Source organism: Cellulophaga sp. F20128 (assembly GCF_023015805.1).
Taxonomy (GTDB): domain Bacteria; phylum Bacteroidota; class Bacteroidia; order Flavobacteriales; family Flavobacteriaceae; genus Cellulophaga.
In genome coordinates this window covers 1-57,671 of record NZ_JALKBA010000020.1, presented here as the reverse complement: position 1 = coordinate 57,671, position 57,671 = coordinate 1, and the positions used below count along the sequence as shown (strand labels likewise).

Here is a 57,671-nt window from a genome sequence, read left to right as displayed (position 1 = left end):
ATCAAGACGGCAACAATGCGGCGGTAACAGGAGGGGAAGGGACAGAAAAATTGACAGATGCTGCTTCAAGTATTGTTGTGAGATTGCCGCTAAATAATGACGATATTATCACAATAGATACCGGTATTTCTGCATACTCATCTGCTTCTTCTAGCAATGTAAATCCTTTGGATGGTAACGCAAATAAGGAGGTAAGTCCTTTTAACGCATCTTCAGGAGCATCACAGAGTGATGAGCTCATTCATTTTAAAGGTTCTTACGAACACAGTTCTAAAGACAGAAACTCCAGAATTGGAGCCAATATATACGCTGCCCGTGAGTTCGATTATTTTTCACTTGGCTTTGGTGCTAATTACGCTTATTTATTTAATGAGAAAAACACCGAAGTATCAGTCTCCGGGCAAGTCTTTTTAGATACATGGAAAGCCGAATATCCAATTGAATTAAGAGATGGTTTTTTTGATAATAGGGTAACGGGTAGTGGAACGTATTCTCCCTTATTTAATGAATTCTCTAACCTTAATCGCAATTCTTATTCGCTTTCACTAAGTGTTTCTCAGATATTAGGATCTAAAGTGCAAGGGTCGTTATTTGTAGATGTAATCCAGCAAAACGGTTTGTTGAGTACCCCTTTTCAACGGATGTATTTTGGTGATCGAGACAATTTTTTTATCGATGATTTTCAATTGGCTGATGCAGTAGAGCGTTTGCCAGATAGTAGATTTAAATTTCCTGTTGGTGGTCGGTTAAATTATTATGTAAATGAAGTTTTTGTACTGCGTAGCTACTATCGTTTTTATACTGACAATTGGGGAGTAACTTCCCATACCGCAAGTGTAGAGATTCCAATTAAATTAAATGATGTCTTTACCGTGTATCCAAGTTATAGGTTTTACAACCAGACCAAAGCAGATTATTTTTACAAAAAAGAAAGCGCGGTTTCTAGTTTAGCATATTATACCTCAGACTATGATTTAAGCAACTTTAATGCGCATCAATACGGGGCAGGTTTGCGGTATAAAGACATTTTTGCCAAGCTTTCTGTTTTAGGTTTTGGATTAAAAACCTTAGATGTAAAAGGGATCATATACAACCGTAGTACAGGTTTAGATTCTTTTATTGTTAGTTTGGGTACAACCTTTGTCTATACGAAATAGTGTAATTCTGCTTTTTTTCTTCAGTTCCATTTAGATGTTTAAAAAATCTTCAAAATTTATCGTAAATTCGCAGTCCAAGCGAAGCACGGATTATGATTGATAAATTAAACATAGTAAAACAACGATTTGATGAGGTGTCGGATTTAATTATCCAACCAGATATTATCACAGATCAAAAGCGTTATATAGAATTAAATAAAGAGTACAAAGACCTGAAACTTTTATGTGAAAAACGGGATTTGTATATAGAGTTTACAAACAATCTAGAGGAGGCCAATGCAATTATTTCTGACGGTAGTGATGCAGAAATGGTAGAAATGGCTAAAATGCAGATGGAAGAGGCTAAGGTGGGGATACCTAAATTAGAAGAAGAAATAAAACTATTGTTAATCCCTAAGGATCCGGAAGATTCTAAAAATGTTGTTTTGGAAATTAGAGCAGGAACCGGAGGAGACGAGGCTAGTATTTTTGCTGGCGATCTACACCGGATGTATACCAAGTATTGTGAATCTAGAGGTTGGAAAACCAATGTGATCGATTTAAGTGAAGGTACCAGCGGGGGTTATAAAGAAATTCAATTTGAAGTTTCAGGGGAAGACGTATATGGTACGCTAAAGTTTGAAGCTGGCGTGCACCGTGTACAACGAGTGCCGCAAACAGAAACACAGGGTAGAGTACATACAAGTGCAGCTACGGTAATGGTATTGCCAGAAGCAGAAGATTTTGATGTGCAAATAGATCCAAAAGATGTTCGTGTCGATTTTTTCTGTTCTTCAGGACCTGGTGGACAATCGGTGAACACAACCTATTCTGCGGTGCGTTTAACACACCTTCCTACCGGATTGGTGGCACAATGTCAAGATCAAAAGTCACAACATAAAAACAAGGACAAGGCTTTTAAAGTATTGCGTTCTAGGTTGTACGACATGGAATTGGCAAAAAAACAAGAAGAAGATGCGGCCAAGCGAAATTCGCAAGTGAGTAGTGGTGACCGTTCTGCCAAAATTAGGACCTATAACTATTCGCAAGGAAGGGTAACCGACCATAGAATTGGATTAACCCTATACGACTTGCAAAATATCATTAATGGGGATATTCAGAAAATTATAGATGAGTTAATGTTTGTAGACAATACCGAGAAATTAAAAGAAGCTTCGGAGATTTTCTAAAGTCTAAAGTCCAAGGTCTAACGTCTAAAATTGATGTGCTCATCTGAATTCCAGGTTATATTTTAAATACCCAAGACCTAGAACCTAAAACCCATAGCCAAAAACCCAGAATCCAATTAAAAAATGACAACAGCACAGTTAGTAGCACAAATTCATAAGAAGAAATCTTTTTTATGTATTGGATTAGATGTAGATATAACCAAGATTCCGAACCATTTATTAAAGGAAGAAGATCCTATTTTTGCTTTTAATAAAGAAATAATAGACGCAACTCATCATTTGTGTGTGGCATACAAGCCCAATACTGCATTTTATGAGGCTTATGGGATAAAAGGTTGGATGGCCTTAGAAAAGACCATAAACTACCTTAATACAAATTATCCAGAAATTTTTACAATAGCAGATGCCAAGCGTGGAGATATTGGCAATACCTCTACAATGTATGCAAAAGCGTTCTTTGATGACTTAGGTTTTGATTCTGTAACAGTGGCGCCATATATGGGCAAGGATTCTGTGGAACCTTTCTTGGCATTTAAGGAGAAGCATACCATTCTTTTAGCATTAACCTCTAATGCGGGAGCATTTGATTATCAAACCAAGAAAATAGAAAATAAAGAAGTGTACAAACACGTCTTAGAAACTTCAATTGGGTATAAAGGATCAGAAAATCTAATGTATGTTGTTGGTGCAACTAAAGCAGAATATTTGGTAGAAATACGACAAATTATACCTGATAGTTTTTTATTGGTTCCTGGGGTAGGAGCTCAAGGGGGAAGCTTGTCTGAAGTATGTAAATATGGAATGAACAAAAACGTTGGCTTGCTTATAAATTCTTCTCGTGGAATAATTTACGCAGGAGCCCAGTTAGATTTTGCCCAAGCAGCAGCTAGCAAAGCAAAAGAATTGCAACAGCAAATGGAAAAAGAACTAGAAAAACTAAACTAACTTTTCTAAAGTCCTTCTAATTTTTACGGCTTTGTACTGAAAAAATTCAGCCAATTTGGTATTGGTGTTTCCAATTTGAGATGCCATTTCTAAAAAAGAATTATACCGACGCTCAAGAAGAGAAATCATCCCTTCTTCATTCGTTAATGGTGTCGTGGTTCCTACTCTGCAATATTGATTTTTCATGCCTAATGTTTTGTTATATACAAAGATACGTTTCAAAAATGGGTTTTGGCCTACCACCAATGTGGCGTTTGACTAATAAATTGGTTATTTACCTTTTATTTAACTTTAGCCATGCATATTATTAACATTTATACGATTACAAGATGAATAATTCCTATTTTTACACCCTTTATGCGCAATCAATATACTAGATCTATAAATTGTTAAACTACACTACTTATCGGCATGATACTTCAGAAAAATGGGTCACATTTATTCATGGGGCAGGAGGTAGTTCTTCCATTTGGTTTAAACAATTACGAGCATTTAAAGGGCAGTTTAATATATTGCTTGTAGACCTTAGAGGTCACGGAGGTTCTAAACATAGTTTTAAAGATGTATATGATGAAAAATATACCTTTAATTTTTTAACGGAAGACATTGTACAGGTTTTAGAACATGAAAAGGTTATAAAATCTCATTTTATTGGGATATCGCTAGGCACTATTTTAATTAGAAACTTAGCAGAAAATTATCCGGAGAAAGTGGAGAGCATGGTGTTGGGTGGGGCAATTCTAAAACTAAACTTCAGGTCTCAACTGTTAATGCGTTTGGGGGTTGTCTTTAAGTCTATTGTACCCTATTTATGGTTGTATAAATTTTTTGCCTTTGTTATTATGCCTAACAAAAACCACAAGGAATCTCGCTTGCTGTTTGTTAGGGAAGCAAAGAAATTATATCAAAAAGAATTTATACGCTGGTTTAAGCTAACCGCAGATATTAACCCTTTATTACGCTTTTTTAGAACAAAGGATATAAAAATTCCAGTCTTGTACATTATGGGCGAAGAGGATTATATGTTTTTGCCTTCCATTAGAAAAGTGGTTCAACAGCAGGCTTCTTCAGAGCTAATTGTTGTCAAGGATTGCGGGCATGTGGTAAATGTAGAACAGCCAGATGTTTTTAACCAAAAGGTAATTCGTTATATCGCTTCCTTTTAGTTTTATACATAAAAAAACCGATGCTCCCACCGGTTTTTAAAACTAACTAACTCAAAAAATTACGAACTCATTTTTCTATAAAACTATAGAAATTTTTAATCGATATGGTTAACTTAACTTATAGGTAAGTTTGTTAACACACTTATTTGATTAACGTAAGTTATTTTGAATTATTGTGCAATTGTGAAGAAAATACCTTCAAATTAATCTTGTAAGGCAAAAACCTGCTTTAGGATGGCTGAAGTTCGAGAAGAAACCTTAGTTCTAATTTCTTTTTCTTCAACAGCAATCATCGTATAAACCCCTTTTAAAGCTTCGTTGGTTACATAATCTGTTAAGTCTGGATTTACATCTTTGGTAAAAGGAATGTTGTTGTATCTCGTGATTAGATCTTCCCAGATTTTATCTGCGCCTACCTTTGTAAATGAGTTTTTAATGACCGGATTAAATTTATTGTATAATTCGGTTTCTGTGGAGGTTGTAAGGTAAGTCGTAGCTGCATCATCAGCACCCGTCAAAATCGTTTTTGCGTCTGTAAAAGAAATGTTTTTCACCGCAGCTATAAATATGGGTGTGGCTTCGCCAACGGCATCTTCGGCCGCCCTGTTAATTGCTTTAAGACCTTGATCAGCTAAATTCCCCAAACCTATATCACGCAATGTTTTGTCAATTTTTTGTAGTTCAGTAGGCAATAAAATTTTAACCAGTTCATTTTTATAATAACCATCTTCAAGAGTCAGTTTGCTCACTTGTTTTTGAATGCCTTGGTTTAGTGCTTCTGTGAGTCCATTCGCTATTTGCTCATTGCTTAAAACGCCCCCTTGTGGTAATTGATTTACAACTTGTTGTAATTCTGCGCAACCAATACACTGAAATATTACAAGAATTAAAAATACTTTTTTCATAGAATTAAATTATAGTTATAGTGTTTTTGTTTCCATAGCATATTGATATATGCCGGGGTAAAGTTACTGTTATTTTTAAAATATAAAGGAACACTTGTATTGTAACGATTGGCGGATGCTCTGCATATTGTTCCTTACTTAAGGAATAACACTTCTTTTAAGGCGTTTAAAAGTGTTTCATTCAAGTGGTTTGGAAATTTGTTTTGATTAGAAAATTTCTGATTTACTTCTAGTTCAATACCGATATAGTTTTTTGGAAATAATTTTCTTAAAAAAGTAGGGAACCCGTCTGACTTACCTAGATATGGGTAATTGTAGCGTACATTAATGGTGGCGTCTAATTTTTTAATTTCTTGTTTAAAGTGACGGCAAAAGTCCTTTTCGTTGGGTTTGGTCGAATCAAATAATAATCCAATATCACAATTTCTTTCCGTACCATTTAAGATAGGAGTAAAGGAATGAACGGCGATGTGAAGTACAAATTCCTGGGCTGTGATTCTTTTTTTTATTTCGGCTGTTACCTCTTCCCGATACCTGGTATAGTACTCCTTTATTAATTGTTCTTTTGCTGTATTAGATAATGACTTCGTATATGCAGAAAATAAATGTTTATGGTGTAGAGAACGATTCAATTCAATCACCAATCGGCTTGTTGTACTGTATTTTGAATAGGATGCAATTTCCTTTAGCACACTAAAAAGATGTAAAGCACCAAGATCATAACCACGATGTGAATTTAATACGGCATCCTTATTTTTAAAATAAGAGCGGTAATTATTTGGGATATGATTGCCTCCGTGTTCACAAGTGAGTAGGAGTGTCATGGTTTAAAAAGTTTGTTTTCTTGTAAGCATTTGGCTATTTTAGAATATACTGCCTTTATGTTTTTTTCTGAAAAGTCGTCCGCTATAGCTCTTAAAAGTCTCGTTGCTAAAGTGCCTTCATTTAAAATGGTTTCAATGGCGCTGTGATGTGATTTATGGATGTTTGGTTTTACGAGTTGATATAGGTGTTTCCAAATATTTTGGACCGTTGTAGGAGTGTTTAATTGAAATAGTTCAAGGTAAGCCACATTGGTCACCGTATGCATTTCAGCATCCTTGATAATCGGATTTAAAATTTGAAATAAATCTTCCTTCACCCATGATTTTTGAACCTCTAGCGTAGCTAATTTTTTATGTACGAAAAGCTTTAAAGTTTCAATCAATAATACACAAATGGCAATATCAGCCTTGGGACATTCTTGAATATCTACCAAGCGAATTTCAATGGCATTTCTGTCAAAACGAGCAATGGCACCTCGGGAATTTAGAAAATGATGGTCTAAAATATTGTGAGTATCCCTTGGTTTTATAGCTTTGTTAATGGGTTCAAAAATGATAGAGTAATATTCTAACTTCGAAAAAACGCGTTCGGGTATTACCAAACCTGTCATTTCTGGAATTTCCTTTTGGTTGGTCTTGTAATATTCTAAACGTGTATCTTTAAACCCTGTGCTTTTTCCTTCCAAAATTGGGGAGCTTGCACACAAACCAGGAATTAAAGGCAATACAATTCTAACGGCGGCGTGTAGTTTTTCAAACTCATCGTCATCGTAAAAAGGCAAGTTGATATGGGTGCTTTGTACATTGCTCCAACCGTGTCCTTTACAGTTAAAAATACGATTGTATAATTCATAAACTTCACTGTAAGAATGTTTCCATAGCACCGTATCTGTAACAGGGTTCATCAATGGATGTGCAGCTGTAGCCAATAACTGAGTGTTTAATGGTTTTAAAAGGGCGTTTATTTCCTTTATATTAGTATGAAATAATTTAGATAATCTATTGAGGTTTTTTGTAGGCCCATTGGTTTTTAATTCAACCACATGCGCCACTAATTCATTGCTCCAAGCAATTTCTCCATTGTTTATATCTGCAGTTAAGCTACCATTCTTTTTGGTTAATAACGCATCAACAATAGGAGCAACCTTAAAATTATCGGTATGTATCAGCATGTATTCTAATTCTATGCCGTAAACTTCAAACAAATGATATTTTTTATTCATTATTATTGTGCTAATCGTGTTTTTAGTGCCGTTAAAATTTCAGTGTAAATAAGGTCGCCATAATACAAATCCTCAACACCAAAATCTATATTGGGGTTGTCGTTAATTTCTATAACCATGGGTTGGTTATTTACCACTTTTATGTCTATCCCATACAAACCTTTGCCCATAATTTTGGCAGATTTTATAGCCATACTCAATACTTTTTTTGGGACTTTCTCTATGGGCAAACAATCGGCATTTCCATCTTGGTCGTTTTTTTTCTTGGCATTCCAGTTGTAAATTTGCCAATGCCCTTTTGCCATATAATATTTGCAGGCAAATAAAGGTTTGCCATCTAAAATACCAATGCGCCAATCATAATCTGAAGGACAAAATTCTTGAGCAATAATTAAATCAGATTCTTTCAACATGTTGTTGACTAAAGTATTGAATTCCTCTATGTTCTTCGCTTTTTTAACGCCAAATGAAAAGGTAGAATCTGGTGCCTTTAAGACGCACGGGAGGCCTGTAAACTCTAGGACTTTATTTCTGTTGTCTTTATGTACAATAATAGTTTTGGGTGTTTCTATATTGGCATTTTGCAAGGCTTCAGCCATATAAACTTTGTTGCAACATTTTAAAATAGCGTCCGGATAATCTACAAGGGCAATACCTTCTTGTTGTGCTTTACGAGCAAAGGCATAAGCCTCATTGTTCACTTCTGTACTTTGACGAATAAAAAGGGCGTCAAATGAAGACAATCGCGATAAATCTTTAGGTTCAATTATCTCCGCATAAATATTCATTTTTTCTGCAATTTCTATAAACTTCTTTAAGGCTTTAGAATTGCTTGGAGGAGCAGGATCTTTAGGGTTAACCAAAATAGCTAAATCAAAATCTGAAGTGGTTAACTTTGGTGTGTCATAGCGTTTTTTAGAAAAATATTCATTGGCAAATAAATGCACACTTTCTAAATGTTCATCAGGAATTTCATTTTCAGAAATAGCCTTAATACTTTGAATGTTCCATTTGGTGTTAAAGTTAAATTTCACCCGTAAAAAGGGCATTTGAAAATGTCTGTAAAACAAGGCGCTTAGTTCTTTGTATTTTTGAGCAACGTTTTGACCAAAATAGATACTTAATATAAACTCTTGAGATTTTATATTTTTTAAACTTTGTTGAATAATATCATCAAACTCATCAGAGACTATGCGAACAATTTTTAAAGTTTTTAAATCTACAATGTTGGTGACGGTGGGAATGGCCAAATGACCTCTAGCTTCTGCTAAGAGTGATACATAATAACCTTTAGATTGATACGAATAATCTTTACAGAGATTAAAAATCCTAGCTTTTTTAAGTACTGAAAATTTTGGATTTGTTAGGTATTCTTGAGAAGAAATAACAGTAATATTCTCAATCGAAAAATTCCATTTTTCAGGTTGATTGACAACAATATATTTTTGCATTTATGACACTTTATAAGGATGTAAATTTAGAGTAAATTTATATTTTTTTTGAATAGCTTTTACATAGATATTGTTCGTTGTTAGTTGTTTTTTTTAGACAGTAGAATGGTGTGTGTTTCCGTTGTAGAATCACTTTTTAGATAGGTTTTAGTGCTATTTTCTTTTATGGTGAAAGAATTGATAGACAGTGCTTTTTCTATAGATTGCAGTGGGTGATAATAAAAATAGACTCGATCACCACTACTTCCGGAAATAAAGCCGGATTGCTTATAATTTCCAGCGACAAAACTTAAATAGAGTACGCCATCTCTATGAAGTAATTTATTGCAGTTTTGAATTAAGGTTGCGCAGTCAGTTTCTGATAAATAAGGTATGCAAAATCCGCAAACAATAGCATCAAATTTGTTTTGTAAATTACCGAGATCTCTACAGTCCATTTGCCTAAATTCTGCCGTTGGATTATTCTGTTTCGCAAGCGTTATCATATTTTCAGAAACATCAATACCCAGTAGCTTTAAATTTGGATTTTTGGTCAACAACTTTTTGGTTATGTTTCCTGGTCCACAACCAATTTCTAAGACCGAAGCGTTCGGTTTTCCAATAAGCGTACTAAAGTGGTCATAGGTATCATTGTACAAGTCTAAGTCCATAAACTTATCTTGGTACACCTTGGCAATTTTATTCCATGTTTCAAATGTTTCTTTATAGTAATTCATCTAGAACGTATCGCGGATAGCTTTTAAACTCTGGTTTAGTAGTATGTAGTGTTAATTGAATACAACACTATTAGTTTCTTTTACATGTTTAATTGTAAGATACGTAAAAAGGATACACTGCAACACAGTTTTGGCTTGCGATTGTAGGGAAGGTTGTAGAATCCAAAAACGAAACTTGTAATAAGGTTTGTTTATTGTAATGTTGGAGGTGTTCTTAATACTCCTTAATTTATAAGAAAAAAGTTTTGGGTTAACCTATAGTTGAAATTTTTTTGCGGTACATAGTGGTTGAGTTTGCTGTTCCAAAAAATACAAATCAAATAAAAATTTCAATTCCATAGAATTGGCAGAGAGAAGTTCGCAACCTTTTCGCTAACCTCTAGCTATTTATTATTTTCTATTGAGGCTAGTATTCTATGAATTTTAGTGTAAACTGACATTATTTCCGATTTTTTTTATTTTTTTAAGAAATTATATTAAATGCGGTTCTATGGGTAGACTTTACTGCTATTTAAGGACTACAGCGCTTTTTTATATTTTAGATAGGGTAATTTACTGGCTTTGAATATATTCATTCTGGTTTTTTGCTCTTTTGGCGTGATTTTGGCGGCTATTGGTTAAATAAGTCTAAACTAAAATATTTGCTGCGTAAGAATTATGCTAAGAGTATTTTTTAAAATTAAAAATTAGAGTATGAATCAAGTTAAAGAGAATAACACTGTTAAAGTAAATTACACAGGTAAGTTATCGGACGGACAGATTTTTGATAGTTCTGAAGGAAAAGACCCCTTAGAATTTACTTTAGGGCAAGGGCAAATAATACCTGGCTTTGAAAAAGGGTTAATCGATATGAAGTTAAATGAAAAAAAGACCATAACAATTGCCAAAGAGGAAGCCTACGGAGAAGTTAATGAGGCCTTAAAACAAGAAGTGAAAAAAACCGAACTTCCAGGTGATATTACTCCTGAAGTTGGAATGGGACTAGTTTCTAAATCTCCAGATGGCCAGGAAATAAACCTACGTGTAATTGAAATAAAGGAAGAAAGTATTGTGATAGACGGAAATCATCCTTTAGCGGGAAAAGAACTTATTTTTGATCTTGAAGTGGTAGGAATAAAAGATACCGAGGTAACAAAATAAAATTAATTACCTAGTATTACAGAGCCTGATAATTCATAAATGGTATGGATTGTCAGGCTTTTTTGTGCATAAATTTTAAGCAATAGCTCTTGTCTTTGTAAAGCTTAATGGGTTGGTACATTGCGTTTTAGAATATTTTCAAAATATGCAGCACCAATTTTTTGGAACAGCGAATCTAACAGAAGAAACCACTATTACTCAAAGTTAGTAGCCGTATAACTATTGAAACATATAAAATCTTGAGGAAAAGTATTATTTATAAATTCGTATTCCCAAAGTTCTATATATCGAATCCCAATAATTTTTGCTTGTTCAAATACAGAGGTGTAGTCATCATTTTCAAACCTTTCTGTTTGGTCAGATCGCCCAATGGCCTGGGCATAAATATCTCCGGGAAAATTAGTTAAAGCGTTTACCAAATTGGGTTGGTAGGTCGTTTTACCAGAAATCCACCACATAGCTGCCCCAACACGTTGGTCTAAAGAAGGATCGTTCCATAAGTCCGTCATAATTTGGTTCGGAATTGATGTTTCTCCTATTATATCATGAACTTCAACTGCAATGGGTTTATCTAGGAAGGCAGTAGCAAAAATTTTAGCAGTTTCCTTTACAGAACTAATCCAGTTTTCTGCCGTTAATCCGGCAGTTAGTAGCTCTTCCTTAGGAACTCCATTAAAATGACCTTCTATGCCGTTCGCAGTCATTTGAGGGGTGTATACCAAAACCAAATCGGCATCTTCGCTATAGCTGTTGGCAAGCGCTTCAGCCAGTAGCGCTAATCTTTCATTAACTATTGCATCCCAAATTTTAGGAATTTTTTTTATGGTGGCATCACTTGTTGTTATTTCAAAATAGTCTGCACCAATAGTTGTAGTAAGCCATTCAGGGCTGCTTGAACCTGCAATTACACCCAAACTCCATTTCAGGTTTTTCGTTTTAATTAGTTCTCGAAACTGTTCTATTTTTGTAAAGTCATATACCCCAGCACTGGGTTCTAAATCACTCCACTTTACACGTATTAATGAACCCTTAACTTGTGGATGGTCTAATGCGATTTCATTGCCAATGGAACTTGTATAGAGACCTTTGGGTTTTAAAATTGTTGCACTGTTGTCTAGGTCTTCAGAATTTGTGCCGCCATCTGTTGAACTACATGAAAGTAAAAATGTAATGAGCAGTAAAAAGAAAAGGGAGGATTTGTTCATGAAAAAAGATTTGAGGGTTTTTGTAATAAGACCTAAATATCAGCAAAAGGTTTAACTAGTAGTAGGATAGCCTATCGATGTTTGACCTTAGTTTTCTTCAGGGTTTGTCGTTCTAAACATCAATACCTTACCTTCAATAAAAAAGGCAAAACTTCCAAAGCAAGTACTTAGATTTCTTTTTAATATACAGTAGTAATCTATCCATCTACTGGTATGTAGGTAAACCAGTTAATCGTTGTATACTTTCAAGTTCTTAAATAAGTAGGGGTTATTGCTAACTTTTAAGCCCTTGCCACTTTCTGTGGTTACATTCTTAAGTGAAATTTTCTTAGTCCTGATATATGGGAATTCCTCCTGATAAGAATAGTCGGTTACTTTAGGGTTAAAATTGTTAAAAATAGTAGGTCCCAGATAATCTTCTGATGGGTTAGAATCATTGATACGAAGGTTTTCAATGGTAATCTGTTCTGGTAAATAACAGGTATAACCAAAATTGTGCATTCCAGAATTGAAGCCGCCAATTAAACTTAGACTTGAAAATTTACCATTAGAAGGTATAAAAAGGCAGTTTCGGATTACAATTTCTCCTTGCCAAGTACTGCCGTAATCACTGCGTAGATTGATCAGGTTTCTTCCATAAACGGTAGTGTTTTCAACAGTTAAGACGCCACTCCCAATGGCATTGATCCCCATATGTCCTAGGGTCGAATTTTTAATAGTGGCATTAGCAACACCCATATGAGCATCAAACCTGGAAAGGGTACAATTGTCATAAACAAGGTTTTTGGAATAGTTAGAACTCATAATTCCCCAATAGCTATTGTCATTGATGTCATTTGTTTGACTACAGTTAACCAAGGAAACACCTATAGCACGAGTAACACTAATGTCATACGAGCCCATAGATACGGGTTTCCCCGCCGATCCGATGGTTTTGTAAGTTTTTCGTCCCGTTAATAGGGTGTTTTTAACCGTTACGTAGGCGCAATCCCGAATATTGATAAAGCCACTATATGGGGCCCCTTGTTCTCCTTCGCCCATAACCCTATGTTCCAATCGGTCTATGAGAACATTGGAGCGGTTAATTGTTATGTTTCGGCTGTAATACGTGTATTTGGATTCAGCTTTATTTGCAATAGTTGTAAATCGTCCTCCAGTGATTTTTAATTGCTTTTTATCTAAGGGTAAGGCAGTTAACTCTGTAATTTGGTCAAAGTTCCAGATAATGGGAGCATCTACATCTACATTACCTTTTTTGTCGACTACAAAGATATCTGTTTGCTGAGCCCCATTGTTTTGGTTTAGTCCATAGCGGATATACTGTTTTACCTTTGAGTTAGAAACTTTTATTAGACAAGACTCTTTTAAGGATACATCTATTTTTTCTTGATTCCGTTGAAGTGAAGCTATTCCTTTTAGTTTAAATGATTGCTTTACGGAATTGACTATAAAAATAGAAGCGCTACGGTTTTGAACATTGGTATCGTCTATGATAAAGGCAGCGGTTCCAAAATCAGTATCAGTTTGTATAATTGCAGTTCTTTGCTCCCCTCCAATATAATAAGTTGCCCCATCATTAGCTTTTACCTTAAGGCCGTTCTGATTAGCATACGCATGGGTAGCTGCAATTGCATTTATATCATTGGTTTTACCGTCACCACTAGCGCCAAAGTCATTATAGTGTATCAAACCTTGCCTCCTAAATTTACGGACATCTTTTGGTGATACATTTACAAGTAAGGTTCCATTTTTAGAAATGGTTATCTGGGTACTTTTCTTTGTAGTGGTGATTATTATTTTTTCAGCCAGACTTTTGGTCTGTCCCTGAGTAGCACCTAGAAAAGAAAAGAAGTAAATTAATAAGAGGGAATAGTTCATTCGGAAAATATGGAATTAGTCATCAATTTTAATTAAAATTTACAGCACTGCTAGTGCAGCAGTATTTTTAGTTAGGGCTACGTTTAAAATTAATTTCACACTGTTAATTAGGTGTTTTACAAACCCCAAAATAATCATTTGATTTTATTAATGATAATTAATGTCTATTTGTTTGCTTTTAAATAACGATCTCATGTGGTCATCCTAGAATTGGTATTTGTAATCAAAGAGACCAATATCTTGTGGTGAAGATGCTTCATTTTGGCGCTTTTGTTTTAAATTAGTTGTTTGTAATTTACCTTGGATGCATATTTAATTTTTTTACTATTGCCGAAGATTCGTTATCTGAGTATATTCCATATGCGTTTACAACAACTCCTTTCAAATCGTTTTTGGTGGAAGAAATGGCATAAACAATCATTTCATCTCCAGGATCACTATCGCCTTCGAATCTGTAAAAACGATCAATTTCAAAATCATCTGGGGATAATTCGGTCGCTGTTAGATGACAAATAAGGCATTCTTTGTCTGTCAAAATTGAAAAATCAATGGTATAGCCAAGTTTTTTAAGGTCAGCCATAGCTTCGGTAACTGTATCATAACTTTTTCGTTCCATGAGCTTTTTTTTATAATTAGTGCCAACTAGTTTATCTAAGGATTTTTAAGGTAAAGATTTTCACTAGATTATTTTTATAAAAAGTACAATATTTCCAAAGTTTTATACAATTTAGGATTGTCTCATAAGAGATCAAACTCCATAAGCTGCTTTAATGATACGTTGTATTTTAGGTAAAGACTACTGTCTTATTATTAAACACCATTGTTTTGCGATTAATATGTAGTTTAACCGCCCTCGCCAAAACTATTTTTTCTAAATCCCTGCCTTTGGCGATCAAGTCTTCAATGTTATGGGTATGTGATACCGTAGCTACATCTTGCTCTATAATAGGACCCTCATCTAAATCCGCAGTTACATAGTGGCTTGTTGCTCCAATAATTTTCACCCCTCTTTTGTATGCAGCATGATAGGGTTTGGCACCGGCAAATGCGGGTAAAAAGGAATGGTGTATGTTTATAATTTTGTTAGGAAACTGGTTGATTACATTTTGGCCAATAATCTGCATATAGCGCGCCAAAACAATAAAGTCTATTTTATATTTTGCTAACAAGGCCAATTGACTGTCTTCAGCTTCTTTTTTAGTTGCTTTGGATACGGGAATATGATAAAATGGAATAGAGAACTGTGAAGCTATACTAGCTGCTTTATCGTGGTTGCTGATAATAAGCGGAATGTCTACATCCAATTCTCCAGAACTATATCTACTGAGTAAATCATACAAACAATGATCGTATTTTGAAACAAATAACGCCATTTTTGGAACCGTTATTTCTTTGTGCATCTCCCATTGCATTTGGTATTTTTTAGCAAGTTGACTATCAAAATTGCTTTTAAAGTCTTCAAAAGTAACAGGAGTGCTAAAAATACTTTCCAAACGCATAAAGAAAATGGAACTTTCTTTATCGACATACTGGTCTATATACACTATATTTCCGCCTTTGGTATGTATAAAATTGGTTACAGTGCTAATAATTCCTGATTGATCCGGGCAATTAATAAGTATGGTTATCTTCAAAATGACAAGGTTTTGTGATCAAAATTAAAGTATTAACAAAGATAAGTACCCTATGAGGTAAATTTTTATAATATTAAAGATAATAGGTGATTTTTTTTGCAATTTTCGTAAATTAGAGGCCTAAAATCATCTATTAAATAGTAATGGAACAACAAAAGCCATATACCCCAATACATAAAATAAGAATTGTTACGGCAGCAGCATTGTTTGATGGCCATGATGCGGCTATTAATATTATGCGTCGTATCATTCAATCTACAGGTGTTGAAGTTATTCACTTAGGGCATGATCGTAGTGTGGTAGAAGTAGTAGACTGCGCCATACAGGAAGACGCCAATGCTATTGCAATTACCTCCTATCAAGGTGGGCATAACGAGTATTTTAAATACATGTATGATTTGTTGCAAGAACGAGGTGCAACCCATATTAAAATATTTGGCGGTGGTGGCGGTGTAATATTGCCTGAAGAAATAAAGGCTTTAATAGCTTATGGAATTACCAAAATTTATGCACCTGATGATGGACGAACTTTAGGTTTACAAGGTATGATTAACGACTTGGTTATGCAGAGCGATTTCCCAGTCCCAGCCTTAAAATTACCGAAAGGAACTTCTGTTTCTAAAGCATTAAAAAATAAAGACATAAATACCATTGCGCGCTTAATTAGCCTTGCAGAAAATAGACATAGTGAGTTTGAAGACTATTTTTCACAGGTTGAAAAATCAGAAAAAAATGTACCAGTACTAGGAATCACAGGTACAGGAGGAGCGGGTAAATCTAGTTTGGTAGATGAGCTTGTAAGGCGATTTTTAGTGGATTTTCCTGATAAAAAAATAGGATTAATTTCTGTGGATCCTTCCAAAAGAAAAACAGGCGGGGCCCTTTTAGGAGACCGTATACGGATGAACGCAATTAATAACGAGCGTGTTTATATGCGTTCTTTGGCTACAAGGCAGTCTAACCTGGCACTTTCTAAATATGTAGAAGAAGCCATTGATGTCTTAAAGGCAGCGGAATACGATTTAATTGTTTTGGAGACCTCTGGTATAGGTCAGTCTGATACCGAAATTATAGAACACAGCAATGTTTCTCTTTATGTTATGACGCCAGAATTTGGTGCGGCTACACAGTTGGAGAAGATAGATATGCTCGACTTTGCTGATATTGTTGCACTGAATAAATTTGATAAGCGTGGTGCTTTGGATGCTATAAGAGATGTGAAAAAACAATACATGCGCAACCATCAATTGTGGGATACTCCACAAGAAGATTTGCCAATTTTTGGAACAATGGCCAGCCAGTTTAACGACCCTGGTATGAATAAATTGTACATCAAAATTATGGAGAGTTTGGTGACAAAGGCAAAGGCCGACTTAAATTCTACAGTGACTTTTGGCAATGAGGTAGAAGAGAAGGTTTTTGTAATACCACCAGCACGTACCCGCTATCTTTCCGAAATTGCAGAAAGCAATAGAGGCTATGATGCTAAGGTAACCACACAATCCATAGTCGCACAACGTTTATACGGAGTATATCAGACCATCGTATCAGTATCGAATACTTCTAAAAAGGAAGCTACTTTGTTGCTAAAAAATGGGCTAGATACAGCTGCAATATTAGAGGCTACAAAAGAAGACACGGATAAAGACTTTTTAGATTTGCTTTTTAAGGAGTTTGATAGAGTGAAGATGAACTTAGATCCCTACAATTGGGAAGTTATTAGTACTTGGGAAGCTAAAGTGAACACCTATAAAGCGCCGACATACAGTTTTAAAGTTCGTGGGAAAGAAATAAAAATAGATACGCATACCACCTCTTTGTCGCATTCGCAAATACCAAAAGTTGCCTTGCCAAAGTACCAGGCTTGGGGCGATATTTTACGTTGGTGTTTGCAAGAAAATGTGCCAGGAGAATTTCCGTATGCATCAGGCTTGTATCCGTTTAAAAGAACCGGAGAAGACCCTACGCGAATGTTTGCAGGTGAAGGTGGACCGGAGCGGACCAATAGACGTTTTCATTACGTAAGTTTAGGCTTGCCTGCCAAAAGGCTATCTACAGCTTTTGACTCGGTTACTTTGTATGGTAATGATCCCGATTATAGACCAGATATTTATGGTAAAATAGGGAACGCAGGAGTTTCTATTTGTTGTTTAGACGATGCTAAAAAATTATATTCTGGGTTCGATTTAAGTCACGCAATGACATCGGTTTCTATGACCATTAACGGTCCGGCACCTATGCTGTTAGGGTTTTTTATGAATGCGGCTATTGATCAAAATTGTGAAAAATATATACGGGAACACAAGTTAGAAAAGCAAGTTGAGGCTGCCTTTAAAGAGGTGTATGATAACAAAGGAATAGAACGGCCTAAATACAAAGGGGATTTGCCGGAAGGTAATAATGGTTTAGGGTTAATGTTACTTGGTTTAACAGGTGATATGGTCTTGCCAGCAGCAGTGTATCAACAAATTAAAAAAACAACACTGAACCAAGTTCGAGGAACAGTTCAAGCAGATATACTGAAGGAAGACCAGGCGCAAAATACCTGTATTTTTTCAACAGAGTTTGCCTTGCGTTTAATGGGTGATGTACAGGAGTATTTCATCCAAAAAGAAATCCGTAATTTTTATTCAGTATCAATATCGGGATACCATATTGCAGAAGCTGGTGCCAACCCAATAACCCAATTGGCATTTACTTTGGCCAACGGCTTTACCTATGTAGAATATTATTTAAGTAGGGGAATGGATATCGATAAATTTGGACCAAATTTATCCTTCTTTTTCTCCAATGGTATAGATCCAGAATACGCAGTAATAGGAAGAGTTGCACGTAAAATATGGGCCAAAGCCTTAAAATTAAAGTACGGAGCAGACCCTAGAGCGCAAATGCTAAAATACCACATACAAACCTCTGGTCGTAGTTTGCACGCTCAAGAAATAGACTTTAACGATATAAGAACAACCTTGCAGGCCTTGTATGCTATTAATGATAATTGTAACTCTTTACATACCAATGCTTATGATGAGGCTATTACCACGCCTACAGAGGAATCTGTTCGACGAGCAATGGCTATACAATTAATAATTAATAAAGAATTAGGGCTAACAAAGAATGAAAACCCTATTCAAGGTTCTTTCATTATTGAAGAATTAACAGACCTTGTAGAAGAAGCTGTTTTGTTAGAGTTTGATCGAATAACAGAGCGGGGCGGTGTATTAGGTGCTATGGAAACCATGTACCAACGTTCTAAAATACAAGAGGAGAGTCTGTACTATGAAACCTTAAAACACACAGGGGAGTTTCCTATAATAGGTGTTAATACATTCTTAAGCTCTAAAGGTTCACCCACCATATTGCCAGCAGAGGTTATACGCGCTACTGAAGAAGAAAAACAAGCACAGATTACGACCCTTAAAAATGTGCAGACTAGAGCTGAAAATGTATCGGAAATATTAAAAGACTTGCAGCAAGCAGCTGTGAAAAATGAAAATATTTTTGAAAAACTAATGGAGGTTACTAAGATTTGTACCCTAGGACAAATTACAAGCTCTTTGTTTGAAGTTGGAGGGCAGTATCGAAGAAATATGTAGTATTGTAATACTGCAGTTTGTAAATCAAAAAATCACCTAAATATTAGGTGATTTTTTTGGTTTTTGGGTATATTTTTTTAAACCTATCGTAAAGACTTGCGCCAATTCTTATAGGTCTTTCTGAAACTCCTTATATCTGTTCGCAATAGATTGAGGTATTCACTTTCTTTTGCTCCATGGTGCTCTAAGCCATTGCAATACGATAAAATGTTTCTTGTAATTATATTAATAAACCGAATGCTTCTTAATTTGGCGTGTTTACAGTCACTACGCTCGGCCTGTTCTATCTGAATAGGAAGCAAGATAGCATCTGTTAGTATAGAATTCGCCATAATATCTGTTAGACTACTAGATTTGTACAAGTGTAACAAATCTTTATTGTAGCTAAAGTAAGAGGCAATTTCTCTACTAGTATGGCAAAGCGCTAACGCTTTTTTATAAACCGGTACCGTGCTAAGATTTCTGTATGGCATTGTTATATCAATTGTTTTATAAATTTACGGCCTTATTTCTATACATATAATTAAGATTGTAAAGTAAAATTTTATTTTTACCTTTGATTCTAAATATTTTTAGATACAAAGGGTTTGAATAATAAGATTGATGGTATAAGCTGGAAAATACTGAATTATCTGCAGAAAAATGCAAGGGAATCTTTTGCACATATTGGCAGGGAAGTTGGATTGTCTGCGCCTGCAGTTGCAGAGCGTGTAAAGAAAATGGAGGATTTAGGAATTATCACGGGGTATAAGGCCATGGTTTCTCATACAGAGACTGGATATCAGTTGAAAGCAATTATTACTTTACGTGCTTTTATGGGGAAACTGAAGCCTTTTTTGGATTTAGTGGGTACTTTTGATGAGGTTATAAATTGTTATAGAATAACTGGTAATGAGAATATTATTATGGAAGTTGTTTTAAGAAATCAATTTCATTTAGAAAATTTTATAGACAGACTCATTCAGTATGGAGAAGCGCGTACACATATTATTTTGTCTGATGTGGTTTCTAATGGCCCCATTAAAAAAATAGATTGATAATATTGCGGAGTAGGGATGTGTTTTTTGTTGAGGTACTTTTGAAAAAAATAAAAGTTTAGTGGGTGAAAATACGTATTGTGTAGCCTGTTCTTAAGGCTAAAAATAGGTGTTGTTGAAACAGAATTAACAGCTGTAAAAGGTTACTTTTTTTTTGGCTAGATTTTTGATATATTATTTGTTGCAAGCATATAAAACAGATTACTGTTGTACAGTTTTCACGGTATTAATTTTAGGGCATTAAAGAATGAAATTTAGACAGCTAAGAAAAACATTACTGCTATTTATAGGAATGGCAACGTTACAAGTTTCTGCACAAGAATTTATATTGAAAAAGGGAGTTGTTGTGGATGCTATAAAAGTAGCCGACTCACTACCTGGAAGTTTTTCCCTTTTTATTCCCTCTAATTTTGAAATGGATAAAAAATGGCCCATCTGTTTTGTCTTTGATTTTGATGGTAGGGAAAAGCAAGTAATGCGGTTATTGGCTACTTCAGCTGAGGAAAATGGCTTTATTTTAGCGGCATCAAATAATCTAAAAGACACACTTTCACTTTCTAAAAACGTAATGGAATTTGGCAAAGTTTACAATACAATTGTCAGTATGTTGCCCATCAATTTTAATCAAATTTATTCAGTAGGCTTTGATGAAGGTGGTAAATTGGCAACGACTATGCCTTCCTTTATACGAGATATTGCTGGTGTACTGTCTTATGGTTCTTATATAGATAATTTAGATATTTTAAATTTAAAAAAACCATACCAATATATAGGGGTTGTTCGTAAGGGAGACTTTGATTATATAGGGATGTCATACAATGAAACTGGCCTTAATAAGTTGAAATTCCCCAATGAATTGTTGGTTTTTGAAGAGAATCAAGAATGGCCCCCAAAAGAAGTGCTAAATGATGCTTTTCAGATTTTTACCCTATCCGCTATGGCTAAAGGTAACCGCGCACGCGATGAAAATTATATCAATGCTAATTTTGAGAAAAATAAAGAAAGGATTCAACTTTTTGTCGGGAGCAGTGAGTTGCTTAAGGCTGAAAAATTACTGGCTCAAACCATAGAAATATATAGACCTTTTAAGGACATAAAACCATTAAAAGAGGATCAAAAACGTATAAAGAAAGATAAGATCTATAAATCTTTAAAGAGGGCTGAATCTAATACTTTGTTTAAAGAGCAGTTACTAAAAGATGATTATTATTACTATATGAATGAAGATATATTCACTCATAACTTTAATAATTTAGGTTGGTGGAAATTTCAAACCGAAGAAATTGAAAAATATAAGAGCAGTCCTAATGCTGAATTTCAATTTATGGGACAGCGTTTAGAAGGGTACTTAAAGGCCTTGGTAGAAGATAATTTGGATCTCGTTTTTTCAAATGAAAATTTAGACAATGATGCTATTAGTTTTTTATGGATGTTAAAGACTGTTGTTTCACCTAAAGATTACGATGTGTATTTGAAATTAATATCACACAGTGCTAAATTTAATGATTTTGGAACTTCTGTTTTTTACTTGGAAGAATTGTTGAAAAATGGCTATACAGATGCGGATAAACTCTATGATTTAGAATTTACTACCTTGTTAAAAATTTCCCCAGAATATAACGAAATCATTGAAAAGTATCTCAAGAAGGGGCGTTATTTACTTCGTGACTAGCGTATTTAGTAAATGCTATTTCGAATAATTTTTCTGAAACAGAAATTGACTTCTCTGCATCCACGTTGATTGCTTTATTAGATGGTGTATAAAGAAATGGTGGCCACAATTTAGAATTATATTAATACAGCCACTTTTTAGTCCCTGAGCATAAAGCCTACAGATGTAATTTCTGCAGGAAATGGTGGCACTGTATTAAGGCAATCTTTTTAAAATGTAAAGATTCTAAAATCTGATCTTCCGATAGTATTGAATTAAAACTCTATGAAGGATAACAGCTCCTGATGGCTAATTGTTTTGTTTTAGTTTATTTTTTAATAGTAATAATAAGGCAATGCCAAATGCAGCTATTAGAATGATGATATTCCAAGTAGTGTTATAGCCATTTTTAGCAATGGATTGCATCCCAAAATTGTGTGCAAAAATATGAGAAATTGAAAATGCAATACTGTAGAGTGCCATATATTCACCTTGGTTGCCTCTTTTTGAACGTTCCATAGCAAAAGCATTGGAAAATGGAAAAGCAATCATTTCACCGACGGTCATAAATAACATACCAATAATTAAAATACCTACCCAGGAAAATAGGTTTAAAACAATAAAACTTAGTCCTACTAATATAAGGCCGTAGAGTATATAGTTAATTTTAGAGATAGACTTGTTCTCCAAATATTTAATTAATGGCATCTCAAAGGCGAAAATTAAAAACCCATTCATAGCGAGTAATAAACCAATATGAAGTTCACTTAGATTAAAAATGGCATTGTAAAAAAGTGGAACTGTAGAAAAGTATTGTACAAAGCAAAACCCAAACAAAGTCATTGCTAGGATGAAAAGAAGATAGGTGGTGTCCTTATAAGCAGATTTTGGATTTTTGTTTTTAGTGGTATCCATTACCCTTGCTTTTTTAGGGTGTAGTGCAAATAAAAGCAGCGTACTTGCCAAAATACAGGTGCTACCGTCTACCCAAAACAAGCCTGTATATCCTATTGTTGATATAATAATACCCCCCAAAGCTGGACCAGCAGAAAAACCTAAGTTAATGGCAAGTCGTATAAGCGTTACTGATCTTGTTTTGTTTTCAGGTTTGCTATAGGCCATTAAGGCAACAAATGAAGCGGGCCTAAAACTATCAGCAACAATCATAAGTAGAAACACTCCTCCACATATGGAGTAATAGTTTTGTAGAAATTGTAATGCAATAAAAAGAACCCCGGTTGTAAACAAACTAAAGAACATCACCTTGTGGTAGCCAAAGACATCTGTTAATTTACCACCCAACCAGGAACCTATAAGTGAGCCAAATCCAAAACAAGACATAATGACCCCCACGTTTTCTAAGGTAAGTCCAATATCTTGCTTGAGGTAAAGAGATAAAAATGGGATTACCATAGTGCCAGCCCGGTTAATTAAAGTAATTAATGCAAGCCACCATACTTCTTTTGACAAACCCTTGAAGGAGTTGATATAATTAATGTATATTTTTTTCATTTTGGTGGTTATAAAAAAAGCCTGGCAAATTCGCCAGGCTTTTAAAATATAAGAATAAGATATTCAAATTTATATAGCACAGCCCTGGTCCCAATTTTTTAGGAAACATATAACTATGGTGTAAATTGATAATCTTTGCATTTGGTCTTTGTTGAAAACAAATTTAAGTAAAAATGTAATAAGTTGTACATTTGAAGCTGTAACTAGATTGAAATGATAATGAGTATAGGAAATACAATAAAGTATGGAATGTTGTTCTTTTTTTTGGTATTGCTAAGCTGTAACGGACAAAAAAAGTATCATTCGAATGAGAAAGAAATAACCAATGTTTCATCGGATAAACTAAGGAGTATTTTGGAGCACCAACAAGAGATGAATGAAGAGTTTAGAAACCCAGAAACATCACCTTTACCAGATAGATTTAGAAAGAATTTTGAAGGCTTAGATTTCTTTGCGCCAGATACTACCTATGTGGTTAGGGCTAAATTTGTACAAGCCTTAAATACAACGCCTTTTTTAATGCCTACAACAACAAATGTGACATCTGAATATATGCTTTTTGGAACGGTTCATTTTAAATTACAAGGCAATACATATACTTTGGAAGTGTATCAGAATCAAGAATTAATGCTTCAAGAAAAATACAAAGATTACCTGTTTTTACCTTTTTTAGATAATACCAATGGAAAGGAAACCTACGGAGGAGGTAGGTATATTGATTTGGCTATTCCTGAAGGCGATTTTATAGAAATTGATTTCAATAAGGCCTACAATCCGTATTGTGCTTATAACAAGAAATTTTCTTGCCCAATCGTTCCGGCTGTAAATACCTTAAATATGGAGGTTAACGCAGGGGTTAAAGCTTTTAAGAAATAACAAAAGGAGCCTAGTAATTAAACTAGACTCCCTTCTACAATCAAACTTTGAGTTAAGTTTTTTAAAAATTTTTATAGTTTTTTAAAAAGAGTAGATTGCAGCTATTAAGAATGATGACAAGTTTTTTGTAGGAGATAAATCATTGTCAAAATAAATTTCTTCAGAACCATTATCTAAGCGTAATTCTGGTTTAATTGTTAAATTTTCTACACTATAGCTCGCAGTTAATGTTGCGGCAAAAATACTTGGGTTATCTGTAAAAGCATCTGAGTGTCGTGTAAAATATTCCCCTCTAACACCTAAAGTAAAACTTTCTGAAGTTGCTAATTGTGGGTATAGTGCCGCACCTGAAAATCCATCTCCATTATTATCTGCATAGGCAGCATTAATTCCTAGAAAGAAATCTTCAGTTAGGTCAAATCCACCCGTATAATCAACTTCAAATCCTAAATTCGCTTCGTTGTCATAATAAAAATTTAAGAATTGTCCTGAATACCCTAATTGGGCTCCTAAGGAGTACTCACCAGTTACGTTGCTATTTACATCTGTAACATTCATAAGGGCAAGCATCAAGCTAAAATCCTCAGACAAGGCAAAATCGGCCTTTAAACCTACATGTGAAAAAGGTCCGCTAGAGAATAAAAACGAAGTGCTATAGTTAAAATTTGCCGCAGGAGAAATCACTTCATATCCCAAATAGGTATTAAAACGACCTGCAGTAAGTGTGGTTCCTTCAGAGACATTCCAATAGGCGTATAATTGATTTAAATTAAAGCCACCTGTAGCAGCATTCCCTCTTGGGCCAAAGGTTACATCAGCAACAACTCCTGTTTTTGTGCCTTCATAACTTGCAATAAAATTTGCCATCCCTAAGGCAAAACCTGTTTCATCTGCAAACGAACTTCCTGGACTCTGAAATCCGTTATCCGTTGCAAATATAGCTCTGTCAGATGAGGATAGGTTGGTTTTGTAATACGCATCAACGGTTCCGCTAATGGAAACTTTTTTTTCTTCCTCTTCTTGAGCAAAAATTAAAGTTGTAGCTAACATCAAAATTGAAAATGATATTTTTTTTAAGTAATTTGGTGCTGTTTTAATTTTCATGTGAAATAAGTTAATGTCCCTGTTAAAGGGCTTTGTTATAAATTTGTTTGTGTGTAGTTAAAACGATTTTGTAACGGAGCGTTTGGCAGAACGCTCCGTTTGTATTTTGTTTTTTCTTAATGTTGATTCATTCTAAAATCAGGATAGGCATCCATTCCGTGTTCATGAAGATCTAAGCCATCCAATTCTTCTGTTTTGTCAACTCTAATTCCTTTTGTCTTTTTAATTATAATTAAAATAAGAAAGGCAGATAAACAGCAGAAAACTCCTGTTGCAGCAATACCAGTGAATTGGTATAAGATTTGATCTAACCCTGCCTTGGCTCCAAAAATACCAACAGCTAAGGTTCCCCAAATACCACAAATTAAATGCACTGCGATAGCTCCAACTGGATCATCTAATTTTATTTTATCAATAAATGCCACGGCCAATACAATAATGAGTCCAGCAATAAATCCGATTGCGATGGCTTCTGTAGGAGACATAAGATCTGCTCCAGCAGTAATACCAACTAATCCTCCAAGGATACCGTTTAAAAACATAGTTAAATCATAGTTTTTATACAATAGGGTAGATAGGAAGAAAGCACCAATACCACCAGCGGCAGCTGCCAAACTAGTTGTAACCAATACCAAAGATGTTCCTTCTGGGTCTGCCGATAATACGGAGCCACCATTAAATCCAAACCAACCTAGCCAAAGAATTAGAACTCCTGCTGTTGCTAATGGAATGTTGTGTCCAGGAATCGCATTTGCTTTTCCTTCTTCATCAAATTTTCCTATTCTTGGACCCAATAGATATACGGCAATTAAGGCAGCCCAACCACCTACAGAATGAACTAGGGTAGAACCTGCAAAATCATGAAATCCTCCATCTTCTCCACCTAGAGTTGATAAAAAACCACCACCCCATTGCCAAGAACCTACAATAGGATAGATTAGGCCTACATAAATAATGGTAAAGATCATAAATGGTCCAATTTTGATACGCTCAGCTACAGCCCCTGAAACTATTGTTGCTGCAGTAGCGGCAAACATACCTTGGAATAAGAAATCAGTCCAGTAAGTATATCCTCCATCCGCATAAGCTGCTGTCATTCCGTCTACTCCTGGATCTAATCCAAAGCCAGCGAAACCTAAGAATCCGTTAAAATCTCCTGGATACATTAGGTTAAAACCACCTAAGTAATAGAGCAGTAAGCCCGTGCAGATAATAAATACATTTTTAAATAAAATATTAATGGTGTTTTTTTGTCGGGTAAGCCCTATTTCTAAAAGTGAGAATCCTAAGTGCATAAAAAAGACTAATGCAGTACAGATCATCATCCATACATTGTTAGCTGTAAATAATCCTGCTTCCATATTTTTTGTTTTAGTTAAATTGTTGGTTAGTTTATTCCTGCGTTTCCGTTTTCTTTGGTTCTAATACGGTAAGCTTCGATTACCTCAGAGACAAATATTTTTCCATCTCCAACACCACCGGTATAAGCGGAGTCTAAAATTGTCTGTATTGTTTTTTCTAAAAACTCATCAGAAATTACTATAGACAAATACCTTCTTTGAATGTCTGTGGTACTATAGGAGATGCCTCGGTATACGTGACCTTGTTTCTCGTTACCTACACCTGTTACATCCCAGTAACTAAAAAAGTTAACCTCAATATTGTGCAGCGCTTTTTTAACGTCGTCAAATTGAGATTTTCTAATAATTGCTTCAATTTTTTTCATATTAGTTTGATTTTTATGGGGTAAATGTATTTAAATATGTTTTACACCCCATAAATAATAGGGTTTAAATTGAATAATTTATTATATTAATAAAATGACCCCTATAAAAATAGGGGTATCAATTTTTAAATAAGGTGTTTTTTGATAATTCACCATTGATAAATTACCGTATTTAAAAAAATATAAGCGAAAGTGCAGCTGTTTCGTATAAAGGATGTAGTTGATTTGCGGGAAGGCTAACGCCACCCTGGGTAGGTGTGAGAAACAAAAAAAGGTATGTCCTTGTTATAGTGTTATCCTATTAGAAAAGTGTGTAGTTGTTGTGTGGTGTAGTAAAATGAATAAAAATAGAAATACTACGCTTGTTAAAAGGTTTTAGATAGCCATAGCCCTGCCATAATAGCGATAATTCCAGTGGCAATGCTTAGGATGGTGTACATTGCAAAATTGATGAGGTCTCCGTTTTTTAAGAGTGAATAATTTTCAAACGCGAAAGTAGAGAAGGTGGTAAAGCCACCACAAAAGCCTACGGCTAAAAATAAAATCTGATTTTGAGTGAAATAATTATTTTTTAGGGTGAGCCCTAAAATTAGCCCTATGAGTAAACTGCCAACAATGTTTACTATAAAGGTGCCTAAATAAAAAGATTGAAAGGTAGGGTTTAGAGTTTTGCTGATAAGAAAACGTAATACGCTACCTATGCCGCCCCCTAAGAAAACAAATAACAGTTGTTTCATACGCTAAAGGTATAAAACTAAATTGCTTTTTTATACTCTGTGGAGAGTAATTCTATTTCGTAAATTCTTGGAAGTGTTTGTGGTTTGCTATTTTTAGCAGCTTTTTTACTTTTAACACTTGAGCGGTTAACGCTAAACATTAAAAGTACTGCATTTATTAGAACCAAAATAAATAATATGTTAAGGAAAGTAGTCATTTAACGGCTTTTATTATCTTTATAACGCAAAAATAAGTCTTTTCTTACATTATAACGACAGAAGTAACATTTTTGTTGTGTGTTGCTTGGTTTTTGTTGTGAATGGTAGAAAAGTGTTAACTTTTCAAAAGATGCTTAATAATAAAGAGCGAAATAATGAAGATTGCAAAGGTAATGGCTACCCATTTCACACCAGAATAGTTTTTTAAATGCAGTCCCTTATCTTTTTTGTAAGTGATAAAGATAATTGCGGCAAATGCTACTACAAAAAGTCCGGCAAATATTAATTGTCCGTTGCTAAACATATTTCTATTTTTGTGCAAAATTAACGTAAATAAATTCAAATGAAAAATAAACTTAAGGCAGTTGAGTTATTTCATAAATCTTTTGGAGCTGGGGTTTCAGAAGAGTTAAAAGCAGATTTAGGCAAACAAAGAAATGCGTTGCGCTTTAATCTTATGGATGAAGAGAATAAGGAATATTTAGAGGCTGCCAATAGCAACGATATGGTTGAAGTTGCAGATGCTTTGGGTGATATGTTGTATATTTTGTGTGGTACAATTTTAGAACACGGAATGCAATATAAGATAGAAGAAGTGTTTAATGAGATACAGCGTAGTAATATGAGTAAGTTGGGGGCTGATGGGAAACCCGTATATCGCGAAGATGGTAAGATTTTAAAGGGCCCAACCTATTTTAAGCCGAATATTAGTACCATTCTTAAAAACTAAAAAAGTGCCTTTTTAGGCACTTTTTTTTTAACATTTTTATACTTTAAAACGCCAGCCAAACTTATCTTCGGCTTTGTTGTATTGTATGTTTGTGATACGATTCTTTAGTAAAGAAGCATAGGTATTGTCTAGTTTAGGAATGGTATAGTCTTTGTTTCTGTAACCAAATCCGGAAATAGGTGAAATTACGGCTGCAGTTCCTGCGCCAAACATTTCTTTTAAACTGCCATCATTGGCAGCAGCTACTAACTCCTTTACAGCAATCTTACGAACTTCGGTTTGAATGCCTTCGTCTTTCGCTATTTCTAAAATGCTTTTACGTGTAATACCATCAAGAATTCGATCACTTGTAGGGCAAGTAATTAAGGTGTCATTAATACGTATAAAAACGTTCATTGCACCTGCCTCCTCAATGTATTCGTGTGTATTGTCATCTGTCCAAATTACTTGTTGATATCCTTTGTCGTTTGCTAATTTGGTTGGATAAAACTGACCGGCATAGTTACCGCCTGCCTTTGCAAAACCAACACCGCCATTAGCAGACCGGGAATATTTTTCTTCAATAAGAACCTTTACGTCTCCAGAAAAATAAGCGCCAGATGGTGCACCACAAATGATAAACTTGTACTCATCTGCAGGAGAGGCGTGAAAACCTCTGCCTGAAGCAAAAATAAAAGGCCTAATGTATAAGGAACTTTCTGCAACTTGCGGAATCCAATCGCTATCCGTTTTTAATAATGCTTTTAAACCCTCCATAAAATAACTCTCAGGTATTTCTGGAATGGCCAATCTTTGTGCAGATATGTTTAAGCGTTTATGGTTATCCAAAGGACGAAACAACCACATGGTATCGTTCTCATCTTTATACGCTTTCATACCTTCAAAAATGGATTGTCCGTAATGAAATATTTTTGCGGAAGGATCTAAGGATATCGGCTGATATGGCACAACTTTAGGAGTTTCCCAAGCCCCATTTTTATAATCACAGACCAGCATATGATCCATATAAATGCTTCCAAAAGAAAGATTGTTGAAATCAACATCGTTTATTTTAGTGTGTTTTGTTTTCTCAACACTAATTTGGTTCATTGTAATATTCATTATATATGATGATTTAAGGTCATAAAATTAATCAATTATCACTACTAGTGCTTCTTTTTTAAATTAAAAATGTTCAAATTTGTATTTTATTAATAAATTTTAGTAGATATGAAAAGTTTTAACATTTTGCTTGTGGTTCTCTTAGTTTCAATGGCTTGTAAGACTGACAAAAATAAGGCTTCAGATATAGAATCAATTTCCGAGGAGTCTAAAACTACTCTAGTTGCAGAAAAAAGTTCTTTTTTTGGTATGGAAATTACAGATAAAAACGCTAAAAAGACAGCTGAGATGTCAAGCTTGTACCATTCCATCGCTCCGGCAGATACAATTGCGACCAAATTTACAGGGAAGGTACTGGCTGTTTGTCCGTCTAAAGGCTGTTGGATGCGTTTGGATTTAGGAAATGGAGAAGAAGCAATGGTGAAGTTTAAGGACTATGGCTTTTTTGTGCCTAAAGATATAGCGGGAAAAGAAGTAGTTGTAAATGGGTTGGCATTTGTTGAAGAGATGACTGTAGATGAACAACAGCATTATGCTGAGGATGCCGGTAAATCGAAAGAGGAAATAGCGCAAATTACGCTACCTAAAAAAACGTATCGGTTTGATGCTGATGGCGTTATTTTGAAAAACTAATTTTGAAGCGTAAAATAATAACCACCGCAGATGGTTCTAAAACCATTCAAATAGAAGAGTGGAATGAACAATACCATTCCAAACACGGTGCGATACAAGAGGCGTATCACGTATTTATAAAGCACGGATTAACCTTGTTTAATTCGTCTGAAATTGCAATTTTAGAAATTGGGTTTGGCACAGGTCTAAATGCCCTAATTACTACCTTAGAAGCGCCAAAACATAAGCTTGCAATTCGGTATACAGGTATTGAAGCCTATCCGGTAGCAGCGGAAGAAGTTTCGCAATTAAATTATATAGAGCAGCTAAATGCTCCTCAGGCAAAGGTAGATTTTGAAAAAATGCATATGGCACCTTGGGAAACAAGGGTTGAAATTCTGCCAAATTTTACCTTACACAAAAAACAGCAAGATTTCTTGGAAATAAAAGCCGAGAATATGTACAATTTAATTTATTTTGACGCTTTTGGCGCCAGAGTGCAACCGGAGCTATGGACCGAGACTATTTTTGCCATAATGTACAAGGCGCTACAAAGTAATGGTGTTTTGGTTACTTATGCAGCCAAAGGCAGTGTGCGTAGGGCAATGTTGGCCGTTGGTTTTACCGTAGAGCGCTTGCCAGGTCCTCCAGGAAAAAGAGAAATGCTAAGGGCAACCAAGTCATAATGTAAAAATTACCATAAAGTTTAGTGACATTTTGACATTTTTAAAGAAATGGCAGTACTTTTGCCATCTTTTAAAATCAAGATATTAAATGCTAGCATAAATGAGTAAAAAAGATAAAGCGGAAGAAGTAGCACAAGACGAAATGATAAATAAGGCTGCTGAAGAAGTTCAGAATGAAACAGAAACTGGGGCAGAAGATACTCCAGAAGTATCTGTTGAAGAGCAATTGCAAGAAGATTTGTCTAAAGAAAAGGATAAGTTTTTACGCCTGTTTGCTGAGTTTGAAAATTATAAAAAAAGAACTTCTAAGGAGCGTATGGACTTGTTTAAAACGGCAGGCCAAGAAATAATTATATCCATGTTGCCAGTTATGGACGATTTTGATCGTGCTATGAAAGAAATTTCTAAGTCAGATGATAAGGAATTGGTTACTGGTGTAGAATTGATTCAAAACAAGTTCAAAGAAACTTTAAAAAACAAGGGTTTACAAGAAATAGCTGTGGCACAAGGAGATGTGTTTAATGCAGATGTACATGAGGCTATTACGCAAATACCTGCCCCAGATGAGAGTCTAAAAGGCAAGATCGTAGATGTGATTGAGAAGGGGTTTACTTTAGGAGATAAAATTATTCGCCATCCAAAAGTAGTGGTTGGGAACTAAAAGAAAGCAATGAAAGAGGATTTTTACAGCATATTAAGCATTACTAAAAATGCAACTGCAGCAGAAATAAAAAAAGCATATCGTAAAAAAGCGATTGAACATCATCCTGACAAAAACCCTGGAGATTCCAAGGCTGAAGAAATGTTTAAGAAAGCTGCGGAAGCTTATGAGGTTTTAAGTGATGCTGATAAGAAAGCGCGCTACGACCAGTATGGGCACGCTGCTTTTGAAGGTGGAGCCGGAGCCGGTGGTTTTGGTGGTGGAGGTATGAATATGGATGATATCTTTAGTCAGTTTGGAGATATTTTTGGCGGAGGCTTTAGTGGTTTTGGAGGTTTCGGCGGTGGCGGTCAGCGTAGAGTAAAGGGTTCTAATCTTAGAATTAGAGTGAAACTTACTTTGGATGAGATCGCAAATGGCGTAGAAAAGAGAGTGAAGGTAAAGCGTAAAATACAGGCAGATGGGGTTACCTATAATACCTGTACAACATGTCATGGTTCTGGCCAAGTAACTAAAATTGCAAATACAATTTTAGGAAGAATGCAAACGTCTGCAACCTGCGGTACCTGTGGTGGAGCCGGACAAATTATTGATAAAAAACCTGCTGGCGCAGATGCCCAGGGATTAATAGCAAAAGAAGAAACGGTATCCATTAAAATACCTGGAGGGGTAGAAGATGGTATGCAATTAAAAGTACAAGGAAAAGGGAATAGTGCGCCAGGTAACGGTGTTGCAGGTGACCTAATTGTGCTTATTGAAACAGAAGAACATGCGACCCTTAAAAGAGAAGGTGACAACTTGCATTACGACTTGTATATTAGTATTTCCGAAGCAATTTTAGGAACTTCTAAAGAAATAGATGCAGTAGGAGGTAAGGTTCGTATAAAACTAGAAGAAGGTATACAATCTGGTAAAATATTGCGATTAAGAGGTAAGGGAATCACAAGTTTAAATGGTTATGGAAGTGGAGACCTATTGGTGCATGTTAATGTTTGGACACCAAAAGAATTGACCAAGGAGCAACGCGAATTTTTTGAACGCATGAGCGATCATGAAAATTTTGTGCCTCAACCAGAAAAATCGGATAAGTCTTTTTTTGAAAAGGTAAAAGATATGTTCTCATAAGTTTACTAATATTGAACAGGGTTTATGCCCTGTTCATTTTTTTTCCCATCCTTGTGCAAATAAGGGTGGGTTTTATTTTTATATAATTCCATTTCTATATCTTTGAAAAAATTGTAAAAAATGAATTCTATTTTGGCCGCTAAAGGTGTTTCTAAAAAATTTGGAGACTATACAGCTCTAAATAATGTTACTTTAGAAATTCCTAAGAATTGTATCTACGGTTTGTTAGGGCCCAATGGAGCAGGAAAAACTACACTGATTCGTATTATTAATCAAATAGCTTACCCAGATTCTGGAGCTGTGTATTTTGATGGTGAATTACTAAAACCAGAACATATTGCCAATATAGGGTATTTACCGGAAGAAAGAGGGTTGTATAAAAGTATGAAAGTAGGGGAGCAAGCACTTTATTTAGCACAACTCAAGGGACTTTCAAAAGCAGAAGCCACAAAACGATTAAAATATTGGTTTGATAAACTCGATATTGGGGATTGGTGGAACAAAAAAGTACAAGAACTATCCAAGGGGATGGCACAAAAAATACAATTTGTCGTAACCGTTCTCCATCAGCCTAAATTATTAATTTTTGATGAGCCTTTTAGTGGCTTTGATCCTATAAATGCCAATTTAATTAAAGATGAAATTCTTCAACTTAAAGAAGAAGGTGCTTCTATTATTTTTTCAACGCATAGAATGGAATCTGTGGAAGAATTGTGCGAGTATATAGCATTAATTCATCAATCAGAAAAAATCTTAGACGGTAGATTGTCAGACATTAAAAAAGAGTATAAGAACAATATATTTAATGTGGGATTACAGGTCGCTGAAGAAAACGGAATTCTACATAAGTTAGAAGAAACCCATAAAATATGGTCGCCTAATTATTTGGCAGCTGATCAACAATTAGAATTTAAAATTCAATTGCCATCCAATGATACCAGTGCCTTATTGTCGTATTTAGCAGAAAAGGGAAAAGTAAATCATTTTGTAGAAACGATACCTTCAGCGAATGATATCTTTATACAAACCGTAAATAGCAAAACAATCTCGTGAGTAAATTAACCTTAATTATAAAAAGAGAATATTTAGCGAAAGTAAAGAACAAATCATTTGTAATTATGACTTTTTTAAGTCCAATTATAATGGTAGGTATGATTGCTTTGGTAGTTTATTTAGCGATGCTAAACGATGGCGATAAAAAAACAATTGCCGTATTAAATGAGGGTAATTATTTTACAGAAGATTTTTATGCCAGCCCAAGTGCTTCTTATGTAAAATTGTCTCATTTAAGTCTAGAGGAGGCAAAGGATTCTACGGAGCGTTTGGGGTATTATGGATTGCTACATATTCCCAATGGAGCCAATATGGAAGTTTCGGCTAAAAATGCTTATTTTTTTTCTAAGGAATCTCCTAGTGATGGGTTTTTAGATGATTTAGAAGCGGTCTTTCAAAACAGATTAAAACAAAAAAGATTGGAAAGCCTAGGGGTTTCTGAAATGGATTATACCGCAATTAATAAAGATTTCTCTATTCATACCTCTACTTTTGAAGGGAAAAAAAACCTTAAAGGTTTAAATGAAATAAACGCTATAGTTGGTGGTGCGTTTGGCTATTTAATAATGATGTTTATTATTATCTACGGTAGTTTTGTTATGCGTAGTGTTATTGAAGAGAAAACAAGTAGGGTTATTGAAGTGATTATTTCATCGGTGAAACCCTTTCAGTTAATGATGGGCAAAATTATAGGAACATCATTAGCGGGTATTACCCAATTTATTATTTGGGTAATTTCTGCGTCCGTCTTATTTGGTATTGTTTTTCTTGCTTTCGATTTGGATTTTATGGCGCTTCAAAACAACGAGAACCTGCCCCAAGCACAAGCCTTAAAAATGGCAAATAGTTCAATGACTAATGATATTCAGCAATATGCCGATATATTTTTACAAATACCATGGCTCTCACTTTTTGTATTTTTCTTAGTGTATTTTGTGTTGGGCTATTTAATTTATAGCTCTATTTATGCAGCTATTGGTGCAGCTGTAGATAATGAAACCGATACGCAGCAGTTTATGTTGCCCGTAATATCGCCCTTAATGTTAGCTATTTATGTTGGCTTTATATCAGTGTTTAGCAATCCACATGGTCCAGTTGCTGTTGGTTTTTCACTGTTCCCATTAACTTCACCTATAGTAATGTTAATGCGACTCTCCTCTGGAATTGGAGAAGGGGGAGTGCCTGTTTGGCAATTGATCTTATCTATTGTATTGTTAATTGCTACTTTTTTTGCTATCGTTTGGCTCGCGGCAAAAATTTATAGAATTGGAATTTTAATGTATGGGAAAAAACCGACTTATAAAGATTTGTATAAATGGTTAAAATATTAAAATGGATAGGGTAAAAGAAATAGTAAGTTTATTCCAGGAGTTTTTAACTTATAAATTAATAGACGGAAAAAACGTAGATATAAGTGTAGCTACCTTAGCTAGCATTGTCATTGTACTTATTGCCGTTACTTTTATTTTAAGACTAATTTCTAAGGTAATGGTTAAAAAACTGCCTGTAGATGATAAAAACAAGTTTCTTAGTCTATTTGGCTTTTTAAAATACTTTCTATACATACTGTCCATAATAACTATTTTACATTCATCTGGGGTAGATCTTACGGTCTTGCTAACCGCTTCTGCAGCCTTGTTTGTGGGTTTGGGGTTTGCGTTGCAATATCTATTTCAGGATATAATTTCGGGAATATTGATTATTTTGGACCAGTCGTTACATATAGGAGATATTATTGAGATAGATGGAAAGGTGGGGCGAGTTTTTGAAACGCGATTGCGTACCACTAGAGCTTTAACAAGAGATGATAAAGTAATTGTTATTCCCAATCATAAGTTTCTAACAGACACAATTTACAATTATACTCAAAATCATAAGACAACAAGGGAATCGGTTAAGATAGGAGTGGCATATGGTAGTGATGTGCAATTGGTAACCAAACTTTTGTTGGAGATTGTCCTTAGCCAAAAAGGTATTTTAAAGAGCCCAAAGCCGTTTGTATTGTTTGAAGATTTTGGAGATTCGGCGCTCATGTTTTCGGTAAATTATTTTACCAATGATAGTTATGGTGACCCCAGAATTAAGAGCGACTTAAGGTATTTAATAGACGCTTCCTTCAGAAATAACAATATATCAATACCTTTTCCACAGCGAGATATTCATATTATAGGGCAAAATAGATCATGATAATTTTATTGGCTTTTATTCGTTAAATTACTATGAAAAAATTCTTGGGGTTTGGTTTATTGCTAGTGGCCTATTTTGGATTTTCACAAAGTTCAGATTTAGTTCGGTTAGAATATACTGTTTTGCCCGAAGGGGAGTCTGCCAGAAAAACTTCTAGATATCGGTTTTTGGTAAACGTACCCTTTAAATTAAGCAAAAAAGACTATTTGGTTACTGGGGCAGAATATAGTATTATAGATTTTAATAACGATAGTATACATCCGTTTGATGATCGGGAATTACAGAAATTTCGAATTGTAGATTTTAATTTAGGGTATGTACGTAGGTTTAATGAAGCCTGGACCTTTGTGGGTGTAGTAACCCCAAGATTGGCCTCAAATTTTGTGGATGGGATAGTAAAGGAAGATTTTAAACTTAATTTTTCTGCCTTAAGTATTAGGGTAAATAAGGACGCAGACATACCAACACGGTTAATTTTAGGATTGTCATACAACAGTGCCACTGGTTTTCCGCTTCCTTTGCCTATAGTTAGTTATTATAAAAAATTTCACCCCAATTGGTCGTATATGGTTGGTGTGCCACGAATGGAATTTAAATACCATTATAGGGAAAGGCATACTTTTAAAACGGCATTGTTTTTGGATGGTTACTTTGTAAATATACAGAACGATATTCTTTTGCCTGATAATGATTTAGGTTCAGGGCTTTCACTTTCTGTTGTTGTTGGTGGCTTAGGGTATCAATACAATATCAATGAAAATATATCTTTTTACGGCTTGTTTGGATATACCCTTTCACAACAAGGTATATTGAGAAATGAAGAAAGAAAAAAAGTTTATTCGTTATATAACGATGGAAATGTATATTTTAAAACTGGATTTAAAATAGGAATTTTTTAAAGCACACTTATGTCAAAAATATTAGTAATAGAAGATGAATCTGCAATACGTAGGGTTTTGGTGAAAATCTTGTCAGAAGAAAACGAAACCTATAGTGTTGAAGATGCAGAAGATGGATTAAAGGGGCTTGAAGCCATTAAGAAAAATGATTATGACTTAGTGCTTTGTGATATAAAAATGCCTAAAATGGATGGTGTTGAAGTATTAGAAGCTGCACGAAAAATTAAACCAGAGATACCTTTTATCATGATTTCTGGTCACGGAGATTTAGATACCGCTGTAAATACAATGCGTATGGGGGCTTTTGATTATATTTCAAAACCACCAGATTTAAATAGGTTATTAACAACCGTACGTAATGCCTTAGATCGCAAAGAGCTTGTAGTAGAGAACACCATCTTAAAAAAGAAGGTGAGTAAAAACTACCAAATGATAGGAGAAAGTGATGAGATTTCTATGATTAAGGATATGATAGAAAAAGTGGCTCCTACAGATGCAAGGGTATTAATTACCGGATCTAACGGTACTGGGAAAGAATTAGTAGCGCATTGGCTGCATGAAAAAAGCCCACGTAGCAAAGCACCATTTATTGAAGTAAACTGTGCTGCAATACCTTCAGAATTAATAGAGAGTGAGCTTTTTGGTCATGTAAAAGGAGCATTTACATCTGCCATTAAAGACAGAGCAGGAAAGTTTGAAGCAGCAAATAAGGGTACAATATTTTTAGATGAAATTGGAGATATGAGTCTTTCTGCCCAAGCAAAAGTATTACGTGCTTTACAGGAAAGTAAAATTTCCCGGGTAGGTACGGATAAGGATATCAAAGTAGATGTAAGGGTTATAGCTGCCACCAATAAAGATTTAAAAAAGGAGATTAGTGAAGGTAATTTTCGTGAGGATTTATACCACAGATTAGCGGTAATCCTAATAAAAGTTCCCGCTTTAAATGATAGAAGGGATGATATTCCTTTGTTGATAGCCTATTTTTCAGATAAGATTGCGCACGAACATGGAACAGCTAAAAAAGTTTTTTCAGAAAAAGCAATTAGCTTGTTAAAAGGATACGATTGGACTGGGAATATTAGAGAGCTTCGTAATGTTGTGGAGCGCTTAATTATTCTTGGAGGTCAAGAAGTCACGGAAGAAGATGTAAAACTATTTGCCAGTAAATAAAACCTTAGTTGAACCCTTAGTTTTAACTAAAAATGGTTTTGTACTTGATGCTTACTTTTCTTAAGTTCTCAGAAAGTGTTTTTAACCAAATTAATTGGTTTGTAATTAAATGGGCTTCTTGTAAATTAAGTAAGGTGTCTTGGTCTATTTGTGTAAGCCCAGCTTGTATGTCCTTATCTCTAGCTTCTGACAGGCTTTCGTAAACACTTCGTAATTTGGATTGTGCCTGCAGTAATTCGTCATTCTCTTGAGCGCCAAGCGTATTTGATTGGTTGCTTTCTAATTGAATAGCTGTGTGTTTTAAGGAAGTGCTAATGCCAGAAATAAGAGTGTCAAATTCCTTGGAGGCATAGGTGGTTTTATGATTTATGATGTAACTCCCAATGGATGCAATGGCAGAGAGAATGGTATGGTTTAGGGTTACAATATCATAAATTAAAACGGATTCTTTTTGTTTCGATTTAGGATCTTGGGTAAGCCTTTGAAAAGCAGCGTTTAAATTGCTCATCGCCAAAAATGCCTCCTTCCTAGAAACTTTATATTCTAGTGTATTTTCTTTTTTAGAGTGGTATAAGTTACGGGTAGCAATTAAGTAATTGCTATTTGAAAGTAGTGCATTTAAGAGCACGCTATCTAAGTTTTTGTATTCCCAACTAGGGAATACGATATAATTGGTTAAAAGGGCAATGCTCACTCCAAGCATCGTGTCTATTACCCGATACTGAATAACGGATAATATATCGGGATCCAATAAGGCGTAAACAAAAACGATATTTAAGGTAATAAACGTGGCGCCAGCCTTATAACTTTGTTGTATTAATGAAAAGGCAAAGGTTAGGGATGTTATGGCCAAAACCATATAAACAATAGTGTTTTGTGTTATAAGAATAATAGCAATGGCTATGAGAGCGCCAATTATGGTGCCAATGATTCTGTTTTTAGAGCGTTCTTTGGTTAGACCGTAGTTGGGGCGTAAAATCACAATAATGGTTAAAATAATCCAATAGGCATTTTTTAAATCCAAAAGACTGCCCAGTAGAAATCCAAAGATAATGGCTACAGATAATCGCAAGGCATGCCTAAGTATGGGGGATTTAAAGCTTAAATGCTGCATTAAAATAGTTAAACGATACTCCTGAAAAGTCAAGAACTGATTGTATTCTTTTGTTTTTAAGGTAACCACAGAATTGTCCTTTACTTTAACTAAAACACGTCTTATGGCTTTAATCTCATCCAATAATAATTTTTGGTAATCGTGAAGGTTTCTAAGGGTAATAGCACCTTCTCTAGCCTTTGGTAAGCCTAATTCATCTACATAATTCTGAATTGAGACTGCGGTTGTTTCAAATGTTTTGTTTAAAATTGCGATGTCTGGAAGTTTGTCTTTTTTAAGTAGTATTTCAGATAAGGTAATTAGGTGGTTACCCATTACTTTATTCATCTTTTTAAAAGCCTTTAGATGTTCTTTGTGTAACCCAAACAGGCTATCAATTTTTGAATAATCTAAGGAATTGGCTAAGGCAAGTTCAAAAGTGTCAACCAAGGAAATAAAAATAAGCAGACGTTTTTCGTTAGATAAGGATCTTCCAGAACGCTTTCTGCCTTCAAGGAGTAATTCCCGTAGCGTTTCATGTTTGTCACTGATCTGTGTTTGTAGAATTAGTGCTTTTTTAGAAAGCGTATCGCGTTTATTGGGCTTGGTTAGTAATTTAGCCCTTATTTTTAAGTAGTTTCCTGTTAACTTTAGGGTGTCTGACAATAATTGATCTTCGTCCTTTTTAGGTGATACCCACAAAAAGAATAAGGAAACTCCTAAAAACCATAGTCCCCCAACAGCTAGTAAGCCAACATGAATTGCTATGGACTGTAGCTCTGTTTTTTGTACAGCCAAGGCTAAAACTATCGCCAATAAACCAGAAAAAGATACTAAAGAGGCTCTAAACCCATAGACAGAGAGTAAAGAAATAACAAAACTTAACACAGCAATTACCAGCAATAATAAAACAAAAAATGGTTTGCTAATTAGGATCGTAAGTGTAACAAACATAGTTAAGGCAATGCTTATAAGTATTCCAAGAACTTTGCGTTTTAAACTGCCTGGAACATCACTGGGAGCATTTAAAAAACAACCCAAGACAATGGAGGGGGCGTACGCAATGTAATCTATAGCATATAGAGAGAGTAGTGGTATAACTATCGCTATAGTAAGTACAATACCTCTGTAGAAACTAGACCCTTTTAAGAAGAGCTCCGTAGTTTTTAAATAATTTTTAAATTGTTTTTGCATTGCAGTGCAAAGGTAATTGAAAGGATGTCTTTAGAATTGTGTTTTTGTGTTAATTACAGATTAAATCTAAGGGATAAATGCTGGTAATTAATCCATATGCAAGTGCTTGGGTGGGAATTGTGATGAAGTGGCTGTACATCTAAAATGCTCTTTAGAACTGTCAATATTGCTGGTTGAGCTTAAAAATAAGTGCTACATATTGAACTATAGCCTCGGTTCTTTTACTTTTTTCTATTAAGTACCTTATAGTCTTCGTAGCACCCGCTCATTGCATCTAAAATTTGCAAGTCGTTGGCAGTAAGTATAAAAGATTTAGAGTAATTACAGTTGTTCAAGATGTCTTCGATATCCACTTTTTCCAATTGCAACAATTCGGTTAGGGTTTCCCTGTCAAATTTTGAAGCTAATAAATCTCGGATGCGGTCATCTTCTTTCATTTGACGTAGCTTGCGCATTTGTGCAGGTTTTTTGCCAAATAAATTTCGGAGTAAATCTGCTGGGTTTAATATAGCGCCTAGTACTTTGGTAACAGCACTGGGGTTTTTATTCCCTGCTTCATAGCCACTAGAAAGTCCGGATATGGCATATTGATACGAATCGTTAATAGAAATATTTTTAGCATCAATTTCTAGGAACCCAGTAAGTTGATACGGTTTTACAACCACCTCTTCCAAGGCGTATGCCAATTCTGTCAAGGTAATTTTAGTGTCTTTAAATTTAAGCATGTCATTGGTGACTCTTATTTTTTGAGATTTAAAACCCAAATAAGTTAGGTATAAGGTGTCATTGGCTACTGCCGGAATCGTAAATGTTCCATTGTCATTGGTAATTGTTCCCTTAACCTGATTTAGATTTACAATGTGTACACTAGACATCGCTTCATCCGTTTGTGCATTAATAACAGTTGCCGTAATGGTTTCTTCTTGATTGTTATTTCTCTTTTTTTCTTGAGAATGACTATAAAAACAGAGTAAGCTTAAAAAAAGTAGTACGTATTTATTCATATATAAATCATTTATCCAGGGTTGAGAAACACAAGATATTAAAGTTTTGCCTTTGATTAGAAGAGCTTTCGGGTTAAAGGTAGTAAATAAACAAAAAAAATACGCCGAAGCGTATTTTTTAATATTCTATTAACGTATTGGATTAATACCTTCTCTTGCTTTTTTTAGCTCCGTAACCACCATCACCACGGCTACCTCTACTGTCACTGCTGCGAGAGCGACTTCTGTCTCCTCCTCTGCTATCTGCACTACGAGAGCGGCTTCTATCACCACTCCTAGATGAACTTGATCTGCCTCTATCGCTTCCGCGACGATCTCCGCCACTTCTACCGCGACCTCCACCGCCTCCACCTGGGCTGTTAGAGACTTCAACATTTACAAATCTTCCGTCTACCTTAAACTCTGTAAAAGTTGATAATACTTTTTCAGAATGCTCAACATCGGTATTAAAGAAAGAAAAACTCTCCTTAACATCTACCTTAAATACATCTTCTTGGCCAAGACCAACAGTGTCCTTTAAGAAATCTTTAAGCTTCATCCAATCGTAATCATCGCGCTCGCCAACATTAATAAAGTAACGCACAGAACCACTTGTAGGTATTTCTGCTTTGTCTCTACCGCGACCTTCACTGCGTTCTCCTCGTTCTCCGCGCTCACTGCGTTCTCCGCGATCTGTAGTGTTAAGGTCTTTGGTTTTGTTGTAATAATCGTGAAAACGACTAAATTCAACAGAAACAATCTTTTTAATAAGTTCCTCTCTGTCTATTCCTTCCAATACATCATTAATTGCAGGTAAGTAGTTTTCTACTTGCTCATTAATTTCTGTATTTTTTATTTTATTAGCTAAGTGATACAATTGAATCTCACAAATTTCCATTCCAGTTGGAATTTTCTTTGCTAAGAATTCTGTTTGCAACTTATTTTCAATTGCTTTTATTTTACGCAATTCACTGCGGGTAACAATAACCATAGATACACCCGATTTTCCAGCTCTACCTGTACGACCACTACGGTGTGTATATGTTTCTATTTCATCTGGTAATTGGTAGTTTATTACGTGTGTAATATCATCTACATCTATACCACGAGCAGCAACATCTGTTGCTACCAACATTTGTATTTGTTTTTTACGAAAGGAGTTCATTACCAAATCTCTTTGGTTCTGACTTAAATCGCCATGTAAAGCGCCAGCATTGTATCCGTCTTCAATTAATTTTTCTGCTACCCTTTGGGTATCTCTTTTTGTTCTACAGAAAATTACAGAAAATATATCTGGGTTTGTGTCTGCTAATCTTTTTAATGCAGGGTATCTATCTCTACCACCAACAATATAATATTCATGTTGTACCGTAGTAGCACCAGAATTTTTAGCACCAACCGTAATTTCTTGTGGGTTATGCATAAATTTCTTGGCTATCGTAGAAACTTCTCTTGGCATTGTTGCAGAGAATAACCATGTAAATTTCTCATCCGGTGTGTTTGATAAAATGTCTTTGATGTCTTCCATGAAGCCCATGTTTAACATTTCATCAGCTTCATCTAAAACACAATAGTCTATTTTAGATATATTAACCATACCACGGTTAATCATGTCTTTCATTCTACCAGGAGTAGCTACAATAATTTGAGCTCCTCTTTTTATTTGGTTTGCTTGTTCACTAATACTAGCACCACCATAAATAGCAACTACATTAAGTCCTTTTTCGTATTTTGAATACAACTTAAGTTCGTTGGTAATCTGCAAACAGAGTTCACGTGTTGGCGATAGAATTAATCCTTGTGTAGTTCTACTTTTGCTGTCTATTTTCTGAATTAACGGAAAACCAAAAGCTGCTGTTTTTCCTGTACCTGTTTGGGCCAAAGCCACAAGGTCAGTGTCATTTTCTAAAAGAATTGGGATTGCCTTTTCTTGTACCTCTGAAGGTGATTCAAATCCAAGGTCAGTAATGGCATCTAATAGGGACTGATCTAGCCCTAATGCTTCAAATTTTGTCATAATATGTTATACTTAATCGCAAATATGTATGTTACATAGAGCAATTATCATAATTATGACTCCGAGCAACACATGCTATACCAGCGGCGTTTATTAAAGGTGCAAAGGTACTCTATTTATTTGAATTAGAGCTATAACCATTGTATTACTTACATTTGTAGTAGTCTGTCGTAATCGTAAAAAGCTATGGAAACGCCTTCTATACTAAACGCGAGCCGTAGAATATAAAAGATATTTGTAGCTAAAAATGGTCGTAAATACCAATGCAAATGACTCCTAAAACCAGGTATATTAATAAGAAAAGAACTTTAAAATAGCGTTGCGGATGCTAGTATAGGGTAATCCACTCACTTTTTCTACTGCAGAATAGGTCAATAATTGTATTGAATTTACACCAATACTAGTTTGGCAAGGCTCTAAGTTACATGGCAACTATTTTTCAGCATCCTATTTTAGAATGAAGAGGAGTGCTTGGTTTTTAAATACTGCACCAATTGTTCTACCGCTTTTCCTCTATGTCCTATGCTATTTTTTATGTCCATTGGTAGTTCAGCAAACGTCTGTTGGTACCCCTTGGGCATAAAAATAGGATCATACCCAAAACCTTTGCCACCCCGTTTGTCTATGGTGATTTCACCTTCTACAATACCCTTGAAAATATGCTGTTCCCCGCTTATATTTAAGGCAATGGCGGTTTTAAATTGAGCAGACCTGTCTGTAGATTCCCTTAGATTGCTTAGTAATTTGTCCATATTGTCTTCTGAATCTCTTTGTTCGCCGGCATAGCGGGCGGAGTAAATTCCGGGTGCCCCGTTCAGGGCATTTACAAGCAAGCCCGTATCGTCCGAAAAACAAGCTAAGTCGTATTTTTTAGTTACGTAATCTGCTTTTTGTATGGCATTACCTTCAATGGTGTCTGCAGTTTCAGGAATGTCTTCCAAACAATTAATATCTTCCAAGGATAGTAGGGTAATGCTTTTGGGCAGCAACTTTTGAACCTCCTTAAGCTTATTCTTGTTGTGGGTTGCAAATACAATTTTCATTGTTGGTATTTTTAATTTCTTTTTAATTTGTACCTCTATTAAGAGGTACATCGAATCAAAAATAGTAAATTTATTTCCTTAAAATAGAAACCTATGAAGTTAAAGATTCCACCAATTGTTGTGATGTTTATTTTTGGTTTGGGAATGTACCTATTGGCAAAATTTTCTCCCATTGGGTATTTTGATTTTTACGGCAGATTGCCGCTTGCAAAAACGCTAGTAGGTATTATGGTGTTCGTTTTACTGGTATCAACCTTTCAGTTTTTAAAAGCAAGGACAAGTATAGATCCCATAAAACCAGATAAAGTAACAAGTTTAGTGACCTCTGGTATTTACAAGTACAGTAGAAATCCGATGTATTTGGCCATGTTATTAGTTCTTTTAGCTTGGGGTTTGTATTTGGGTAATGCATTTAATGTATTGCTGGCAGCTGGTTTTGTTTCTTTTATAAATACCACACAGATTAAGCTAGAAGAGGGGGTTTTAGGTAAGAAATTTGGTAAAGATTATACTTTGTACCGTAAAAAAGCCCGTCGATGGTTCTAAATTTATTGTCATATTCTTAATTAAACAGGAGTTAAAAAACAATTTCTTCATTATATGTGATGATATGCTTTTTTCAATTTAATTTTATGTAGAATTAAAGTTTAGAATAGGATTATTTTTTACTTTTACTCCTTAAATTATTTGTAAAAATGGTAGACCAAGGGAGAAAATATGTTTTTGATTTTGATAGTACTTTAACAAGAGTGGAGGCTTTGGATGTTTTAGCCGAAATAACTTTGCAGGGAAAGTCTAACAAGGAAGAAATAATTAAGGAAATACAGGAAATCACCAATTTAGGAATAGATGGTGATATTTCGTTTACAGAATCCTTGGAGCGGCGCATAAAATTATTGAATGCAAATAAAAGTGATTTAACACAATTGGTTGAAGTTTTACGGGATAAAATTTCTAAATCGATTGAGTCAAACAAGGAATTTTTTCAGAAATTTTCTGATGATATCTATGTGATTTCGTGCGGATTTAAAGAGTTTATAGATCCTATAGTAAAAGAATATGATATTCCTTCTAGTAAAGTATACGCCAATACCTTTACCTTTGATGATGAAGGAACAATTATAGGTTTTGACGAGGGTAATGTTTTGGCTTCCCACAATGGAAAGATCGAATGTCTGAAAAATTTAAATTTGGAAGGCGAGGTTCAAGTGATAGGTGATGGATATAGTGATTACGTTATGCGTGAAGCTGGAATTGCGGATAAATTCTTTGCTTATACAGAAAATGTGAGTAGAGCCAAGGCAACCACAAATGCAGATCATGTAACACCAAATATGGATGAATTTTTATTTGTAAACGACTTACCGCGAAAAATATCATACCCTAAAAACAGGATTAAGATTTTACTGTTAGAAAATGTGCATCCTGCAGCGTTTGATAATCTTTCTCAGGATGGGTTTTCAGTAGAATTGGTAAAGCACAGTCTGCCTGAAGAAGAATTAATAGAAAAATTAAAAGGAGTGCATGTTTTAGGAATTCGTTCTAAAACTCAGGTTACCAAAAAAGTATTGGAGGCGGCAGATAAATTATTGGTAGTTGGTGCATTTTGTATCGGTACTACCCAAATAGATTTAGAAGCAGCTAAAAATAGAGGGGTTGTGGTATTTAACGCACCGTACAGTAATACACGGTCGGTGGTAGAGTTAGCCATTGGAGAAATAATAACCTTAATGCGTAATGTTTTTCCTAGAAGTCAGGAAATTCACAAGGGACAATGGAATAAAACCGCCATTAATTCTAGGGAGGTACGAGGTAAAAATTTAGGGATTGTTGGTTATGGTAATATCGGGAAACAGTTGTCTGTTTTGGCCGAAGCCATAGGTATGCGTGTTTATTATTACGATGTTAATGATCAGTTGGCTCTTGGTAATGCTATTAAATGCAATACCCTAGAAGACTTGCTTAATGTTTCTGATGTAGTAACCCTGCATATTGATGATAATAAAGTGAATAAAAACTTTATTGGAGAGCGCGAAATAAAGCAAATGAAAAATGGCGCTATGCTTATAAACCTTTCACGTGGTTTTGTGGTAGATATACCAGCCTTGGTAGCGGCATTAAAAAGCGGTAAAATTGGTGGTGCAGCAGTAGATGTATATCCAGAAGAGCCACGAAGCAACGGTGAATTTTTCTCAGAATTGCAAGGCTTAGAAAATGTGATACTAACACCACATGTTGGTGGTAGTACTGAGGAAGCGCAACGCGATATTGCAGATTTTGTTCCCAATAAAATAATGGACTATATCAATTCTGGAAATACCGTAGATGCCGTAAATTTCCCGAGTATTCGTTTGCCTAGACAAACAAATGCACACCGTTTTTTACACATACACAAAAACGTACCGGGTATTATGGCTAAAATAAACAAGGTATTGGCCGAGTATGAAATGAACATAACCGGACAGTTTCTTTCTACCGATAATTCGGTAGGCTATGTCATTACAGATTTAGATAAAGAATACAATAAAGAAGTCATCAAAGCACTTAAAAAGGTAGAGAATACCATTAAGTTTAGAGTGTTGTACTAGGATAATAAAGTAGATATATATAAAGCGTTATAGATTAGTTTCTATGACGCTTTTTTTTTATCTATGATGATAGGGTTCGTTCCGTAGAATGGTAAACGCTCTATACATTTGCTCTACTACAAACAAGCGAACCATTTGGTGTGAAAATGTGAGTTTAGAAAGACTGATTTTTCCGTCAGAGGCTTTGTATACGCTATCACTAAAACCATAAGGACCACCAATAACAAACACCATTTTTTTAGTACCTGCATTCATTTTTTTCTGCAAATAATCAGAAAAATCTACCGAAGTATACTGTTTGCCATTTTCATCCAATAAAATAAGGATGTCCGTTGGGGTTAATTTTTTAAGAATAAGCTCTCCCTCTTTTTCCTTTTGCTGGGCTTCAGATAAATTCTTTGTATTTTTAATATCCGGAATAACATCCAAATCAAACTTAATATAATGGCCTAGTCTTTTTTCATATTCTGTAATAAGCGATTGTAAGTTTTTATTGTCTGTTTTGCCAATGGCAAGAAGTGTAATTTGCATAGTGTAAATATAGGTTCTAAAGTTCTAAGGTACGGGATTAATTTAAAAACCAAAAAACACCTAAACTTTCAACAAACATTTTAGTAAATTAGCACAAAACAAAATAATTTAATGATTTCAGAAGAACAGTTTCAGAAAGAAATAGACCTCATTATTAGCAATGCCATACGCGAAGATGTAGGCGATGGAGATCATAGCTCTTTGGCTTGTATCCCAGCAACGGCAACAGGAAAGGCTAAGCTTTTGGTAAAGGATGAAGGTATTATTGCTGGAGTATCATTTGCCAAGCAGGTATTTGCTTATGTAGATCGTGATTTAGAAATAGAAACCCTAATTAACGATGGGGAAAGTGTTGCCTATGGTGATGTTGTTTTTTATGTAACAGGGAAATCTCAAAGTATATTAAAAGCGGAACGCTTGGTTTTAAATGCCATGCAACGCATGAGTGCCATCGCTACCAAAACCAATTTTTTTGTAAAGTTATTAGAAGGTACTACTACTAAAATATTGGATACGCGAAAAACCACACCGGGTTTACGTGCTGCAGAAAAGTGGGCTGTTAAAATTGGAGGTGGAGAAAATCATAGGTTTGCTTTGTATGATATGATTATGTTGAAAGACAATCATATTGATTTTGCTGGAGGAATTACGAAGGCAATTGAAAAAACAAAGCACTATTTAAAAAATACAAAGAGGGATTTAAAAATTATTGTAGAAGCCAGAGATTTAGATGAGATAAAAGAAATTCTAAAAACAGAAGGTGTTTATCGCATTCTTATCGATAACTTTAATTATGAGGATACTAGAACAGCTGTAGCATTAATTGGCGATCGTTGTTTAACGGAATCCAGCGGCGGAATTAATGAAGAAACCATTCGTAACTACGCAGATTGTGGAGTTGATTATATTTCGTCGGGGGCATTAACGCATTCTGTTTACAATATGGATTTAAGTCTTAAAGCAGTTTAATGTCGGCAGAAGTAGAAGATAAATTAGCGAAAATACCGGTAATAAATTGGGTGGTTCTCATATTGAAAAAGATAAAACTACCAGCTTTTGAAGGGTTGTCTTTGTATGATTTGCTAGAGATGTATGTGTATGGTATCATAAAAGGCACCCTGTCTACACGTGCTAGTGCCATTGCTTTTAGCTTGTTTATGGCCTTGTTTCCTTTGCTAATTTTCTTGGTTACTTTAATACCGTTTTTAATACCCTTTGTAGATTCTGGAAATCCGGATACAAACTTAAGTACAGAGTTTATTGCCTATTTAGAATATGTATTGCCAAATGCTATAAACGATTATTTCTTTGATGAAATATATGGGGAAATAATGAGTCAGAAACGCAGTGGTTGGCTGTCTTCATCCTTTTTAATATCCATATTTTTAATTGCAAATGGGGTTAATGCTATTTTTAGCGGATTTGAAAACTCCTTCCACGTAAGCCTTAGCAGAAGTTTCTTTAGACAATATTTATACGCGGTAATGGTAGGTATTTTGCTTTCTATTTTAATTATTGTAAGTACAATTGTATTTATGTATTTTGAGATTTATGTGATAGAAAACATATCAGATACCACCCAAGCTTATTTTGGAACTGAACTGGAGACAACAGATTTATGGACTACGCAAATAGCAAAGATTATCTACTTTACATTTTTGTCCTATTTGGCCATTTCCATTCTCTATTACTTTGGTACGGCAGAAGGCCGAAAGGCAAAATTCTTTTCAGCAGGATCCTTAATGACTACCATTTTATTTTTGTTAACCTCTTATTTGTTTGGAGTGTATGTTGATAAATTTGCAAGATATAATGAATTGTACGGCGCTTTAAGTGGATTATTAATTTTGATGGTTTACATTTGGTTGAATGCAAATATTTTATTGTTAGGGTTTGAGTTAAACGCTACCTTAAATTCTCTAAAGAAAAAAATGATAAAGAATGATGAAGTTTAAGAGTTTTATAAGTTTAGGTGTTATTTTGTGTATAGCCCAAGTTAGCCTGTCTCAGTCTGTTTTTGGAAAATGGAAAACTATAGATGATAGAAATGGAGTAGAAAAGGCAATCATTGAAGTCTATGAAAAAGAAGGCTTGCTATTTGGTAGAGTCTTGGAAATCTTAGAAGAAGGGAAAGAGGATGCGGTTTGTGAAAAATGTGATGATCATCGCAAAGACAAACCCGTGGAAGGAATGGAAATTATTACTGCCGCGGTTAAAACTGATGCTAACGAATACAAGGGAAAACATCTTTTTGATCCTGAGCAAGCGATGACCTTTCGATGTAAAATATGGTTAGATCCAGAAGATGAAGACCAATTAAAAGTGCGTGGTTATTTGGCTTTTATCTATAGAACCCAAACTTGGGTACGTGTGAAGGAATAAAATAATTTCATGGGCTATTTTATAAATGTAATCCTTCCAATTCCGCTAGAAAAGCTATTCACGTATAGTGTTTCCAAGGCAGAAGCATCCTATTTAAAAATAGGAATGCGCGTTGCTGTTCCCTTTGGAAAATCAAAAATATATACCGCCTTAGTTGCAGAAATACACACTACGGCACCTGCCGTATATGAGGCAAAAGAAATTCATCAAATTTTAGATGATGATCCTATCGTTACCGAAGTACAGTTGAGGCATTGGTCGTGGATTGCTTCGTATTATATGTGTTCTCTTGGTGAGGTTTTTAGAAGCGCCGTGCCAAATGCTTTTTTGTTGGAGAGCGAAACGCTGATCTTAAAAAATAAAGAAACTGTAGTAGACGAAAAGGAACTATCAGATGAAGAGTTTTTAGTATTTGAAGCTTTAGAGCGTCAATCTATGTTAAAGGTTCAAGAAATAGCGGCCATTGTCGATAAAAAAAATGTGCTGCCTATTCTAAAGCGATTGCTAGAAAAAAATATCATTCAAACCAAAGAAGAGGTATACCAACAGTACAAACCAAAATTAGTAAGGTATGTTACCTTAGGTGAAAAATACCAATCAGAAGAGGCTCTAGGTGGTTTGCTTGATTCGCTTTCAAGAGCGCCAAAGCAAAGTAAGGTTATTTTATCCTTGTTTCAATTGCAAGGCAATACGCAGAAAAAAATTACCGTAAAAGAACTCGAGGTAAAAAGTGAATCTTCAGCCGCTATCATCAAAACACTTATCGATAAAGAGATCTTAGAAGAAGTCCTGGTTCGTACGGATAGGGTCGTTTTTGACCCAGCGAAGAAGCCAAAAAATCGCAAAGAACTAAATGAACACCAACAGCAGGCTCTGGAGGATATAGAAACTAGTTTTTCGGAAAACAAAGTTACTTTATTGCACGGTGTAACTTCTTCCGGAAAAACAGAAGTCTATGTAAAATTAATTGCAGATTGTATCAAAGAAGGGAAGCAAGCGCTTTACCTTTTGCCAGAGATAGCACTAACAACACAACTCATTGCGAGGTTGCAAGAATATTTTGGCGAACAGGTGGCCGTTTTCCATTCCAAATATTCCATTCACGAACGAGTGGAAGTATGGAATAATGTTTTGGCAAATAAGGCAAAGGCACAGATTGTCATAGGGGCTAGATCTGCCTTGTTTTTACCCTTTAGCAAGCTTGGGTTAATTATAGTAGATGAAGAGCATGAGGCTTCTTTTAAGCAATATGACCCAGCACCAAGATACCATGCTCGCGATAGTGCTATTGTTTTAGCTCATTTAAGTAAATGTAATATACTATTGGGTTCTGCAACGCCGAGTGTAGAGAGTTTTTATAATGTGACCCAAGGAAAGTATGGGTATGCACAAATACAAAGGCGGTTTGGAAATGTTCAAATGCCAGAAGTAACATTGGTAGATATTAAAGAGCTTACCCGGAAAAAGAGAATGAAAGGTCATTTTTCTGAACATTTACTACATGGTATTACAACAGCGGTAGAAGAAGGGGAGCAGGTTATATTATTCCAAAATAGGCGTGGGTACGCACCCATTGTTGAATGTACTACTTGTGGGCATTCGCCACAATGCCCTAATTGTGATGTAAGTCTAACTTTTCATCAGTATAAAAAGCAAATGCGTTGCCATTATTGCAGTTACCATATGGCACTACAGCAAAGTTGCTTGGCTTGTGGTATGGCGACCTTAAATTCTAAAGGATTTGGGACAGAGCAAGTCGAGGAGGAGCTTCAAAAATTAATGCCAAATCTTCGGATTGGCAGAATGGATTTGGATACAACTCGTGGCAAATATGCCTATGAAAAAATAATTACCTCCTTTGAAAAACATGAGTTAGATGTTTTGGTGGGAACTCAAATGCTTACCAAGGGTTTAGATTTTGCGAATGTAAGTCTCGTGGGGATAATGAATGCAGATAACCTTTTAAATTTTCCAGATTTTAGAGCACATGAGCGCAGTTATCAACTGCTCGCCCAGGTTTCAGGGCGGGCGGGTAGAGCCAAAAAAAGGGGTAAGGTTTTAATTCAAACCTATAATCCCTACCATCAAATACTACAACAAGTTGCTGCAAACGATTATGAAGGGATGTATACAGACCAGATTAATGAACGCAGGCAATTTAAATATCCACCTTTGCATCGAATTCTAAAAATAACCTTTAAACATAAGGATTATACAAAGGTGGAAGATGCTTCAGAGTGGTTTGCAAAATCATTACGTGTTGTATTTAATTCTACGGTTTTGGGACCAGAATTTCCGGCCGTTTCTAGAATTAGAAATCAGTATATTAAACATGTAATCTTGAAGATGGAAAAAGAGCAGCATTTAGGAAAAACTAAAAATCACATCAAACGAATAGAAAAATCTTTTGATGCTATAGCACAATACAAAGGGGTACGAGTAATTTATAATGTAGATTATATTTAGGGCTAGTAGCAAATACAGTCAGAAACTAACAAGAAAGACAAAGTGATTGAAGCGGAGAAACAAATAGCAGCAAAGGCGGCCTTGCAGTATATCAAATCGAATATGGTGGTTGGCTTGGGGACGGGTAGTACAGCCAATTATTTTATTAGGTATTTGGGAGAAGCAGTAAAAAATGAAGCACTGCATACTGTAAAATGTGTAGCTACCTCCAAGGCCTCTAATGCCTTGGCCAGAGAGGTTGGTTTAGAAGTAATCCCTTTAAATACGATCTCTAAAATTGATGTTACTGTAGATGGGGCCGATGAGTTTGATTCTGATTTAAATTTGATCAAAGGTGGAGGAGGAGCCTTGGTTCAGGAAAAAATAATTGCTTCCCTTTCTTCTCAGTTTATTGTTATTACTGATGCCAAAAAGAAGGTGCCTACACTGGGTGCTTTTAAACTTCCAGTTGAGGTTTTTGAGTTTGCAAGTATGCCTATTTTAAACAAGCTAGCGGCATTGGGGTTACATCCCATACTTAGAAAAGATGCTTTGGGTACTGTGTTTATCAGTGATAATGGGAATACTATTATAGATTTAGATCTTCAGAAAATAGAGCAGCCACAACGGTTACAGGAACTGCTTCAGAGTATTCCAGGTATCTTAGATCATGGGTTGTTTCTTGGTTTTGCTTCGGTAGTACTTATGGGGGTGCAAGGAAAGGTGATTGAATTTACAACGTAAAATCTGGTTGGTTTAGGAGTTTTTTCAGAGTTTAGTACAAATAAAAAAGCCAGCGAAAGCTGGCTTTTTTATTTCAAAATATAGGTTTTCATTAGACATTGCTTAACGCTTCTGCTAACTCCGTTTTTTTATTTCTACTTAAAGGTATTTGTCTCCCATCTACTTCAACATTTTTACTATTAAACTTTTCAACCTTTTCTAAGTTCACAATATAAGATTTGTGAATTCTAAGAAATTTTTCTTCTGGTAATTGCTTTTCAAAGGATTTCATTGTAGAAAGAATTACAATGTTTGCCTCATCCGTTACTAATTTAATATAGTCACCAAGAGCTTCTATCCATTTAATATCGTTAAGAATAACTTTGCGTTTTTTAAGATTACTCTTAACAAAGATATGTTCTTCATCCTCTAAGACTCTGTGTAATTGCTCGTACTTGGCAACAGCTCTTTTTACAGAGGCATCAAACCTACTCATTGTAATAGGTTTGTGTAGGTAATCTGTTACATCGTAATCAAAAGCTCTTAAAGCGTAGTCTGGTTTACCGGTAATTAATATTACTTGCGGAGGATTATCAAGAGACTCCAATAAATCGAATCCACTAATAATAGGCATTTCTACATCAAGAAAAATAAGGTCAATCTCATTGTTCTTTAATCCGTTTTTGGCTTCTATAGCATTGCTATATTCGGCCACCATGGTTAAGTTGGGATGATTGTTGACTAACTTAGCAACTGCCATACGTTGCATAGTGGAATCATCTACAATTATACATTTAAGTTTCATAAATAAGTTGATTTGTGGGGTTAAATCTCAGCCAAAGTACTAAAAATGTCAGATGTAATGCAAGAAAAGATGTGAACATGCACTATTCTGTTGTGTAATTGGTATTATGTGAGATGTAGGTTTCATTTGGGGTCTAGTTATGTTAATAACATTTAAAGTATAACGAAGAATATTAAGTTTTCTTGTGAGGAATCAAAAAAATAATTACTTTTGCACACTCTAAAAATATATATAATATGAATCATTACGAAACTGTTTTCATTTTGAATCCCGTTCTATCTGATACTCAGATAGAGGAAACAGTTAAGAAATTTGAAGATTTCTTAATTAAGAAAGGTTCCAAAATGGTTTCCAAGGAAAATTGGGGACTTAAAAAATTGGCTTATCCTATTCAACACAAAAAAAGTGGTTTTTACCATTTGTTTGAGTTTGCTGCACCAGGTGAAGCGATCAATGGCTATGAGCTAGAATTCAGAAGAGATGAACGTGTAATGCGTTTCTTAACTGTAAAGTTGGACAAGCACGCTATTTCTTGGGCAGAAAGAAGAAGAACAAAATTAAAAACTAAAGCTTAAGGATTATGTCAGCTATTGAACAACAAGCAAAAGGTAAAAAAGATGGAGAAATCAGGTATTTAACTCCATTAAACATTGAAACTAACAAACAAAAGAAATACTGTAGATTTAAAAAATCTGGTATTAAGTATGTAGATTATAAAGATCCAGATTTCTTAATAAAGTTAGTAAACGAGCAAGGTAAATTACTTCCTAGAAGACTTACCGGAACTTCATTGAAGTATCAAAGAAAAGTGGCTGTAGCTGTAAAAAGAGCACGTCATTTAGCATTAATGCCATATGTTGGCGATTTATTAAAATAAAATAAGCTAAACTATGGAACTGATATTAAAACAAGACGTACAGAATTTAGGTTTTAAAGACGATTTAGTTGAGGTGAAAAATGGCTTCGGCAGAAATTACCTTATACCTAAAGGATTGGCTGCTCATGCTACACCATCTGCAAAGAAGGTATTAGCTGAGAACCTAAAGCAAAGAGCTCATAAAGAGAAGAAAATTGTTGATGAGGCTACTAAAGTTGCTGATGCATTAAAACAAGTAGAAATTAAAATACCAGCTAAGGTTGGTGTTGGTTCTAAATTGTTTGGATCTATTGGTACTATGGACTTGGCAGCTGCTTTGGAAAAAGCGGGTCAAACAATAGATAAAAAATACATTACTATACAAGGTGGTGCTGTAAAAAGAGTTGGGCCTTACAATGCTCAAATTAGATTACATAGAGAGGTTATCGTAGAATTTCCTTTTGAAGTAGTAGCAGAAGCAAAATAGTAAAAAACATAATTGTTATTTAAAGAGCTATGCCTGCATAGCTCTTTTTTTTTGTTTTGTAATGAAATACCTGGGGCAAATGCAGCGGATGTACATTAGAAAACGATTTTTAATTTAGAGAGAGAAGACACAAGTAATTACCCATACATGTGGGATAAAAAGGAATAGCTGTGAAATACACAAGACTTACAAAACAACAGTTAGAAGAATTACAACCAGAATTTGTTAATTTTTTAGCATCACAAACCATCACTGCAACAGAATGGGATTCTCTAAAAAAAGAGAAACCAGAAGTAGCTGAGGAAGAGTTAGATGTTTTTAGTGATTTAATTTGGGAAGGGGTGCTTTCTAAAGTAGAATTCTTAGAAAATATATCGGCACAACAAATGCACTTGTTTCATTTGCTAGAAAAAGAAATGAGACTCATTTCTGTAAAAGTGATGAATCCAGAAGTGGATTTAACTACTGAAATAGGTTTTGCTTGGTTTAAGAAAAACTGGCAATCCGATTTTGTAGAATACCTTACGGCATCTAAAGTCTATACGGAGGATAAAAATATAGACAAATTCAACCTTATAAAACAAGGGGCAGCAATTACTAGAGGCGATTTGTTTAAATGGTTTGATAATATCATTGGATAAACCGATATTTGTTCGATTCAAAAAATTAAATAGATAATTGTCTTTAAAGACAATACCAATGCTGTATCGCATTCTGAATACTATAATTTATGGCACAAAAACCATCCATTCCAAAAGGGACAAGAGATTTTTCTCCATCTGAAGTTGCAAAACGAAATTACATTTTTGATGTTGTAAAAAAACATTTTCAAACCTTTGGGTTTCAACCTATAGAAACACCCTCTTTTGAAAACTCCGAAACCTTAATGGGTAAGTACGGGGAAGAAGGAGACCGACTGATCTTTAAGATTTTAAATTCTGGAGATTATTTGGCTAAGGTAAGGGATGAAACATATACTGCTAAGAATTCGACTTCCTTGACATCCAAAATATCAGAAAAGGCATTGCGGTATGATCTTACGGTACCCTTTGCACGTTATGTAGTAATGCATCAAAATGAAATTGATTTTCCATTTAAAAGATATCAAATACAACCCGTTTGGAGAGCAGATAGGCCACAAAAAGGTCGTTTTCGTGAATTTTTTCAATGCGATGCTGATGTAGTTGGTTCAGATTCCTTATTGCAAGAAATAGAATTGGTGCAACTGTATGATGCTGTTTTTACAGATTTAAAGCTTACGGCTACTACTATAAAACTAAACAACAGAAAAATATTAGCAGGAATTGCCGAAGTAATTGGCGCCAAAGAACGGCTTATAGATTTTACAGTCGCTTTAGATAAATTAGACAAGATAGGTGTGGCTGGTATTACTAAGGAAATGCTAGATAAAGGCATTTCGGAAGCAGCCATAGAAAAAGCGAAACCTTTATTCTCCTTATCAGGGACCAATACAGAACAATTACAGGTTTTAGGGGAATTGTTAAAAGATTCAGAAGAAGGAACCAAGGGGGTAGCCGAGCTTACTTTTATAATTACTGCGGTTGAAAAATTAGGGTTGCAATCTGCCAATTTAACTATAGATGTTACCTTGGCACGTGGACTTAACTATTATACCGGGGCTATTTTTGAAGTGGGTGCTCCAAGTGGAGTGCAAATGGGTTCTATTGGCGGCGGCGGTCGTTATGACGATTTAACCGGAATATTTGGGTTAAAAGATGTAAGTGGCGTTGGTATTTCTTTTGGATTAGATCGGATTTACCTGGTGTTGGAAGAGTTGCAGCTTTTTCCGGAGGCTATAGATCAGGCTTTGGTAGTACTTTGTGTAAATTTTGGAGAAAAAGAAGCTTTTACTGCCTTGCAATTGGTAACCAATTTACGTAAAAATGGTGTCAAGGCAGATGTGTACCCCTCATCGGCAAAAATGCAAAAGCAAATGAAGTATGCCAATAAGCGCAATGTTCCTTATGTAATACTTATAGGGGAGCAAGAAGTGTCTGATGGCACCTTTGTGGTGAAAAATATGCAAAAAGGAGATCAGCAAACGTATAAATTAGCCAATGTTTCCGATTTTTTGGACGCACTCTAGCGATCTATTCTGTATTAAAATTATAGTAGCCATCATGCAATTCAATTGTCTGGTGGCTTTTTTTTGATAAAATTCCCTCCTCTTGTGCTGAGCGTAGCCGAAGTAAAGGAGGGATTAAGGGAGGTGTTCTTTTTACCCGACTGGTTCTCGATACATTTTCTTGTAGAAAAAACAAGAAAACACTCGAACTGACATCTGTATCGTGGTTCGTCAATTAAAGAATTGAAATCCAATTTCATTTTCCGAATTAGTACTAGTTATTTTGTAATATAAGTTTGTTGTTTAGTTTTCCCTCCTAACAAGGAGGGACTAAGGGAGGTGTTCTTTAGAGTAACACTTATAA

General features: G+C 35.1%; 54 protein-coding genes (1 of these 54 running past the window's edge). 31 read left to right on the top strand and 23 right to left on the bottom strand.

Annotated features, from left to right (window positions below; all coding sequences use genetic code 11):
• The 3 genes from MWU65_RS15145 to pyrF all read left to right on the top strand — a co-directional run.
• Positions 1–1,157, top strand: partial view of a DUF3570 domain-containing protein gene (locus MWU65_RS15145; protein ID WP_247079308.1) — the 3' portion only. Its footprint begins 127 nt before the window's first position; 1,157 of the gene's 1,284 nt are visible here — the last part of the coding sequence; the start codon falls outside the window, past its left edge; the stop codon is at positions 1,155–1,157.
• A gap of 92 nt (positions 1,158–1,249) precedes the next feature.
• Positions 1,250–2,326 carry a peptide chain release factor 1 gene (gene prfA / locus MWU65_RS15140; protein ID WP_247079306.1) on the top strand — a complete coding sequence of 359 codons (1,077 nt, stop codon included), beginning with the start codon at positions 1,250–1,252 and terminating at the stop codon, positions 2,324–2,326.
• A 123-nt stretch (positions 2,327–2,449) separates the two neighbouring features.
• Positions 2,450–3,271: an orotidine-5'-phosphate decarboxylase gene (pyrF, locus tag MWU65_RS15135; protein WP_247079304.1), complete on the top strand. Its 822-nt coding sequence runs from the start codon at positions 2,450–2,452 to the stop codon at positions 3,269–3,271.
• On the opposite strand, the gene MWU65_RS15130 is transcribed toward pyrF, so the two are convergent.
• Positions 3,263–3,457, bottom strand: coding sequence for a hypothetical protein (locus tag MWU65_RS15130; protein WP_247079302.1), 195 nt, complete (start codon positions 3,455–3,457; stop codon positions 3,263–3,265). The two genes, pyrF and MWU65_RS15130, sit on opposite strands and share 9 nt — an antisense overlap.
• Before the next feature lie 200 nt (positions 3,458–3,657).
• On the opposite strand from MWU65_RS15130, the gene MWU65_RS15125 reads away from it, so the two are divergent.
• Positions 3,658–4,437: an alpha/beta hydrolase gene (locus MWU65_RS15125; protein ID WP_247079300.1), complete on the top strand. Its 780-nt coding sequence runs from the start codon at positions 3,658–3,660 to the stop codon at positions 4,435–4,437.
• A 203-nt stretch (positions 4,438–4,640) separates the two neighbouring features.
• Here MWU65_RS15125 and MWU65_RS15120 read toward each other — a convergent pair whose 3' ends face one another.
• The 5 genes from MWU65_RS15120 to MWU65_RS15100 all read right to left on the bottom strand — a co-directional run bounded on the left by MWU65_RS15120 (position 4,641) and on the right by MWU65_RS15100 (position 9,556).
• Positions 4,641–5,342 carry a DUF4197 domain-containing protein gene (locus tag MWU65_RS15120; RefSeq protein WP_247079298.1) on the bottom strand — a complete coding sequence of 234 codons (702 nt, stop codon included), beginning with the start codon at positions 5,340–5,342 and terminating at the stop codon, positions 4,641–4,643.
• Positions 5,343–5,476: 134 nt separating this feature from the next.
• Positions 5,477–6,166 (bottom strand): N-formylglutamate amidohydrolase, encoded by a 690-nt coding sequence (locus MWU65_RS15115; RefSeq protein WP_247079297.1) that lies wholly within the window; start codon positions 6,164–6,166, stop codon positions 5,477–5,479.
• A complete protein-coding gene (locus tag MWU65_RS15110; RefSeq protein ID WP_247079296.1) occupies positions 6,163–7,389 on the bottom strand; it encodes a glutamate-cysteine ligase family protein in 1,227 nt (408 codons plus the stop codon). The genes MWU65_RS15115 and MWU65_RS15110 overlap by 4 nt, the downstream gene beginning before the upstream one ends.
• A 2-nt stretch (positions 7,390–7,391) precedes the next feature.
• Entirely contained in the window at positions 7,392–8,840 is a 1,449-nt protein-coding gene (locus MWU65_RS15105) for a RimK family protein (RefSeq protein ID WP_247079295.1), read from the bottom strand.
• A gap of 80 nt (positions 8,841–8,920) precedes the next feature.
• Positions 8,921–9,556, bottom strand: coding sequence for a class I SAM-dependent methyltransferase (locus tag MWU65_RS15100; RefSeq protein WP_247079294.1), 636 nt, complete (start codon positions 9,554–9,556; stop codon positions 8,921–8,923).
• A 693-nt stretch (positions 9,557–10,249) separates the two neighbouring features.
• Between MWU65_RS15100 and MWU65_RS15095 the strand changes: the two genes are divergently transcribed.
• Positions 10,250–10,696, top strand: a complete 447-nt coding sequence (locus tag MWU65_RS15095) for a peptidylprolyl isomerase (protein WP_247079293.1) — start codon at positions 10,250–10,252, stop codon at positions 10,694–10,696.
• Between the two features lie 194 nt (positions 10,697–10,890).
• On the opposite strand, the gene MWU65_RS15090 is transcribed toward MWU65_RS15095, so the two are convergent.
• From MWU65_RS15090 to purU, 4 genes are all read right to left on the bottom strand, one after another.
• Positions 10,891–11,901: a beta-galactosidase gene (locus MWU65_RS15090; RefSeq protein WP_247079292.1), complete on the bottom strand. Its 1,011-nt coding sequence runs from the start codon at positions 11,899–11,901 to the stop codon at positions 10,891–10,893.
• Between the two features lie 228 nt (positions 11,902–12,129).
• Positions 12,130–13,779: a hypothetical protein gene (locus tag MWU65_RS15085; protein ID WP_247079290.1), complete on the bottom strand. Its 1,650-nt coding sequence runs from the start codon at positions 13,777–13,779 to the stop codon at positions 12,130–12,132.
• A gap of 295 nt (positions 13,780–14,074) precedes the next feature.
• Positions 14,075–14,395 carry a phosphoribosylpyrophosphate synthetase gene (locus MWU65_RS15080; RefSeq protein ID WP_247079288.1) on the bottom strand — a complete coding sequence of 107 codons (321 nt, stop codon included), beginning with the start codon at positions 14,393–14,395 and terminating at the stop codon, positions 14,075–14,077.
• 169 nt (positions 14,396–14,564) lie between these two features.
• Entirely contained in the window at positions 14,565–15,413 is an 849-nt protein-coding gene (purU, locus tag MWU65_RS15075) for a formyltetrahydrofolate deformylase (protein WP_247079286.1), read from the bottom strand.
• Positions 15,414–15,556: 143 nt separating this feature from the next.
• Between purU and MWU65_RS15070 the strand changes: the two genes are divergently transcribed.
• Positions 15,557–19,006 (top strand): methylmalonyl-CoA mutase family protein, encoded by a 3,450-nt coding sequence (locus tag MWU65_RS15070; RefSeq protein WP_247079284.1) that lies wholly within the window; start codon positions 15,557–15,559, stop codon positions 19,004–19,006.
• Between the two features lie 83 nt (positions 19,007–19,089).
• Here the strand turns inward: MWU65_RS15070 and MWU65_RS15065 are convergent, their stop codons facing one another.
• Positions 19,090–19,479 carry a hypothetical protein gene (locus MWU65_RS15065; RefSeq protein ID WP_247079282.1) on the bottom strand — a complete coding sequence of 130 codons (390 nt, stop codon included), beginning with the start codon at positions 19,477–19,479 and terminating at the stop codon, positions 19,090–19,092.
• Positions 19,480–19,593: 114 nt separating this feature from the next.
• Between MWU65_RS15065 and MWU65_RS15060 the strand changes: the two genes are divergently transcribed.
• A complete protein-coding gene (locus tag MWU65_RS15060; protein WP_247079280.1) occupies positions 19,594–20,043 on the top strand; it encodes an Lrp/AsnC family transcriptional regulator in 450 nt (149 codons plus the stop codon).
• Positions 20,044–20,290: 247 nt separating this feature from the next.
• Positions 20,291–21,715, top strand: a complete 1,425-nt coding sequence (locus tag MWU65_RS15055) for an alpha/beta hydrolase (RefSeq protein ID WP_247079278.1) — start codon at positions 20,291–20,293, stop codon at positions 21,713–21,715.
• 288 nt (positions 21,716–22,003) lie between these two features.
• Here the strand turns inward: MWU65_RS15055 and MWU65_RS15050 are convergent, their stop codons facing one another.
• Complete coding sequence (locus tag MWU65_RS15050) at positions 22,004–23,206, bottom strand: MFS transporter (protein WP_247079276.1); 1,203 nt, start codon at positions 23,204–23,206, stop codon at positions 22,004–22,006.
• Positions 23,207–23,425: 219 nt separating this feature from the next.
• On the opposite strand from MWU65_RS15050, the gene MWU65_RS15045 reads away from it, so the two are divergent.
• Positions 23,426–24,082 (top strand): DUF1684 domain-containing protein, encoded by a 657-nt coding sequence (locus MWU65_RS15045; RefSeq protein ID WP_247079274.1) that lies wholly within the window; start codon positions 23,426–23,428, stop codon positions 24,080–24,082.
• Positions 24,083–24,163: 81 nt separating this feature from the next.
• Here MWU65_RS15045 and MWU65_RS15040 read toward each other — a convergent pair whose 3' ends face one another.
• From MWU65_RS15040 to crcB, 4 genes are all read right to left on the bottom strand, one after another.
• On the bottom strand, positions 24,164–25,186 hold the full coding sequence (locus MWU65_RS15040) for an outer membrane beta-barrel protein (protein WP_247079272.1): 1,023 nt from the start codon (positions 25,184–25,186) through the stop codon (positions 24,164–24,166).
• 116 nt (positions 25,187–25,302) lie between these two features.
• The gene (gene amt, locus MWU65_RS15035) at positions 25,303–26,547 is read right to left on the bottom strand and encodes an ammonium transporter (RefSeq protein WP_247079270.1); all 1,245 of its coding nucleotides are present in this window, start codon (positions 26,545–26,547) and stop codon (positions 25,303–25,305) included.
• 26 nt (positions 26,548–26,573) lie between these two features.
• Positions 26,574–26,912 (bottom strand): P-II family nitrogen regulator, encoded by a 339-nt coding sequence (locus tag MWU65_RS15030; RefSeq protein ID WP_247079268.1) that lies wholly within the window; start codon positions 26,910–26,912, stop codon positions 26,574–26,576.
• Positions 26,913–27,277: 365 nt separating this feature from the next.
• Positions 27,278–27,649 carry a fluoride efflux transporter CrcB gene (crcB, locus tag MWU65_RS15025; RefSeq protein ID WP_247079266.1) on the bottom strand — a complete coding sequence of 124 codons (372 nt, stop codon included), beginning with the start codon at positions 27,647–27,649 and terminating at the stop codon, positions 27,278–27,280.
• A gap of 541 nt (positions 27,650–28,190) precedes the next feature.
• On the opposite strand from crcB, the gene MWU65_RS15015 reads away from it, so the two are divergent.
• Positions 28,191–28,577, top strand: coding sequence for a nucleoside triphosphate pyrophosphohydrolase family protein (locus MWU65_RS15015; protein ID WP_247079262.1), 387 nt, complete (start codon positions 28,191–28,193; stop codon positions 28,575–28,577).
• A 36-nt stretch (positions 28,578–28,613) separates the two neighbouring features.
• Here MWU65_RS15015 and MWU65_RS15010 read toward each other — a convergent pair whose 3' ends face one another.
• Complete coding sequence (locus MWU65_RS15010; protein ID WP_247079260.1) at positions 28,614–29,678, bottom strand: branched-chain amino acid aminotransferase; 1,065 nt, start codon at positions 29,676–29,678, stop codon at positions 28,614–28,616.
• A 108-nt stretch (positions 29,679–29,786) separates the two neighbouring features.
• Between MWU65_RS15010 and MWU65_RS15005 the strand changes: the two genes are divergently transcribed.
• From MWU65_RS15005 to MWU65_RS14965, 9 genes are all read left to right on the top strand, one after another.
• A complete protein-coding gene (locus MWU65_RS15005) occupies positions 29,787–30,311 on the top strand; it encodes a DUF4920 domain-containing protein (protein WP_247079259.1) in 525 nt (174 codons plus the stop codon).
• A gap of 2 nt (positions 30,312–30,313) precedes the next feature.
• Positions 30,314–30,976, top strand: coding sequence for a tRNA (5-methylaminomethyl-2-thiouridine)(34)-methyltransferase MnmD (gene mnmD / locus MWU65_RS15000; protein ID WP_247079256.1), 663 nt, complete (start codon positions 30,314–30,316; stop codon positions 30,974–30,976).
• 100 nt (positions 30,977–31,076) lie between these two features.
• A complete protein-coding gene (locus MWU65_RS14995; protein ID WP_247079254.1) occupies positions 31,077–31,637 on the top strand; it encodes a nucleotide exchange factor GrpE in 561 nt (186 codons plus the stop codon).
• A gap of 9 nt (positions 31,638–31,646) precedes the next feature.
• On the top strand, positions 31,647–32,762 hold the full coding sequence (dnaJ, locus tag MWU65_RS14990) for a molecular chaperone DnaJ (protein WP_247079252.1): 1,116 nt from the start codon (positions 31,647–31,649) through the stop codon (positions 32,760–32,762).
• A 120-nt stretch (positions 32,763–32,882) separates the two neighbouring features.
• Complete coding sequence (locus MWU65_RS14985; RefSeq protein WP_247079250.1) at positions 32,883–33,815, top strand: ATP-binding cassette domain-containing protein; 933 nt, start codon at positions 32,883–32,885, stop codon at positions 33,813–33,815.
• Positions 33,812–35,146, top strand: a complete 1,335-nt coding sequence (locus MWU65_RS14980; protein ID WP_247079247.1) for an ABC transporter permease — start codon at positions 33,812–33,814, stop codon at positions 35,144–35,146. Before MWU65_RS14985 ends, MWU65_RS14980 begins: the two co-directional genes overlap by 4 nt.
• A 1-nt stretch (position 35,147) precedes the next feature.
• Positions 35,148–36,002 carry a mechanosensitive ion channel domain-containing protein gene (locus tag MWU65_RS14975; RefSeq protein ID WP_247079246.1) on the top strand — a complete coding sequence of 285 codons (855 nt, stop codon included), beginning with the start codon at positions 35,148–35,150 and terminating at the stop codon, positions 36,000–36,002.
• A gap of 32 nt (positions 36,003–36,034) precedes the next feature.
• Complete coding sequence (locus MWU65_RS14970; RefSeq protein WP_247079245.1) at positions 36,035–36,901, top strand: DUF6268 family outer membrane beta-barrel protein; 867 nt, start codon at positions 36,035–36,037, stop codon at positions 36,899–36,901.
• Positions 36,902–36,910: 9 nt separating this feature from the next.
• Positions 36,911–38,074: a sigma-54 dependent transcriptional regulator gene (locus tag MWU65_RS14965; protein WP_247079244.1), complete on the top strand. Its 1,164-nt coding sequence runs from the start codon at positions 36,911–36,913 to the stop codon at positions 38,072–38,074.
• A 22-nt stretch (positions 38,075–38,096) separates the two neighbouring features.
• On the opposite strand, the gene MWU65_RS14960 is transcribed toward MWU65_RS14965, so the two are convergent.
• The 4 genes from MWU65_RS14960 to MWU65_RS14945 form a co-directional block, all read right to left on the bottom strand.
• Positions 38,097–40,361, bottom strand: a complete 2,265-nt coding sequence (locus tag MWU65_RS14960; protein ID WP_247079243.1) for an FUSC family membrane protein — start codon at positions 40,359–40,361, stop codon at positions 38,097–38,099.
• Positions 40,362–40,582: 221 nt separating this feature from the next.
• Positions 40,583–41,365 carry a carboxypeptidase-like regulatory domain-containing protein gene (locus tag MWU65_RS14955; RefSeq protein WP_247079242.1) on the bottom strand — a complete coding sequence of 261 codons (783 nt, stop codon included), beginning with the start codon at positions 41,363–41,365 and terminating at the stop codon, positions 40,583–40,585.
• A 142-nt stretch (positions 41,366–41,507) separates the two neighbouring features.
• Entirely contained in the window at positions 41,508–43,361 is a 1,854-nt protein-coding gene (locus MWU65_RS14950; RefSeq protein WP_247079241.1) for a DEAD/DEAH box helicase, read from the bottom strand.
• 452 nt (positions 43,362–43,813) lie between these two features.
• Positions 43,814–44,404 (bottom strand): non-canonical purine NTP diphosphatase, encoded by a 591-nt coding sequence (locus MWU65_RS14945; RefSeq protein WP_247079239.1) that lies wholly within the window; start codon positions 44,402–44,404, stop codon positions 43,814–43,816.
• A gap of 93 nt (positions 44,405–44,497) precedes the next feature.
• Between MWU65_RS14945 and MWU65_RS14940 the strand changes: the two genes are divergently transcribed.
• Both MWU65_RS14940 and serA read left to right on the top strand, forming a co-directional pair.
• Complete coding sequence (locus tag MWU65_RS14940) at positions 44,498–44,950, top strand: isoprenylcysteine carboxylmethyltransferase family protein (RefSeq protein WP_247079237.1); 453 nt, start codon at positions 44,498–44,500, stop codon at positions 44,948–44,950.
• Between the two features lie 149 nt (positions 44,951–45,099).
• The gene (serA, locus tag MWU65_RS14935; RefSeq protein ID WP_247079235.1) at positions 45,100–46,992 is read left to right on the top strand and encodes a phosphoglycerate dehydrogenase; all 1,893 of its coding nucleotides are present in this window, start codon (positions 45,100–45,102) and stop codon (positions 46,990–46,992) included.
• 57 nt (positions 46,993–47,049) lie between these two features.
• Here the strand turns inward: serA and rlmH are convergent, their stop codons facing one another.
• Positions 47,050–47,523 (bottom strand): 23S rRNA (pseudouridine(1915)-N(3))-methyltransferase RlmH, encoded by a 474-nt coding sequence (rlmH, locus tag MWU65_RS14930; RefSeq protein ID WP_247079233.1) that lies wholly within the window; start codon positions 47,521–47,523, stop codon positions 47,050–47,052.
• A 111-nt stretch (positions 47,524–47,634) separates the two neighbouring features.
• Here rlmH and nadC point away from each other — a divergent pair, with 111 nt between their 5' ends.
• The 5 genes from nadC to rpiA are packed head-to-tail and all read left to right on the top strand — an operon-like array spanning position 47,635 to position 53,094.
• Positions 47,635–48,492: a carboxylating nicotinate-nucleotide diphosphorylase gene (gene nadC / locus MWU65_RS14925; RefSeq protein WP_247079231.1), complete on the top strand. Its 858-nt coding sequence runs from the start codon at positions 47,635–47,637 to the stop codon at positions 48,490–48,492.
• Positions 48,492–49,478 (top strand): YihY/virulence factor BrkB family protein, encoded by a 987-nt coding sequence (locus tag MWU65_RS14920; RefSeq protein ID WP_247079229.1) that lies wholly within the window; start codon positions 48,492–48,494, stop codon positions 49,476–49,478. The genes nadC and MWU65_RS14920 overlap by 1 nt, the downstream gene beginning before the upstream one ends.
• Positions 49,465–49,905 (top strand): DUF2147 domain-containing protein, encoded by a 441-nt coding sequence (locus tag MWU65_RS14915; RefSeq protein ID WP_247079227.1) that lies wholly within the window; start codon positions 49,465–49,467, stop codon positions 49,903–49,905. Before MWU65_RS14920 ends, MWU65_RS14915 begins: the two co-directional genes overlap by 14 nt.
• Before the next feature lie 9 nt (positions 49,906–49,914).
• Positions 49,915–52,371 (top strand): primosomal protein N', encoded by a 2,457-nt coding sequence (gene priA / locus MWU65_RS14910; protein WP_247079225.1) that lies wholly within the window; start codon positions 49,915–49,917, stop codon positions 52,369–52,371.
• A gap of 42 nt (positions 52,372–52,413) precedes the next feature.
• A complete protein-coding gene (gene rpiA / locus MWU65_RS14905; protein ID WP_247079223.1) occupies positions 52,414–53,094 on the top strand; it encodes a ribose-5-phosphate isomerase RpiA in 681 nt (226 codons plus the stop codon).
• A gap of 91 nt (positions 53,095–53,185) precedes the next feature.
• On the opposite strand, the gene MWU65_RS14900 is transcribed toward rpiA, so the two are convergent.
• Complete coding sequence (locus MWU65_RS14900) at positions 53,186–53,878, bottom strand: LytTR family DNA-binding domain-containing protein (protein WP_247079220.1); 693 nt, start codon at positions 53,876–53,878, stop codon at positions 53,186–53,188.
• A gap of 236 nt (positions 53,879–54,114) precedes the next feature.
• Here MWU65_RS14900 and rpsF point away from each other — a divergent pair, with 236 nt between their 5' ends.
• The 5 genes from rpsF to hisS all read left to right on the top strand — a co-directional run bounded on the left by rpsF (position 54,115) and on the right by hisS (position 57,328).
• A complete protein-coding gene (gene rpsF, locus MWU65_RS14895; protein WP_247079218.1) occupies positions 54,115–54,453 on the top strand; it encodes a 30S ribosomal protein S6 in 339 nt (112 codons plus the stop codon).
• 2 nt (positions 54,454–54,455) lie between these two features.
• Entirely contained in the window at positions 54,456–54,755 is a 300-nt protein-coding gene (rpsR, locus tag MWU65_RS14890) for a 30S ribosomal protein S18 (RefSeq protein WP_170854752.1), read from the top strand.
• Between the two features lie 13 nt (positions 54,756–54,768).
• The gene (gene rplI, locus MWU65_RS14885) at positions 54,769–55,221 is read left to right on the top strand and encodes a 50S ribosomal protein L9 (protein WP_247079216.1); all 453 of its coding nucleotides are present in this window, start codon (positions 54,769–54,771) and stop codon (positions 55,219–55,221) included.
• A gap of 170 nt (positions 55,222–55,391) precedes the next feature.
• Positions 55,392–55,862 (top strand): DUF6495 family protein, encoded by a 471-nt coding sequence (locus tag MWU65_RS14880; protein ID WP_247079214.1) that lies wholly within the window; start codon positions 55,392–55,394, stop codon positions 55,860–55,862.
• A gap of 89 nt (positions 55,863–55,951) precedes the next feature.
• Positions 55,952–57,328 carry a histidine--tRNA ligase gene (gene hisS / locus MWU65_RS14875; protein ID WP_247079212.1) on the top strand — a complete coding sequence of 459 codons (1,377 nt, stop codon included), beginning with the start codon at positions 55,952–55,954 and terminating at the stop codon, positions 57,326–57,328.
• Positions 57,329–57,671 lie beyond the last annotated feature (343 nt).

What these genes read in the sequence shown, in the direction of transcription:
- prfA (WP_247079306.1), top strand. Translation starts at nt 1,250, where the DNA reads ATGATTGATAAATTAAACATAGTAAAACAACGATTTGATGAGGTGTCG.
- pyrF (WP_247079304.1), top strand. Translation starts at nt 2,450, where the DNA reads ATGACAACAGCACAGTTAGTAGCACAAATTCATAAGAAGAAATCTTTT.
- MWU65_RS15130 (WP_247079302.1), bottom strand. Translation starts at nt 3,457, where the DNA reads ATGAAAAATCAATATTGCAGAGTAGGAACCACGACACCATTAACGAAT.
- MWU65_RS15120 (WP_247079298.1), bottom strand. Translation starts at nt 5,342, where the DNA reads ATGAAAAAAGTATTTTTAATTCTTGTAATATTTCAGTGTATTGGTTGC.
- MWU65_RS15115 (WP_247079297.1), bottom strand. Translation starts at nt 6,166, where the DNA reads ATGACACTCCTACTCACTTGTGAACACGGAGGCAATCATATCCCAAAT.
- MWU65_RS15110 (WP_247079296.1), bottom strand. Translation starts at nt 7,389, where the DNA reads ATGAATAAAAAATATCATTTGTTTGAAGTTTACGGCATAGAATTAGAA.
- MWU65_RS15105 (WP_247079295.1), bottom strand. Translation starts at nt 8,840, where the DNA reads ATGCAAAAATATATTGTTGTCAATCAACCTGAAAAATGGAATTTTTCG.
- MWU65_RS15100 (WP_247079294.1), bottom strand. Translation starts at nt 9,556, where the DNA reads ATGAATTACTATAAAGAAACATTTGAAACATGGAATAAAATTGCCAAG.
- MWU65_RS15095 (WP_247079293.1), top strand. Translation starts at nt 10,250, where the DNA reads ATGAATCAAGTTAAAGAGAATAACACTGTTAAAGTAAATTACACAGGT.
- MWU65_RS15090 (WP_247079292.1), bottom strand. Translation starts at nt 11,901, where the DNA reads ATGAACAAATCCTCCCTTTTCTTTTTACTGCTCATTACATTTTTACTT.
- MWU65_RS15085 (WP_247079290.1), bottom strand. Translation starts at nt 13,779, where the DNA reads ATGAACTATTCCCTCTTATTAATTTACTTCTTTTCTTTTCTAGGTGCT.
- MWU65_RS15080 (WP_247079288.1), bottom strand. Translation starts at nt 14,395, where the DNA reads ATGGAACGAAAAAGTTATGATACAGTTACCGAAGCTATGGCTGACCTT.
- MWU65_RS15070 (WP_247079284.1), top strand. Translation starts at nt 15,557, where the DNA reads ATGGAACAACAAAAGCCATATACCCCAATACATAAAATAAGAATTGTT.
- MWU65_RS15065 (WP_247079282.1), bottom strand. Translation starts at nt 19,479, where the DNA reads ATGCCATACAGAAATCTTAGCACGGTACCGGTTTATAAAAAAGCGTTA.
- MWU65_RS15055 (WP_247079278.1), top strand. Translation starts at nt 20,291, where the DNA reads ATGAAATTTAGACAGCTAAGAAAAACATTACTGCTATTTATAGGAATG.
- MWU65_RS15050 (WP_247079276.1), bottom strand. Translation starts at nt 23,206, where the DNA reads ATGAAAAAAATATACATTAATTATATCAACTCCTTCAAGGGTTTGTCA.
- MWU65_RS15045 (WP_247079274.1), top strand. Translation starts at nt 23,426, where the DNA reads ATGAGTATAGGAAATACAATAAAGTATGGAATGTTGTTCTTTTTTTTG.
- MWU65_RS15040 (WP_247079272.1), bottom strand. Translation starts at nt 25,186, where the DNA reads ATGAAAATTAAAACAGCACCAAATTACTTAAAAAAAATATCATTTTCA.
- amt (WP_247079270.1), bottom strand. Translation starts at nt 26,547, where the DNA reads ATGGAAGCAGGATTATTTACAGCTAACAATGTATGGATGATGATCTGT.
- MWU65_RS15030 (WP_247079268.1), bottom strand. Translation starts at nt 26,912, where the DNA reads ATGAAAAAAATTGAAGCAATTATTAGAAAATCTCAATTTGACGACGTT.
- crcB (WP_247079266.1), bottom strand. Translation starts at nt 27,649, where the DNA reads ATGAAACAACTGTTATTTGTTTTCTTAGGGGGCGGCATAGGTAGCGTA.
- MWU65_RS15015 (WP_247079262.1), top strand. Translation starts at nt 28,191, where the DNA reads ATGAAAAATAAACTTAAGGCAGTTGAGTTATTTCATAAATCTTTTGGA.
- MWU65_RS15010 (WP_247079260.1), bottom strand. Translation starts at nt 29,678, where the DNA reads ATGAATATTACAATGAACCAAATTAGTGTTGAGAAAACAAAACACACT.
- MWU65_RS15005 (WP_247079259.1), top strand. Translation starts at nt 29,787, where the DNA reads ATGAAAAGTTTTAACATTTTGCTTGTGGTTCTCTTAGTTTCAATGGCT.
- MWU65_RS14995 (WP_247079254.1), top strand. Translation starts at nt 31,077, where the DNA reads ATGAGTAAAAAAGATAAAGCGGAAGAAGTAGCACAAGACGAAATGATA.
- dnaJ (WP_247079252.1), top strand. Translation starts at nt 31,647, where the DNA reads ATGAAAGAGGATTTTTACAGCATATTAAGCATTACTAAAAATGCAACT.
- MWU65_RS14985 (WP_247079250.1), top strand. Translation starts at nt 32,883, where the DNA reads ATGAATTCTATTTTGGCCGCTAAAGGTGTTTCTAAAAAATTTGGAGAC.
- MWU65_RS14975 (WP_247079246.1), top strand. Translation starts at nt 35,148, where the DNA reads ATGGATAGGGTAAAAGAAATAGTAAGTTTATTCCAGGAGTTTTTAACT.
- MWU65_RS14970 (WP_247079245.1), top strand. Translation starts at nt 36,035, where the DNA reads ATGAAAAAATTCTTGGGGTTTGGTTTATTGCTAGTGGCCTATTTTGGA.
- MWU65_RS14965 (WP_247079244.1), top strand. Translation starts at nt 36,911, where the DNA reads ATGTCAAAAATATTAGTAATAGAAGATGAATCTGCAATACGTAGGGTT.
- MWU65_RS14960 (WP_247079243.1), bottom strand. Translation starts at nt 40,361, where the DNA reads ATGCAAAAACAATTTAAAAATTATTTAAAAACTACGGAGCTCTTCTTA.
- MWU65_RS14955 (WP_247079242.1), bottom strand. Translation starts at nt 41,365, where the DNA reads ATGAATAAATACGTACTACTTTTTTTAAGCTTACTCTGTTTTTATAGT.
- MWU65_RS14950 (WP_247079241.1), bottom strand. Translation starts at nt 43,361, where the DNA reads ATGACAAAATTTGAAGCATTAGGGCTAGATCAGTCCCTATTAGATGCC.
- MWU65_RS14945 (WP_247079239.1), bottom strand. Translation starts at nt 44,404, where the DNA reads ATGAAAATTGTATTTGCAACCCACAACAAGAATAAGCTTAAGGAGGTT.
- MWU65_RS14940 (WP_247079237.1), top strand. Translation starts at nt 44,498, where the DNA reads ATGAAGTTAAAGATTCCACCAATTGTTGTGATGTTTATTTTTGGTTTG.
- serA (WP_247079235.1), top strand. Translation starts at nt 45,100, where the DNA reads ATGGTAGACCAAGGGAGAAAATATGTTTTTGATTTTGATAGTACTTTA.
- rlmH (WP_247079233.1), bottom strand. Translation starts at nt 47,523, where the DNA reads ATGCAAATTACACTTCTTGCCATTGGCAAAACAGACAATAAAAACTTA.
- nadC (WP_247079231.1), top strand. Translation starts at nt 47,635, where the DNA reads ATGATTTCAGAAGAACAGTTTCAGAAAGAAATAGACCTCATTATTAGC.
- MWU65_RS14920 (WP_247079229.1), top strand. Translation starts at nt 48,492, where the DNA reads ATGTCGGCAGAAGTAGAAGATAAATTAGCGAAAATACCGGTAATAAAT.
- MWU65_RS14915 (WP_247079227.1), top strand. Translation starts at nt 49,465, where the DNA reads ATGATGAAGTTTAAGAGTTTTATAAGTTTAGGTGTTATTTTGTGTATA.
- priA (WP_247079225.1), top strand. Translation starts at nt 49,915, where the DNA reads ATGGGCTATTTTATAAATGTAATCCTTCCAATTCCGCTAGAAAAGCTA.
- MWU65_RS14900 (WP_247079220.1), bottom strand. Translation starts at nt 53,878, where the DNA reads ATGAAACTTAAATGTATAATTGTAGATGATTCCACTATGCAACGTATG.
- rpsF (WP_247079218.1), top strand. Translation starts at nt 54,115, where the DNA reads ATGAATCATTACGAAACTGTTTTCATTTTGAATCCCGTTCTATCTGAT.
- rplI (WP_247079216.1), top strand. Translation starts at nt 54,769, where the DNA reads ATGGAACTGATATTAAAACAAGACGTACAGAATTTAGGTTTTAAAGAC.
- hisS (WP_247079212.1), top strand. Translation starts at nt 55,952, where the DNA reads ATGGCACAAAAACCATCCATTCCAAAAGGGACAAGAGATTTTTCTCCA.